This window comes from Croceivirga sp. ABH4_376, from assembly GCF_056160685.1.
The window spans coordinates 632,924-690,594 of record NZ_JBSWXQ010000002.1 but is presented as its reverse complement, the minus strand read 5'-3'; the positions used below and the strand labels follow the sequence as shown (position 1 = coordinate 690,594).

The window sequence follows — 57,671 nt, the reverse complement described above, 5'->3', positions numbered from 1 at the left end:
TCGCCACCATAAAACCTTCTAGCATTTCTTTGGTTTTCTGTTTCTGTAGGGGGCACCGGTTCTGAGAATATTCTAAAATCTGTATTACTTATGATGCCATCTACTCCTTTTATGTTGCCAATCATATCATTATTCAATATACCTATTACATCCCATTTTTTTTCTTTAGCATAGGCGGCTAAGCCTTTTCCCCCGTAAAGACCTTGTTCTTCTCCGGATAAACCTACAAAAATGATACTGCTTTCAAAATCGTATTTAGATAAAACACGGGCCGCTTCTATGGTACCTGCCATACCACTGGCATTGTCATTTGCACCAGGAGAGGTTGAGGTAAAATCGTTTGGATCACTGACCCTGGAATCTATATCTCCGCTCATAATAATGTAACGGTTTGGGTATTTAGTGCCTTTTTTTATGGCTACAACGTTTACTACCCAAACATCTTTTACAATACGCGCTCCATCTCCTTCTTTAACAAAATTCTTTAGGTAAAAAACATCTAGGCAATTGTTACAATTCTTTGAAATTTCTTCAAATTCTTTTTTTATCCACCTTCTAGCGGCTCCTATACCCGTGGTAGCACTTGTAGTATCACTTAGGGTGTGTCTTGTTCCAAAATTTACCAAGGTGGTAATATCTTTTTCTATGCGGTCTGCAGAAACCGCATCTATAATATCATAGATTCGAGTATCTACTTGGGCGTTTATTAAAAAAGGAATTAGTAGAAGAAGGGTAATTAGTTTTTTCATTATTGCTGGTAATTTAATAAAGCAAAAAGGTACGAATAAAACCAAAAATCACTCTAGTGTGTTCAAGTTGGTCTTAGCCATACCCTAAGTTAATAGTTAGATGAAGCGTTTTAAAACTTCTCGAACTTTTTTAGTGCCTTCTACATGATATTTTGCATGAGTTTTTTTAAGCCCTACCTTAACAGTAATTGCAGAATCTGGCAATTCTTGAAACATGAATTCATCTGTCCAATCATCTCCTATTGCAAATACAAAATCATAATCTGCTTCGGCATACATACGTACAGAAGCTCTACCTTTATTTACGTTACTACTTTTAACTTCCATTACCTTGTTGCCATTAAGTACGCTAATGTCATCATTACCAATAAGGCTGGTTAAAACAGTATTTAATTGTGTAGCTCTTTTTTCTCCAAAATCTGGGTCCGTATTTCTGTAATGCCAAGCCAAGGAGTAGTTTTTTTCTTCAATAAATGAACCGGGAGTCCTATCTACAAAAGATTCTAAAACAGGCCTTATTTTTTCCATCCATTCACCTTTTACCTGTTCTAGTAATTTAAAAGGCTCACCGTTTCTAGAAATCCATACACCATGTTCAACAATCATGTTATACTTTTTTGGTAAAAACCATTTAGTAAAAGTCTCTTTATCTCTTCCACTAATTAAAAATAACTCGGTGTTCTCTTGGTTGTGAAGTTGGTCTAATAGTTCATAAAGCTCCTCGTCTGGCGATGCTTTTTGTGGATCTTTATGAAAGCCAGCCAAAGTTCCGTCATAATCCAAAAACAACAATCGCTTATTTGCTGCTTTATAGGCACTTGAAAATTCATTCAATATGGTATCGTTCACCTTTTGGGATACGTATACGTTTTCATCATTTTGCTGGTCCTTTAACGCTGTCATAAACTCATTTGCCCAAAATTCCACGTTATAGCGCTCTAAACGTTGTTGCAACAGTTTATTTCTGTTTTTTTGCTCCTCTAAAGGCATGTTTATCGCCTCTTTAAGTGCAGAAGCCTGTTCTTCAAAATTATTAGGGTTAATTAATAATGCCTCGTTCATTTCATAGGCAGAACCTGCCATCTCACTTAAAATTAAAACTCCAGATTGGTCTGTTCTACAGGCCACAAATTCTTTTGCAACCAAGTTCATTCCATCACGCAGGGGCGTTAACCAAGCAATATCGCATTTGGTGTACAAATCAATTAAATTTTCAAAAGGAAGGGAGCGGTAAAAGTACCAAATAGGGGTCCAGTTTACGGTAGATAATTCCCCATTTATCCTACCAATTAGTTCATCAATTTCCTTTTTTAATAATTGGTATTGCGGTACGTTGCTTCTAGATGGTACCGCTAAGATTATAAGTCTTACTTTTTCTTTGTATTCAGGATTTTTAATTAAGAAATATTCAAAAGCTTTTATTCTAGCCGCAATACCCTTACTATAGTCCAAACGGTCTATAGAAATTATGAGTTTTGTGTTGGGAGCAGACTTTTTGTGTTCATCTAGTTTTATCTGTAAATCGGTACGGTCTGTACCACTTAAAGTTGCGCTGTCTTTTGCGGCATTATGGAATTTTTTATAATCAATACCCATAGGAAAGGAGTCTACCTTTATTACCCTATTTTCTAGGTATATTTCGTTAAAACTAACTTCTAGTCCCTTTAAACGACGTACCGAGCTTAAAAAATGTCGTTCATAATCATAGGTGTGGAAACCCAATAAATCTGCACCTAATAGACCATCTAACACCTCTTCTCTCCATGGCATGGTTCTAAAGATTTCAAATGAGGGAAAAGGAATGTGTAAAAAGAAGCCAATAGTGGCATTAGGCCTTTTTTCTTTGACCATTTGGGGAACTAACATCAATTGATAGTCGTGTACCCAAATAATATCGTCATCCGTTGCTACTTCTAAGATGGCATCCGCAAATTTCTGGTTAACTTTTTTATAGGCTTCCCAAAAATCCAGTTCAAACTCAGAATATTCTAAAAAGTAATGAAATAGCGGCCAAATGGTTCGGTTGCTAAATCCAAAATAAAAACCATCAATTTCCTCTGCATTCAAAACCACTTTTGCACAATTTAGTTCTGCTAAAGCTTGGTCTATTTCTCCCTCCATGGCTTTTGGTGTGTCTTCTTCGGTAAGCCCTGTCCATCCAATCCATAATCCATTACCTTCTCTATGTACCGATTTTAATCCAGTTGCCAATCCACCAACACTTGGCTCCGCACTTAGATTTCCATTGTTGATTTTTAATTGAACGGGTAAGCGATTTGAGATTATGATAGTTCTACTCATTATTTTGGGTTTTTATCCTTTTTTACTTTTATGTTTCTTGAAATTTCGGGAAATTCATGCGCATAAACTAGAAGTACAAAATCTTTTGCGAAAAATTAATTTATGGATAATCTAAATTATGGAATAATAGGTAACTGTAGAAGTGCAGCACTCATATCAGTTAAAGGTTCTATGGATTGGAGCTGTTTACCGGAGTTTGACTCTTCTTCAATTTTTGCCAAAATTCTAGATGAGAAAAAGGGTGGGAGTTTTGAGATTTTAGTAGACGATAGTTATGATATAAAACAGGCGTACGAAAATAGGACCAACATACTTGTAACCACTTTTAGCAACGGTAAGGATGCTTTTGAGTTAAGGGATTTTATGCCCAGATATCATAAAATGGAAGGTGGGTACCATGCCCAGCCAGAAATTATTCGTTACGTTAAATTATTGTCTGGTAGCCCAAAACTATCCATTCATTACAACCCTAGGCTAGAGTACGCTAAAGAAGCTACTAATTCTTTTATCAAGAAAGATTTTATTGTTAGCTTAACCGATGAACAACAATACGATACCGTATTTTTGTATACTTCTTTTGAAAAGGAAAAGGTATTAAGTGGAGATACACTTACACTAAAAGATGACGGTTTTTTTCTTATTACCTACAATGAAAAATTACTGGTGCCAAACCTAGAAAAGGTATACTTAGAAATGGAGCGGACCAAAATCTATTGGCTAGATTGGTGCGATAGAACACCTACTTATAAAAAGTATAACGATAAAATTTTAAGAAGTGCATTGACCTTAAAAATGCTAACCTATGATAAAACAGGAGCGGTTTTAGCAGCTGCCACCACCTCTTTACCAGAAACCATAGGCGAAGTAAGAAATTGGGATTATCGTTTTTGTTGGATTAGGGATGCCTCTATGGTAATTAAGGTGATGTCTGAACTAGGACATAAAAATTCTGCATTACGTTACCTACAGTTTATTATTGATTTGATGCCAGACAAGGACGAAAAATTCCAGATTATGTATGGTATTAACAAGGAAAAAACACTTACCGAAATAACCTTGGACCATTTGGATGGGTACAAAGGGTCTAAACCGGTACGTATTGGTAATGCAGCATACCAACAGACCCAGAATGACATTTACGGTATTTTAATGGATGTTATACACGAGCAGGTATGTAAGTTTGGAACGGATTTAGAAAACTGCGAAGAGCTTTGGGGTATTACTAAAGGGATAGTATGGATAGTAGATAAACATTGGCAAGAACCAGATAAGGGTATTTGGGAATTTAGAGAAGAAGATAGGCATTTTACATTCAGTAAAGTGCTATGTTGGGTGGCCATAGATAGAGCTATAAAAGTTGCCGAAATTTTTGGAAAACACCACAAATTGGAAATGTGGAAAGACTTGGAAAAAGCCATACGAGAAGACATACATAAAAATGCTTGGAACCAAGAGGTAAAAGCGTTTGTACAGTCTTACGGTTCAAATTATTTGGATGCTTCTGTTCTGTTGATGGAATCTTATGGTTTTATAGATGCCAAAGATCCAAAATTTGTAAGTACCGTGCACGCTATAGACAAGGATTTAAACAATGACGGGTTACTCTACCGCTATAAGAATCAAGACGATTTTGGTTTACCGTCTTCATCCTTTACTATTTGCACTTTTTGGTTTATTAAAAGTTTATTTAAAATGGGTGAGGAGGAAAAAGCAGAAGCACTTTTTGAACAAGTACTGAGTTATAGCAATCACCTTGGACTTTTTAGTGAAGATATCGATTTTGAAAGCAAGCGATTGTTGGGCAACTTCCCACAGGCATATTCTCACTTAGCTTTAATAGAATGTGCCATCTTATTTTCTAAAAAACACAGTGAACAAGAAATATTAGACCATATTAGTGAGTAACCAATATGGAAGCTTCTTTTATCTGTTCTATAAGGATTTTTAAATGTGATATTTCAGTAAAGGGATTCATTAAGGATGTACGTAGATAGTGAATCCCTTTTAATTTAGTTTGTACCAAATAAAACTTGCCGTTGGCTAGTATTGTTTTTCTAACATCCGCGTTCAACTGGTTTAATTTTTCCGTAGTCCAATTTGGTTTTACAATTCTAAAACAAAGAATATTGGACTGTGGACTTACGGCTACCTCAAAATCTTGGTCGTTTCTGAGAAGGGCTTCAAATTCCTTAGCCAAATCATATTGTCTGGTTACATAATCATTAAAAAGCTTGTTCCCATAAGTTTTCATCAATATAAACCAATGTAAACTCATCATACTTTTAGTGCATTCAAAGGTTTTTTTGCCACTTTGGTACCATTGGTCCTCTTGGGTGTCATCCAGCAAATAATCGGCTTGCTGACTAAAAATACGTTGGGCATGCCATTTACTTTTAAATAATAAAGCTGTAGTAATAATAGGCATTAACAGCATTTTATGGCCATCAATAACAACGGAATCTGCTTTTTCAATACCGTTTAGTAAATGTTTGTACTTATCTGAATATATAGCGGCACCTCCATGTGCCCCATCTACATGGAACCAAAGGTTGTTTCTGGTTGCAAATTTCCCAATAGCCACAAGATCATCATAAGCACCGGTTGCAGTAGAAGGTGCAGAACCTACAATTGCAAAAATAGAAATACCCGCGTTCTTGGCTTTTTCTAGTTCGTTTTCTAGGCAAGATGTATCCATAGTAAAGTTATCCTTAGCAGGTATTTTTATAATACCTTGGCTGCCTAAGCCCATTATCCGGGCTGCTCTATCTATACAATAATGTGCTTCTTCGCACACCATAATACCAAGCTGCTGTTGTAAACCATTGTTCCAAATATCTGCCGTTACCTTTTCCTTTCTTGCGGCCAATAACGCGGTTAAGTTGGCCAACGTACCGCCAGAGGTTAGAAAACCACCTGATTGGGAATCAAACCCTATTGCCTCACAAATTTTATCGGTAACCACACGTTCTATAGCAGAAGGAGACATGCCCATTTCATAAACAGCCATTCCATTATTAAGTAAACTGTTTACTAAACCTGTTATGGCGGTAAGTGGAGCAGGAGTGGCAACCTGATGCCCTACATAATTGGGATGTTGTACGTTTGTAGTTCGTTTAAACACCGACTCAAAAAAAGTATTATTAGAAGACTCTAGTTGGTCTTGCCAAAATGCCAATTCCTCTTCCGGCGATTTATAGTCGTAAACTAGGGTATCTTCTGGACCTTTAGTGTCTTTAATTCTAGTAAGTGCCAATTGTTTTACCTTTTCTAGATTCAGAAGAAAGTCCGTTGTCTCAAACGCTTGTAATAGGGTAGGGTATTTCATGCCTCAAAGCTAAATGCATCTGCATCATTCTACAAGATTAAAAACAAAAAAACCACTCCTTCTGGAGTGGTTTCTTGTCTTCAAGAAGAAGATTCAATTTAATTAGTCGAACTTATAACCATTGTCTGCAGCAATCTTATCCGCAATTTGCGTTCTAAGTGCTACAACATTTGGTTGATTTGTGTACTTAGTGAATCGTTTAAGACCCATAAGCATCATTTTTTGTTCATCGCCTTCTGCAAAAGAAACAATTGCTTCTTTTCCTTTTTGGATAATAATATCTACAGCTTTGTATAAATAGTATTTAGACATAGCTATTTGCGTAGCTTGTTTATCCTCACCAAAGCGTTTTGCGTTCTTTTCAGTTCTCAGAATAGCAGATTCTGCCATATAAACTTGGATTAAAATGTCAGAAGCGGCCATTAACAATTGTTGGTGCTCCTCTAATTCCGTTCCATACTTTTGAACAGCACTACCAGCAACCATTAAAAAGACTTTTTTCAATCTTTTAATTAGGTCTTTTTCTTCTGCAAATAGCTCAGAGAAGTCTGGCACATCAAAAGAAGGAATACCCAGTAATTCCTCACCAACAGCAGTAGCAGGGCCTAATAAATCTACGTGACCCTTCATGGCTTTTTTAACCAACATACCTACAGAAAGCATTCTGTTGATTTCGTTGGTACCTTCGTATATTCTTGAGATACGGGCATCTCTCCATGCAGATTCCATTGGAGTATCTGCACTAAAGCCCATACCACCAAAAATTTGGATACCTTCATCTGAAGTTTGTTGTACGTGTTCAGAAACAGCTACTTTTAAAATAGAACATTCTATAGCATATTCTTCTACACCCTTAAGCTCCGCTTCCTGGTGCGTGTTGCCTTCTGCTTCCCTAATGGCAATTCTATCTTCTATATTTTTTGCAGCACGGTAGCAGGCAGACTCATCTACGTACGTATTGGTTGCCATATCTGCCAATTTAGATTTTATGGCACCAAAGTTTACGATAGGTGTTTTAAACTGCACACGCTCGTTAGCATATACCGCAGCTTCGTTAAGAACCCTACGTTGCGCTTCTAAACAAGCTGCCGCTAATTTAATACGCCCCACGTTTAGTGCGTTCATGGCAATTTTAAAACCATTACCTCTTTCAGATAACATGTTTTCTACAGGAACTTTAGTTTCATTAAAGAAAACTTGTCTTGTAGAAGAAGAATGTATACCTAACTTCTTTTCTTCATCACCCAGGGTAATGCCATTGCTAGGGTCGTTTTCTACGATAAAGCCAGTAATGTTTTTATCGTCTTCTATTCTTGCAAAAACAATGAACAGATTACAGAACCCAGCATTGGAAATCCACATTTTCTGCCCTGTAATGCTGTAATGTTTACCATCTTCTGATAGAACTGCTTTGGTTTTACCCGAGTTGGCATCAGATCCAGCACCAGGTTCGGTTAAACAGTACGCACCAAACCACTCGCCAGATGCCAATTTAGGAACGTATTTATTACGTTGTTCCTCTGTACCGTATAAGGTTATTGGCATAGTACCAATACCGGTATGGGCGCCAAAGGCGGTACTAAACGATCCGCTTGCACCAGAGATATAGTCACATACCAACATGGTAGAAACAAAGCCCATTCCCATACCACCAAATTTTTCTGGTACGGCAACACTTAGTAGGCCAAGCTCGCCAGCTTTACGCATGGTTTCTTCCGTAAAAGCGTAGTCTTTCTTTTCAAAACGTTCCCAATGCGCCCAAAGCTCGCGGTCTACAAATTCCTTTGTACTTTCGCGCATCATTTTTTGTTCTTCGTTTAGGTCTTCAAGGGTAAATACATCCTCGCAATTGGTTTCTTTTACCAAAAATTGACCTCCTCTTAAAATGTCTTTATTTACAGTATCACTCATGGTTAATAGTTTCAGCTTATTTTAAAAATTCAAATATACCTGCCGCACCTTGTCCGGTACCCACACACATGGTTACCAAACCGTATTTGCCTTGCATTTCTCTTTTACGCATCTCGTCAAACAACTGAACGGATAATTTAGCTCCCGTACAACCCAATGGGTGCCCTAAGGCTATTGCTCCACCATTTACATTGACAATATCTTCGTTTAAACCTAATTCTCGAATCACTGCTATAGATTGTGAAGCAAAGGCCTCGTTCAATTCTATAAGCGCAATATCATCTTGTTTTAGACCAGCTTGTTTAAGTGCTTTTGGTACTGCCTTAACAGGTCCAATACCCATTATTCTAGGTTCTACACCTGCAGCGGCATAGTTAACCATACGGGCTATAGGCTCTAAGTTTAGTTCCTTTACCATTTCTTCACTCATAATCATTACAAATGCGGCACCATCACTGGTTTGGGAAGAATTACCTGCTGTAACGCTTCCGTTGGCGGCAAATACTGGTCTTAGCTTGCCCAATACTTCCAAAGAAGTGTCTTTTCTTGGTCCTTCGTCCTTAGTTACGGTATACTTTTTAGTTGCTTTTTTACCGTTGGCGTCTACGTAAGTCTGTTCTACCTCTATAGGAACAATTTGCGACTGAAAACGGTCTTCTGCCTGAGCCTTTAGGGCTTTTTGGTGCGAATTGAATGCAAATAAATCTTGGTCTTCCCTAGACACCTTAAATTGTTCTGCCACAGCTTCGGCCGTATTACCCATTCCCCAGTAATAATCTTCATGGCCAGATTTTACCAAATCGTAATTCAATTCTGTTTTAAATCCGGTCATGGGAACAGAACTCATACTCTCTACACCGCCGGCAATAATACAATCTGCCATTCCTGCTTGTATCTTGGCCGTTGCAATACCAATGGTTTCTAAACCTGAAGAACAAAAACGGTTAACGGTAACTCCAGGAACATCTACGATATCTAGTCCCATTAATGAAATAAGGCGACCCATATTTAATCCTTGAGAGCCTTCTGGCATGGCGTTACCTACAATAACATCGTCTATTCGTTTCTTGTCAAAGTCTGGCAGCTCTTTCATCATATGTTCTATGGTTTCTGCTGCTAACTCATCTGCGCGTTTAAAACGGAACAAGCCTTTTGGAGCTTTACCTACCGCAGTTCTATATCCTTTAACTATATATGCTGTTTTCATTATTCTAGCTTTAGGCTTTAAGCATTATGCTAAAAGCAAAATTTAATTTCTTAATGGTTTACCTGTTTTTAACATGTGTTGAATACGCTCTAATGTTTTGCGTTCCGTAGCAAGAGAAAGGAATGCTTCTCTTTCAATATCTAGCAGGTACTGCTCACTTACATAAGAAGGTTCAGATAAATCACCACCAGCCATTACATAAGCCAATTTATTGGCTATTTTTTTATCATGTTCACTAATATAGCGGCTTGCTTCCATAGAATCCGTACCTACCAAGAACATACCCAAGGCTTGTTTACCAAGTACCTTAATGTCTTTGCGTTGTGGTGGTCTAGTATAACCTTGCTCTGCCATTAACTTGGCATGTGCTTTAGCTGTAGCAATTTGTCTATCCTTATTAACTACAATGGTATCTTTTCCTTTTTGTAAGATTCCTAAATCAAAAGCTTCGTAGGCAGAGGTAGAAACTTTGGCCATACCAATGGTTAAGAAGTATTCTTGCAGAACGTTAAGCTCTACATCTCCTTTTCTAAAAGAATCTGATGCGCGCATGGCCATTTCTTTGGAACCACCACCGCCAGGTATTACTCCAACACCAAATTCTACCAAACCAATGTATGTTTCTGCCGCGGCAACCACTTTATCTGCGTGCATGGATAGCTCACAACCACCACCAAGTGCCATACCATGTGGAGCAGCTACTGTTGGTATGCTGCTATAGCGCATACGCATCATAGTATCTTGGAAGTATTTAATGGCCATGTTCAATTCGTCATACTCCTGTTCTACCGCCATCATGAATATCATGCCTATATTGGCTCCCACAGAGAAATTTGCTGCTTGGTTACCAATTACTAATCCTTGGAAGTCTTTTTCGGCAAGGTCTACCGCTTTATTTAGTCCTGCAAGAACATCACCGCCAATAGTATTCATCTTAGACTGGAATTCACAATTTAGAATACCATCTCCTAAATCTTCTATGATTACCCCTGAGTTTTTGAAAACCTCTTTAGACTTTCTAATGTTATCTAGTATGATGAAAGCATCCTGACCTGGAATTTTCATCATTTGCTTCTTAGGAATATCATAATAGTAAGTAGCACCATCTTTAACTGAATAGAAAGAAGTTGTCCCAGCAGCCTTCATATCATGAACCCATTGCGCAGCGGTTAGCCCTTCTGCTGTAATAAATTCAAGTCCTTTGTCCAGACCTACTGCATCCCAAATTTGAAACGGGCCATGTTCCCATCCAAATCCAGCTTTCATAGCATCATCTATCTTATATAAGTCGTCCGAAATTTCTGGAATTCTATGCGAAACATAGGCAAACAATTGGCCAAAGCTTTTACGGTAAAATTCGCCAGCTTTGTCTTTACCACCACAAAGAACGGCAAAACGGTCTACTACCTTGTCTATGGTTTTAGTTAATTCTAAGGTTGCGAATTTGGCACTTTTCTTAGACCTATAGTCCATTGTATCCAAATCTAACGTCAAGATTTCGCTCTTACCGCCTTCACCTTTTACTTTTTTATAAAAACCTTGCCCGGTTTTGCTACCCAACCATTTGTTTTCCATCATGGTTTTGATGAAATCTGGTAGTTTAAACAAATCGTGACGTTCATCATCTGGGCAGTTCTCATAAATACCGTTGGCAACATGCACCAAGGTATCTAGACCGACAACATCTACCGTACGGAAGGTTGCAGATTTTGGTCTGCCGATTACCGGGCCGGTAAGTTTATCCACTTCCTCTACCGTCATTCCTAGATCCTTAACCGCATGGAAAAGACTTTGAATACTAAAAATACCAATACGGTTACCTATAAAGGCAGGTGTGTCTTTGGCAACTACGGAAGTTTTACCTAAAAACTGTTCACCATAACCATTAAGGAATTCTAGAACCGAAGCATCTGTCTTTGGCCCAGGAATAATTTCAAATAGCTTAAGGTAACGCGCCGGGTTAAAGAAGTGGGTGCCACAGAAATGTTTCTGAAAATCATCACTTCTTCCTTCGCTCATGAATTTTATTGGAATACCAGATGTATTGGATGTGATTAAAGTACCTGGTGTTCTATGTTTTTCTAAGCTTTCGAACACCTTTTTCTTTATATCAAGGCGTTCTACTACAACTTCAATTATCCAATCTACATCTTTAACTTTTGCAATATCGTCTTCTAAGTTACCCGTAGCGATACGATTGGCAAATTTTTGATGGTAAATAGGAGATGGCTTAGATTTTAAAGCTTTGGTAAGCGAGTCGTTAACCAAACGGTTTCTAACTACTTTGTCTTCTAGTGTAAGACCTTTAGCCTTTTCTTTGTCCGTTAATTCTCTTGGTACGATATCTAGCAAAAGAACTTCGACTCCAATATTTGCAAAGTGGCATGCAATACCGCTACCCATGATACCGGAACCTACTACTGCAATTTTGTTAATATGTCTCTTCATTGTTTAGAATAGATAATTAATTAGTTGTCTTTGTGTAAATTTTTTTATCGTTAATCAGTTGATTAATAGCGTCTATAGTTTTAAAAAAACCTTGTAAATCTTCTTTTTCTACAACTTGGGAGACTACTTCATTAAAACGCAATACTACGTCTTTAGAGCGCGTACGCATCTCTGTGCCAAATGGTGTTAGGTGAATTAATACGCCTCTACCATCATTTGGGTTTGGTTTTTTTTCAATTAATCCCCTAGTTTCCATATTTTTAATGATGCGAGATAAACTAGTTGCTTCCATACCCATTTTAGGACCCAATGCTGTGGAAGGTGTGCCTGTTTTTGGGTCAATGCTCAAGAGTGTAAAGCCTACTGCCATAGAAGAATCATATTCTTTGGCTTGTTCATTATAAACTCTAGTTACGGCCTGCCAAGTTGCGCGCAAGGCCCAGTCAATGGTAATGTCTTTCATGCAAATTAATCTGTTCCAAATATAGAAAAAATTTATTATGCATGCATAATAAATTTGATAATATGGCAAATAAAAAAGGCTCTCCGTAGAGAACCTTTAAAATTTACCTTATTTATTGTGCGTATTCACAGCTATGGTGTAATTAATGACCATAGATGTCTTTGTATAAATCTTGGTATTTTGCCTTGATAATTTTTCTTCTAAGTTTCATGGTAGGGGTTAGGTGGCCATCATCTACACTCCATGCATCTGGCGTTAATCTAAACTTTTTAACCTTTTCCCATTTGGCAAAATCTTCGTTAGCTAAATCTACCTCTTCTTGGTAACGTTCTAGAACTTGTGGGTTGGTTACAAGGTTATTATGGTCCGTGAATGTTACATTATGTCTTTTGGCCCATTCTTCTAAAAATTCAAAATTTGGCTGAATAAAAGCAGCAGGCATTTTTTCGCCTTCGCCTATCACCATAATTTGCTCTATGAACCTAGATTGTTTAAAACGATTTTCTAATAATTGTGGGGCTACATACTTACCGCCAGAGGTTTTGAACATTTCTTTTTTACGATCTGTAATCCTTAAGAAACCATCAGCGTCAATTTCACCAATATCTCCAGTATGGAAATACCCGTCTGTCATTACTTCTGCAGTTTTTTCTGGGTCCTTGTAGTAACCGGCCATTACATTAGGTCCTTTACAAAGTATTTCACCATCTTCTGCAATCTTAACTTCTACATCTGCTAGGATTCTACCCACAGAACCAATTTTCCAGCCTTTATTTTTTACTTCGTTCACAGAAATAACGGGAGAGGTTTCCGTTAATCCGTAGCCTTCCATTACCGGCATTTCTGCTGCGGCAAATACTTTTGCAAGTCTAGGTTGTAATGCGGCACTACCAGAAACCATAGTACTTAAATTACCACCCAAACCTTCTTTCCACTTGCTGAAAATTAATTTTCTGGCCAGTTTTAATTTTTGTTCATAGAACCATCCGTTGGCTCCATAGGGTTCAAAAGCTAAACCTATATCTACGGCCCAAAAGAATAACTTCTTTTTTATTCCGGTTAACAAAGCGCCTTTGGCAATTATGGCATCGTACACTTTTTCTAGTAACCTTGGAACCACCGTCATTACATCTGGTTTTACCTCTTTTACGTTGTCACTGATCTTATCTAGCCCTTCCGCAAAATAGATTTCAATGCTACAATACTGGTATAGGTATAACAACATACGTTCAAATATGTGGCATACGGGTAAAAAGCTTAGTGCCGTTGCGCCGGCAACAAAGGGTACACGTTCCTCACTTTTAACAACATTGGATACAATATTGTTATGGGTAAGCATAACACCTTTTGGCCTACCAGTGGTACCAGAGGTATAGATTAGCGTAGCTAAATCTTCTGGTTTAACGGCGTTCTTAAGTTGTTCTACTTCTTCTTGGTTGCTGGTGTCTTTGCCTTTTTCCAATACTTGTTCCCAATTATTGCAATTTTTTAACTGGTCAAAAGAAAAAACATCCTCCAGGTTTTTAACGTTCCCGCTAATAGATAAAACCTTTTGTAAAACTTCATCACAGGAAACAAAACAGAATTTAGCTTCGGAATGGTTTAAAACATATTCATAATCTTCTTCAGAGATGGTAGGATAAATAGGCACATTTTGGGCGCCAATTTGAAGTATACCTACATCTAAAATGCTCCATTCTGACCGGTTGGTCATAGAGATAACAGCAATTTTATCATTGGGTTTTACCCCCATTCTTAAAAGCCCCCTGCTAATGGCATTGGCCTTGTCTATATATTCTTGAGTAGAAGTGGCTACCCACTTACCATCATATTTGGTCACCAATGCCTTATCTAAAGGGTGTTTTTCCAATTGGTGATAGGGGAAATCAAATAGTCTAGTTACGTTCTGCATATTCAGTTTCTAAATCAGGATTGCAAAATAGGGAAAGCGGATGGTATTTTAAAATGGCATCCGCAACAAAGATGCAATTAAAATGAAAATATCATATTAAAATCTTAAAATAAAACGAATTAGTTAGTTTAAACCATTAAACGATAGATAGTTTGTGTTCACCTACAAAATCTTTTATTTCACAACAAAGTAAGAAATTACCTTCAAAATAAAAGTAAATTCGTACCGTCCCAAAAAGATGATTATGAAACACTTTTACACATTAACTACTTTTTTAAGCTTATTTTTTGTAACCTTTCTACAAGTTGGATTGGTAAAACTACATGCGCAATCAGAGCCATTTAACTGTTCTTACAATGCCTATTTGTTCCAGTATAATGATATCTATGCAATAGATTTAGCCTCGGGGAGTAGTTACTTAGTCAAAGAAAACGTTATTGAAAACTCCATAAATGGGGCCGCATATAATTCCGCAGATGGTTTTATCTGGGGCTATGTATCTGGTAACCCAAAAACAATTGTAAGAATTGGTGAAAACTTTGAGACCGATTTGTATACGATTCCTGAAATACCGGTTACTAACAATAATTATGTTGGTGATATTGACTTGTTTGGTCAGTACTATTTCAGGGCAGGCGGTTCTACCTATCATCATGTAGATTTAAATCCGGATTCTCCAAATTACCTGCAATATGTGGGTAGTTCTTCTTTAAGCCAAAGTATTAATATACATGACTGGGCTTTTAATGCCGCCGATAATATGTTGTATTCCGTAGAAAAGAAAACAAATAATCTGTACCGTATAGATGTAGAGACCGGTAACGTAGAAAATCTTGGGGTAGTACCCATCTTGGCAGGTAATAACTATACATATGGAGCTGTTTACTTTGATGTGGACGGAAATTTCTATGTGTCTGCTAACCAAACAGGTACGGTTTACATTGTACGTAGGGTACAAGATATTGTAAATGGAATAATGGATTCTAACGTGTTTGCATTTGGTCCAGCATCTGCAAGTAATGATGGTGCAAGATGTCCGTCTGCTCCGGTACCCCAAGAAGATTGCTTAAACGGATTGGATGATGATGGCGATGGACTAACAGATTGTGATGACCCATCTTGTTCTGGTGTTGCCGCTTGTCCTGTAATTCAATTGGCTTCTAGTGGTAACGATGGCGGTCTGGAGAGTAATGATCGTTTGGCCAATCTTATCAGTAAGCGAAATTATCAGAGGGCCAAAACCAATTATAAGTTTGATGCATCTGTTGCCAAAAAAGTAAAAAAGAACAAAAACTACCTACGTAAAGGTATGTTTGCTCCTAATGCCATAGAACTTAATGCCTTAGTGCCATTAGGAATAATAGGGGAGAGTAGTACGGTAGAATCTGCCCCGGAAGATTTACTGGATTTAACCAATGCTAGTGATATTTATGCGGTAGATTATCTAAATGGCTCTGAGACTATGAGTGCACTTATGATAATAAAAACAGAAGAGCAGGTCTATGAGCATAGTAAATTTATCTGTGACCGTTTCTTGGGTGCACAATTACTATCTGTTTCTACTTTACAGTTAAGAGAGCATAATTTTATAAAATCTATTATTAAACAAGCAGATGGTGCTACGGAATTTGCACTGAGTTTTTCTGCGCGTTTAAACGAACAAAACCAGTTTGTAGTAGAATCTCACTGGAATATAGATGCGTATGCACCAAATACAGCGTTTTATAACTTTCAGATTTGGTCAAATTCTGTTGATGACTTATTAAAATTGGCAGATGAAATATTGAATTTACTAGAAAGTAACGCACAAATTGCAGACTATACAACATCTGCACCACCACCGGTATTTGTTAAATCTGCCAGATACGAGCGTGGTGCGGTTCACATGAACGTAGTCAATAACAATCGTACAGAATATATCCGCTTAGAGGGTGGTATTAAAAGAAGTGAAACAAGCCAAGCAGAAATGGTTGGTTTGCAGTCCCCATTAGATGGGTATATTGATACCGTTGCCGTGGAAACTGGAAATATTTTCGATTTTGGTTTTAGAATTTCCAATGATAATGGCGATACCCCAGATGATTTATTCGTAGCAGATGCGCCATGGGGTCTAGATGATAGCCAGGATGGTACACAGGTTAACAGCTATGAGGTTATGGCAAGTGAAGAAGCCTACTTTGGACAAGGATATCCTGTTGAACGTGACGTAAACCTAGTTGCGGCAACAGATACTTACGTTGGTGTTTATAGAGCCTTGAGCCCAAGATTTGCTCCCGTGGATTTATCTAATTACGATAACTTGGTTTTTAACGCTGCCGGTAATGGAACCTTGGAAATTCAGTTGATAAAAGGGAATGGCGAAACCTATTCGCACCAAGTAGCCTTGTCTGCTGAAAAAGAAATCTTTTATTTAGAAAACAGTTTGTTTACTAATGAGAGTGGTAGTGGAACAGACTTTTCCAACTTAAAAGTTATTCAGTTTAATATGAAGTCTGCCAGTGGTGAAACGGAAGAAAAGCAATTACAATTAAGTGCCGTAGAGTTTACAAATGAAGATAAACCAGCTGCTTTTGTAGACGAAGATTTAAACCGTTCTATAGTAAGTCCAAACCCGGTTACTACTGAAACAACATTATACTTTTATGATGAAGTAGCGGGTGAGTATACTTTGGAATTGTTTGATATTAGTGGTAGAGTAATTGGTTCCCATACCAACAACGGTATTGTTAAAAAGGGACAGAATACTATTAAAATTAGCCGTAAAGGATTGGATTCCGGATTGTATTTCTACAGATTAGAAAGTAGCAGTAAACGAATTTGGAGTGGAAGAATATTAGTGAAGTAGATTTATGAAGAAGGAAAAAAAGCCGCTCAATACTTGAGCGGCTTTTTTATTATATGTGGGTAAATTGGTTTAAGAATTGTATTCTTCAATCCAATTTTTTGCATTAATAAAAGCCTGTATCCATGGAGAAACCAAATCTTTACGCGCTGCAGGGTAATATGCCCAGTTCCAAGGAAAAATGCTACGTTCTATGTGCGGCATTGTTACCAAATGCCTACCAGTGGGGTCACATAGCATAGCAGTATTGTAATCACTGCCATTTGGGTTGGCAGGATATTGCGCATAACCATATTTTGCAACAATTTGATATTCGTCCTCAGATAACGGTAAGTTAAATTTACCCTCGCCATGAGATATCCAAACACCTAGCGTTGCGCCTTCCAAATTAGAAAGCATAACCGAATTGTTTTTCTGTATTTGAACAGAGGTAAAATTACTTTCGTGTTTATGACTCTCATTGTACACCATTTTTCCGTGTCTTTCGGCATGGTCAGGATTTATCAAATCCAATTCCATAAATAATTGGCATCCATTACAAATACCAACTGATAACGTGTCTGGTCTATTAAAGAATTTTTTTACGGCCTTATTGGCTTTTTCATTGTATTTAATTGCTCCAGCCCAACCTTTGGCGCTTCCCAATACATCGGAATTAGAGAAACCACCAACGGCACCTAAAAATTGAATGTCCTCCAATGTTTCTCTACCGCTAATCAAATCGGTCATATGAACATCCTTAACATCAAAACCAGCTAAATACATGGCGTTGGCCATTTCTCGTTCAGAATTACTCCCTTTTTCCCTCAAAATAGCGGCTTTAGGTCTTCCTTCCGTGCTTTGGGCCATTTTAAAGATTAATTCTTCGGGTATAGCCGTTGTAGCTTTTTCCGCCTGATCCGTAAACCTGTAAAGCAACGGTTGTTGTTTGTAATTTTCAAAACGGGCCTTGGCCAAATTGTTTGCGGTCTGTTTGTTATCTAAAAGATAGGATGTCTTAAACCAGGTGTCTCTTAAAGAACTAATTGGCAAGCCAATTTCTACACCGTTGTTTTTTATTTTTAAAATATCTTCCTCTATTACGGTACCTAGCTTATGAAATTCCAGGTTAGCTTGGCTTAGTTCCGCTTCAATTTCTTCATGTGCCTGAATTACGATTGCAATGTTTTCAGCAAACAATAATTTAATCGTATCTGCCTCACCCAAACCATTTAAGTCTAAATTGGCCCCCAAATTGTTATCAGCAAAGCAAAGTTCTAATAAGGTGGTGATTAACCCTCCCGAACCTACATCATGCCCAGCATTAATTTTACCAGCTTTAATAAGTTCCTGAATGGTATTAAATGCATTTTTAAAATATGCCGCATCGGTAATACTAGGAGCTTGGTTGCCAACCGCGTTTAACGTTTGGTTAAAAGAACTACCACCTAATTTAAAGTTGTCTTTAGATAGGTTTACGTAGTAAATGTTTCCTCCGTTACGTTGCAGTACAGGTTCTACGACCTTATTGATGTCTGAACAATTACCTGCCGCAGAAATAATTACGGTACCAGGAGATATAACCTCCATATCTGAATATTTCTGTTTCATAGACAGGCTATCCTTTCCGGTTGGAATGTTAATGCCAAGCGCTATTGCAAAATCGCTAACCGCTTGTACCGCCTCATACAATCTGGCATCTTCGCCTTCATTTCTACAAGGCCACATCCAGTTGGCGGATAAGGAAACAGTAGTAAGATTATCTTTTAATGGTGCCCAAATAATATTGGTCAATGCCTCTGCAATACTGTTTCTACTACCAGCTACAGGATCTATTAAACCAGAAATAGGAGAGTGGCCCACACTGGTGGCAATACCTTCCTTACTTTTAAAATCCAGGGCCATAACCCCGCAATTGTTCAAGGGCAATTGCAATGGGCCGGCACATTGTTGCTTGGCCACCCTGCCACCTACACAACGGTCTACTTTGTTTGTTAACCAATCTTTACAGGCAACGGCTTCTAGTTGCAACACGTTTTCTAAATAGTCATGAAAATGCTCTAAACTATAAGGTTTGTCCGCATAATTGAAGTGAACGGTTTTATCTTCCATTATGGTTTTAGGCGAACTACCAAACATATCTGACAATGCCAAATCCATAGGTTTTTCTCCGGTAGTACTAGAGGCAAAAGTAAATTGGTGTTCTCCTGTAACGGACCCAACCTCGTACATTGGAGAACGCTCACGGTCTGCAATACGTTTTAGGTGGTCTATATCCTTTTCACCAATAACCAAGCCCATTCGTTCTTGGCTTTCATTACCAATTAATTCTTTGGCAGATAGGGTTGGGTCACCAACCGGTAGCTTATCGGTATCTATATGTCCGCCGGTTTCTTCTACCAACTCTGACAAGCAATTTAAATGCCCACCTGCACCGTGGTCATGAATGGAAACAATAGGGTTTTCATCACTTTCTACCATTCCACGAATGGCGTTTGCAGCTCGTTTTTGCATTTCTGGATTAGAACGTTGAACCGCATTAAGTTCAATTGCCGACTCAAACTCACCAGTATCTGCACTAGATACGGCAGCACCTCCCATTCCAATTCTGTAATTGTCGCCACCCAGAATAACTACTTTGTCGCCTTTTACAGGTGTGTCTTTTAAGGCTTGTTCTACCTTGCCATAGCCAATACCGCCAGCTAACATAATTACCTTGTCAAAACCAAGGTTTTTGGCTTCTTCTTGGTGTTCAAAGGTTAGCACGGAACCTGCTATCAAAGGCTGTCCAAATTTATTACCAAAATCAGATGCTCCATTAGATGCCTTTATTAAGATATCCATAGGGGTTTGGTAAAGCCATTTGCGTTCAGGAAAGCCTTTTTCCCAAGGTCTATTTTCTTCTAAACGCGAATAAGAGGTCATGTAAACAGCTGTTCCAGCAAGCGGTAAAGAGCCTTTACCACCAGCTAAACGGTCTCTAATTTCACCTCCGGAACCAGTAGCCGCCCCATTAAAAGGTTCTACGGTAGTAGGAAAATTGTGTGTTTCTGCTTTTAAAGAAAGTACGGATTCAAACGTTTTTTCTTGATAAAAATCTGGTTTATCGGCAGTATTAGGTGCAAATTGCACCGCCTTTGGGCCTTTTATAAAAGCAACGTTGTCTTTGTATGCCGATACAATATCGTTTGGATGGGTCTCAGATGTTTTCCTAATCAGTTTAAAAAGAGAGGATGGCATCTCTTTACCATCTATAACAAACGTACCGTTAAATATTTTGTGTCTACAGTGTTCTGAGTTTACTTGGCTAAAACCAAATACTTCAGAATCTGTTAGCTTTCTACCCAATTTGGCACTTAGTTCTTCTAAGTAAGTAACTTCTTCGGTGCTTAATGCCAACCCTTCTTTTTCATTGTATGTTTTGATATCCTCAATATCAAGAATGGGTTCAGGAGTAACATCAACCTTAAAAATTTTTTGATTTAATCCTTGGTATTTTTGAAAAAGCATTGGGTCATAATCCGAATGGGATTCTTCCACTGGTAAAAATTCTTCTATTCGTACTACGCCATCAATACCCATGTTTTGGGTTATTTCGGTGGCATTTGTACTCCAAGGGGTTATCATAGCTGCCCTAGGGCCAACAAAAAAGGCGTCTAAAGACGCCGCGTTTATCTTAGGTTGGTTACCAAATAACCACTCTAATTTTTGTTGATTTTCTGCTGTAATTTCTTGATTGGTCTGTACGGCAAAGACCTTTTGGTCTACCTTGCCAAAGAAATGAATCATATCTTGCTTTTTCAAAATAATAATGCCTATTGTTTTGGGCTTCCATGACCTAAAAGTACTTAAGTTTTGTGCTTATGCATTAGGAATTGGAAAATGCAAATTTACAATTTTGGTGGTTCTATAACCATACTTCCTTTTCTACTTTTTAACCATTGGTGTTAATAGTTTTAATCGGAGCCTTTTGTTTTGGTAGTCTGGTATAAAATGACCAATCCTAAAATCGCAGATAGGGTAGAGGCCAACAAAATACTGATTTTGGCAGTGGTTAAGGCTTCTCCTTCAAAAGCGCTAGAACCCACTACAATAGACATGGTAAAACCAATACCTGCCAAACATGCCCCGCCAAGTAGTTCCCTAAATTGGATTGCATTACTTAATTTGGCAATTTTTAATTTAGCTGCTAGCCATGTAAAACCTAGTATTCCTAATGGTTTACCTATTACTAGTCCGGCAATAATACCCAAACTCAGAGAATTGGTAATGTTATAAGTAGAACCGGTCAATAAAATTCCGGTATTAAAAAAGGCAAATAGGGGTAAAACAATAAAATTTACAAATCTTTCTAGATTGTGCATCAGGTATTCACTGGGTTCTCTTAAGCGCTCTATGGCCCGTTTTAAGGTTAAAAGTGAATTAGGATTAATTTTACTTTTATCTGTTTCTGGGTTTTTGATATCCCCAATTTCCTTTTGAAAGATTACCGCTATTTGTTTGGCAATAAGCGATAAGCTGGCTTTGCCTTGAACTGGTATTAAGAAAGCCGTAAGCACGCCGGCAAGTGTTGCATGCAAACCACTTTTATAGATAAAAAACCATAATAAAAGCCCTAAGAATAAGTAAACGTTTACGCTATATACTTTTTTACGGTTAAAGAAGTACATTAAAAGTAGGGTTGCCATTGCAAAAAGGAAATAGTTTAAATGAAATCCGTGGCCATAGAATAGAGCAATAATTAATATGGCCCCTAAATCGTCTGCAATAGCAAGGGCAGAAACAAAAACTTTTAGCGAAACCGGTACTCTAGAACCTAAAATGGCCATTAGACCTAGAGTAAATGCAATATCTGTAGCCATGGGAACTCCCCACCCATGTGCGGTGTCTGTTCCTAGATTAAAGATAATGTACAACAAAGCGGGAACCAACATACCGCCTATGGCTGCAATTACCGGCATTGCAGCTTTTTTTCTGTTAGATAGTTCTCCTTCTAGTATTTCTTCTTTTATCTCTAGACCGATAAGAAGAAAGAAAATGGCCATTAAAAAATCGTTTATCCAAACTTCTACAGGAAGGGTAAAATCCATTGCGCCATAGGTAAAGCCCAACGGGAATAGTTTCCAATTTTCATAAGATTCATGATAGCCAAGGTTTACCAAAAGTAGTGCGGCTAGAGTAGCCAAAACCAAAGCAATTGCTGCAGATGCTCCCCATTGAAACAATCCTTGCATAGCCACTCTTATTTGTGTGGCCCCATTTTTTTCTAATGCTGCTAAGATTGATTTTTTATCCCAAGCACCTTTATAGGCTATACCGTTAATGGTAATGCCTGGATAAAACGATAATCCAGAAGATTCTGCAGCTTTTTTATCTGCTTCTATTTTATCCGCTATTTCTTTGTGTTCTAAGTCTTCCTTAAACTTAGGCATGTTCAATTTTAGGCTTTGGGCCAATACCAAGAGCTGCTCTTTGGTATAACCGTTACTTTCCGCAACAAGTCTAAAATATTCTTGTTCTTTGTTTTGATTTTTGGCAGCATGGATGGCTTTTACGGCAAGAAGTTGGTATTCCGAAGAACCATCAGAAATAACATACTTATACTGTAAGGAAATAGGATTGCCGTAGTTTTCTAGTGTGTTTTTTAAAGTCTTTGATGCTTTTGAGGAAATTGTACTTTCCAAACTGCGAAACACTACAACTTCTAAACCACCACTTTTAAGCATTATGTTTTAGTGGTAAAAATAAATACTTAACAATCAAAAGATTAATCCAATGAATAGGAAATCTAATTCATTTAAGTTTTTAAGCGATTATCCGGTGTTTAGGCAAAATATTTATCTAAAATGCGCGTAACTTTTTCTTGTTCTATAGGTTTGGAAATATGTTCATTACAACCAACCGCAGCAGATTTTTCTTTGTCTCCTAACATAGTAAAAGCAGTTTGGGCAATGATAATAACGTCTTGGTTAAAAGTTCTTATTTGTCTGGTAGCTTCAAAACCATCAATTATTGGCATTTTAACATCCATAAAAATAAGATCTATTTCCTTATTTTCTTTACACAAAGCAACTACTTCTTCCCCGTCTTTTGCATGTAAAATTTTACAACCGTATGGTTTTAAAATTTTCTCAATTAAATAGCTAGATATCTTGTCGTCTTCTGCAATTAGAACGGTTATATCTTTTTTGTTTTCAGGATTTTGATTCATGTTCTACGGACTCGTTTTGTAATGTTAGTTTTGGGTTATAGGGTAAAGTAAGGTAAAAACTAGAACCTACACCTGGTTTACTTTCCATGGTTATTTCTCCATTAACCAATTTTGCATAAGACTTGGAAATGGCCAATCCTAGACCGGCTCCTTCCCGTGCCATTCTATCTTCAATATCTGCTTGCATAAATCGTTCAAAAATAACTTGATGTTTTTCTGGAGCTATACCAATTCCTGTATCCTTTACATATAATTGAACGCTATCTTTTTGTAATTCATAACCAAGTTTAACGGAACCTATATCCGTATATTTTATGGCATTTGTAATAAAATTACTTAGAATAGAACATACTTTATCTTTATCCGTATGTATTAAAATTGGATTCTCTATTTTCTGTTTTTCGTAAATTAATTTAAGATTTTTCTTTTGTGCTATTGGTGTAAAAAAGTCTAGTTTGTAATTAATTAGTTTTAATAGGTCAAAAGTTTCTTCATGTAATTCTATGCTACCCGCTTCTATCCTAGAAATGTCAATAATATCGTTCATGATGTTTAACATGCGTCGGCCACTATCTTCTATGATATCTAAATACTCTAACCGATCACCACTAGTTAGTTGTTGGTTTTTTAACAAATTAGTAAAACCCAAAATTCCATTCATGGGTGTACGAATTTCATGACTTACATTAGCTAAAAAGGCCGATTTTAACCGATTAGCTTCTTCGGCTTTGTTTTTAAGGTTAATAAGTTGGTCTTGGTATTTTTTAAGTTCCGTGATATCTGTGGTGGTTCCAATAAAACCAATAATATTACGGTCTTTATCTAGCTCTGGTACGGCATAGCCAAGTACCCAACGCACAGAACCGTCTTTGCGTACATACCGGTATTCTGCAGTTGAACTTTCTTTATTTAAAACAGCTTTTTGCCAACAATGGGTTACCATTTCTAAATCTTCTGGGTGTATGTGGTCTATCCATCCGTCATTGATAGCTTCTTCAAATGTTATGCCCGTAGTTTCGCACCATTTTGGGTTTACATATATGGTTTTACCGTTAGGAGTAGTATGGAAAACACCAACCGGAACAGTGTCTGTGAGCATTTTATAGCGGTTCTCTTTAATTTGTAATTCTGCTGAGGTTGCTATTATATTTTTAGAAGCCAATTCAAATTTTTGTTTGTAAGATAATTTTTGAAAAATATCTTGGACCTTCAATAATTCTTCCGCTTTATTATCTTTTTCAAAATAAGCAAGATAGACAGTGTATAAAGCTGATAAAAATGTAGCTGTAAATAATTTGGCAATTATAGATGTACCAATTAATTCTGATAAGTTATCTCTATTCCAGAAGGTAATTAAGTTAAATATAATGGAATCAAAAGTTAGCACAAGTGCCATGGTTAAGAATATTCTAAAGTAAAGCTTGTTGACATACTTAGATATGAACTCATATAAAAAAATGGAGAAAATCATATCTGCCAGTAATACTAAGGTGCCCAACAGCAGAATTTTAAATTTTAAGGGAGACTCAATCATACTAATACCATACGGATTGGTGTAGTTTTGTGAATCCAAATTGAAGTTTAATATCAAAAGTGTAAGGGCAATTACCAAATTAGCTAATAACAAGGCGTAAATAACCTTTTTGGTTTCATTGGCATCTTCTTTTATATAGACCAATAGCATGGTAAATAATACGGTAGTGAATACCACAGAAGAAAAGGATACCGCCAAAACCTCTGTAATCTTCATGTAAAAGTTGGTGGGCAGAAATACTTGAATAAATTGGAACAGTCCTAAGCAAATATAAACCATACCAAGGCCCATTGCCTTTCTGAGCCTAAAAAGAGACAGTACCAAACCAGCCACCAATATGGTCTGTATTAAAAAAATGCCAAGCTGATTAAAATCCATATTTTATTCTTTTTGGTTTATTACCTATACACCAATTAACGGATATATGGCACCATTGGAATTGTTTCTATGGTTTAAGAGGAGTCTATATTGGGAAATACAAAGATACATATAAAAAGAATTGTTAAAGAAAAAATCTATATATAAATACGAAAAATCTTACTTTTTAGTATATAGGTATAAAAAAACCTGGGTTAAACCAGGTTTTTTTTTTCAAAAAGAATAGTGTGAATTAATTTCTAATTTGTCCGTTACCCAAAATATAGTATTTATTGGTAACTAACTGTTTTAAGCCCAGTGGTCCCCTATGGTGTAATTTATCTGTACTTATTGCAAGCTCTGCACCAACTCCCATTTGGCCACCATCTGTAAATCTTGTAGATGCATTTTGATAAACAGCAGCACAATCTACACCGTCCATAAATTCTTGGGCAACAATGTTGTTACTGGTCATAATTGCAGCAGAATGTCCACCACTGTTATCATTGATTAAAACTATGGCTTCTACTTTATTTTCTACTGCACCAATAACACATTTCATGGACAAAAATTCTTCTTGCCATATGCTATCTTCCTTAATTTTTTCTTCTTCAGGAAGTAATTTTGATACGTTTTCATCTACTACCAAACTTACTTGATGTTCTTTAAGTAGGTTTGCCAACTCTTGGACCTTACCTTCATAATCGGGAAGGTTAACATCTAAAAGAATCTTATCTAGGGCATTACAAGCAGATATTTTATGTGTTTTGGCATTTATGATAACTTTTTTGGTCATCTGCCAATCTGCTTCTGGATGTACGTATAAAAAGTTGTTACCTCTACCACTTACCAAAACTGCACATTTGGCGTGTTCCTTAACAAAGGCGATTAAGCGTTCTCCACCTCTGGGTACAATTAAATCTAAGGGCTGGTCTGGATTTTTTAGAAATGCTTGGGTTTGGGTTCTATCCATTTCCAAGAATTGAATATAGTCTGTTTCCAGCTTATGTTCATCCAAGGCCATATGCCAAAATTTCACTAGGGCTTTATTACTGTAATACGCCTCCTTACCACCTTTTAAAAGTATTTTGTTGTTGGCTTTAAAGGCCAACACGGCAGCTTCTACGGTAACATCTGGTCTTGATTCATAGATAATCATAATCGTACCAAAAGGAGCTGTTTTATTGGTAATTTCCAAACCGTTTTCTAAATGTTTTTTGGAAATTTCTTTGTTTACGGGATCTTCTTGTAAACGCACCTCCTTAACGGCCTGTATCATTTGCCCCACTTTCTTATCATCTACTACCAAACGGTCATAGAGGGCTTGATCATCTTTATTAAAGGCAGCCAAATCTTTTTGATTGGCCAAAAGTAATTCGTCTTTATGTTCATGGAGTATACGCTCCATACTTTCCAATACAGCATTTTTTACCGCTGTTTTTAATAATTTCATTCTTCTGTTTTTATTGTGAAACCTTGGTTCCTACGGTCTTACCGTCTACAATATCAATTATTATATTCTCTTTTTTTCCGTTTACAATATAGCAAGGAATGTCTTTACTAGCTGCTAATTGTGCATACCCTAATTTGGACCCCATACCACCTCGGCCTTCGCCTTCTTGCTTATCTGGGTTTTCTATGTATTTGTCCAAGTTTTCCTCAGGTTCTACGTTGCTTATAACCTTAGAACCTTCATTTTCCGGATGTCCATCATATAAACCGTCAATATCTGTTAGTAGGATTAAACGGTCTGCGTTCATAAGTTCGGCAATTAAGGTTGCTAATTCGTCATTGTCTGAAAACATGCTCATGGTAACGGATACCGCATCATCCTCATTGGCAATTGGTATTACGCCTTCTGATAATAGCCCTTCTATACAGTTAATCATATTATCTCTGTGTATACCGGGGTTAAAATCGCGCTTTGTTGGTAATACCTGCGCACATTTCATACCATAATCCCTAAAAATGTTATAGTATAGGCGCATCATTCTAGGTTGACCTATAGCAGAATATACCTGCCTACGTTGGGTAGTATCTTCAATTTTTGCCTTTCCTAAAACTTCTTTACCTGCAATAACGGAACCTGAGGAAACCAAAATGGTCATGATATCTCGCTCATACAGTTCGGCAATTTGCCTAACTAAATTGTTTAAAACAGGTCTTACTATTCTATTGTCTTTATTGGTCATTACGTTGGTACCAACCTTTATGACCACTAATTTTTTATACATGATTTAGTATTCTTCGCCCAATTCTACAGCCCGGTTAAAAGCGGCAAAAGCGGCATCTTTTATTAATTCGTTTACATTGTTATCTTGCATGGAGTCTAAGGCGGCTTGGGTTGTACCTCCTTTAGAGGCCACGCGCTGCATCCATGTATCTGGTGTAAGGTTAGATTGATTAAACAACTCTACCGCGCCAGTAAACGTCTGGCTTACCAATACTTTGGATACGTTTTCTGAAAAGCCCATCTGCAGGGCGGCATCCATCATACTTTGCATAAAGTAGAACACATAGGCTGGCCCACTACCAGAAATCCCGGTAGATGCGTCTATGTATTTCTCGTTTTCTACCCTTATGGATTTACCAGTTGTGTTTAGTAAATCTTCTACCATAAACAGCTCTAGCCTAGAAACTTGTTTAGAAGACACGTAACTGGTAAGCCCTTTACCTACCTTGGCAGGTAAATTAGGCATGGCACGTACAATTTTCTGTATGCCCAATGCTTCTTTCATGTAATCTATGGTAACACCAGCCATGATGGAAATTACCATTTGCTCGTTATTCAATAAAGGTTTTATACGTTGGAACAGTTCTTCAGCATGGTATGGCTTTACGGCCACCATAATGATTTCTGCAATGGGAACACAATCTTCTAAACGGTCAAACGTATCAAAATTTGGCATTTTGTCTACGCGGTTCAAAGCCTCTTTGGACTTGTCCAAAACCATTATGTTTTTCTTTTTTAGCAGCTTGGATTTAACCATTCCTTCTGCATAGGTGAGTCCCATATTTCCTGCACCAATAAGTAATACTCTCATGTTTTTGTGAATGCCTTTTGCACCCGTGTTTTTAAAAATTATATAGAATTAATCGTTCTCTAATTCGTTCAAATACTGCTCTTTATAGGCCGCTTTTTCCAACTGTTTTCTTCTTTCTACAGATGGTTTTGTAAAATATCTATTGTTTCTAAGCTGATCATGTAATTTTACATTCCTAACTTTTCTTTTGTAACGTTTTAAAGCACGCTCTATCTTTTCTCCGTCTTTTACTTCTATTTTTAGCATTTTTTATTGTTTTAATCGCATTTCTAAATTGTTGTGTTCAAAGCCATGCTCTTCAAATGTTTGCGTGGTCTTTGGCTCTTTTATGTATACCCCTATATCTCCCTTACAGTAACTAATGGCATAGTCTAGCAGTTTGTCTTCCCATCCTTGCTTTTTATAATCTTTGGCAACCACCATGGTAACCAACATATTTTCAGGAATATAACCTTCCATTCCAGTTCTATTTATTACCAAAGCGCCTATCGTTGTATCTTTCTCTTCCAAACAAAAAATATAACCTCCAAAACCAGGTCTTTCCTTAGCCGCATATAGTATGGCTTTGCGCAAACTGTTTTTAGTTAGCTTATTGCAATCTTGGTTGGTGAACAGAAAATTTACTAATCTGTTTATTTGTAAAGGTGAGAGCCTTGAGTAGGCATCAAAGGTGTTTATTCTCATTCACAAGGAATATGGGTTAATGGAGATAGGTTTTGACCTTTAAAAAATGGGCGCAATAGTGCATAGTCCTAAATCAATCAATATTGATAAAGGACATAATCGGTTTGTCCGCTTAAGTTAATAGGGACGTGTTAAAAAGTTGGTGGAATAAACTTTTCGGATTGATTTCGGAATACGGTGTAACCGAAACTTAATATTCTGGAATTACGTTGTTCGTGTAATTTTGGCTCCATAGAGTGCAAAGGTAACAAACAATATGGTCAATCCCAGTAATTTGAGGTTTTGTTAAGATTTTAGTTTTTTGTGTTACAAACGTAAATTAAGCCTTTTTGTACATTAAGGCCATGTAGAAACCATCATAACCAGATGCTGATGCGTACACATTTTTTTGTTTTTCTAAATCAAATTCTTGCCCTGCTTCTGAAGCTAAAAATTCTGCTACTTGGTCATAATTTTCTTCTGGTAAGATGGAACAAGTGGCATATACCATTTTACCGCCGGGTTTTACCATTTTAGAATAGCGTTGCAAAACATCTTGCTGTACTCCTTTTATACGCTCTAAAAACTCTGGTTCTAATTTCCATTTGCTGTCTGGGTTTCGCTTAATAACCCCTAGACCAGAACATGGCGCGTCTAAAAGAAGGCGGTCTGCTTTGCCATGCAATTTTTTAATTGCTTTAGAATTCTCTATAACCCTAGTATCCACATTATGTACGCCGTTTCTTCTTGTACGCACCTTAAGTTTTTTTAATTTGCTTTCATAAATATCCATAGCAATTAGTTGGCCCTTGTTTTCCATAAGAGTAGCTAAATGCAACGTTTTACCACCAGCTCCTGCACAAGCATCTACTACTTTTTGGCCAGGTGAAACTTCTAGAAAGGGCGCCACTAATTGGGAGCTTGCATCTTGCACTTCAAACAGCCCTTCTTTAAAGGCAACCGTGGTAAATACGTTTTTACGTTCAGGTAGTTCTAAAGCAAAAGGATAATCTTTAAGGGCTTTGGTTGCAATACCTTCTTCTGCCAATTGTTTTTGCAAACTAGCTCTTGTAATTTTTAAGGTATTGGTTCTTAAAATAACATTGGCCTGTTCATTTAGGGCTTTAGATTCTTTATCCCACAATTCTTTTCCCAAAGCGGATTCTCCTAAACTATCTATCCAATCCGGGTAAGACTCCCTTATTTTCCTAATTTTAGAAAGCTCATCAAATTTACCCTTTATTCGCCTTTCAGGTGTGTTCTGTATCTGTTTCCAATCTGGAAGGTTAATGCCCCTAAGTACTGCCCATACTGCAAATATTCGGAATAGGTCTTCCCTAGCATATGGCTCGTGAACTTCAGCAATTTGGGTATACAATCTTTTATAGCGTACTATTTCATAAGTGGTTTCTGCAATAAAACCACGATCTCTTGCGCCCCATCTTTTATCGAATTTTAGAACTTTTTCAATAACCTTATCGGCATATTCCTCATCATTAAAAATCATGTTTAGGGCATCGATAACCGCAAAAACCAAATTTCTGTGTAAACGCATATTAAATTATAAGAGTGCAAAGGTATCATTAAAGTTTCTTTTGTGATAACAACCATAGCTAATTCATTCTTTCCGTTTACTTTTGAACAAAACCATTGTGATGAGATACCCTTATTTAGTTTTTGTTTTGCTATTGGTTCTAGGGGCTTGTAAGCAAGAAAAGAGAACTGTTTTTGAACCCCAAAGCGTAGCTGTCTCTACTATTTATGAAGATTCCGTTAGCATAAGGGCAATAGATTTTTTGGACCAACAAACCTTGGCTTTTGCAGGTAGTAATGGTGTATATGGGACTTACACTATTCCCCAGAACAAAATTAGAACCAATTTACTTACCAATGATAGTATTAACCCAGAGTTTAGGGCGATAGCCCATAACAATAAGGACTTTTTTATGCTTTCTGTTGCTAATCCTGCTTTATTATATAAAACAGGGGATGGGGGTAAAATGGAGTTGGTCTATACCGAAGAGGGCGAAGCCGTTTTTTACGATGCTATGGCTTTTTGGAATACCAATGAAGGTTTGGCAATTGGCGATACCAACAAAGGTTGTTTTTCCATATTAATAACGAGAGATGCAGGCAACAGCTGGAAACGTTTACCGTGTGAAGCTGTACCAGCATTAATAGAGGGTGAAGGGGCCTACGCAGCCAGCAATAGCAATATTAAAATAATTGGGGATACTACATGGATAGCAACAACAAAACGATTTTTAAAATCTACGGATAAGGGCAAAACTTGGGTTGCGCAAGAAACCCCAATAAGTGGTAGCACGCCATATCATGGAATGTATAGTATGGACTTTTATGATGAAAATATTGGTTTTGCCATTGGTGGGGATTTTTCGGAACCTAATGGAAATAGGGCAAATAAAGCTTTAACTACGGATGGTGGTAAAACATGGAATTTGGTAGCGGATGGTGCAATTCCGGGCTATCAGAGCTGTGTGCGGTTTTTGCCCCATGGAAAAGGGAATAAATTAGTAAGCGTGGGCTTTACCGGAATACATTACAGTGCGGATAAGGGGCAAAGTTGGAAAAAATTATCAGATGAGGGTTTTTATACCATTCGATTTTTAAATGATTCCATTGCATATGCGGCTGGTAAAAACCGAATTGCCAAGCTTGTTTTTAAAGAATAAGTTTTAAGATGATAACCAAATAAAAAAGAGCCAATTAATTGGCTCTTTTATCATCATCAATCAAACAAAAAATAAACAATCTTATACGTTTACCACGGTATAATATCTTCCGGTTTTGGTATACCAAACGCCTCTATATTTATAGTATTTAACTCCGTTTCTTTTAACAATGGTCCTAGTTCTGGGTAGTCTTCTAACCCTAACTCCAATTGGTGCATTGGCTACTACGTATTGTTTACCTTTGGCGGTATACCAAACCCCATCAGAAAAGTAATAATTGGTTTTTTTATATACCACTACATTAGGTCTATGTATTGTGGTTACTACAGTACCTTTTCTAGGGTAGGTTTTTTTGACTACCGTGGTTTGAGCCTGTGTTACAGCAAGACCAAGGCTAAAAACAATAACATAAATTAAACTTTTAAAATGTTTCATAACGGTTTTTTTAAAGATTTGTATTAGTAAGACCGCGAGTTTTTAAAAAGGTTTAATCAAAAAAGGGGCAAATTGCCCCTTTTTTAATAGTATCAAGAAAACAGTAACTAGCGTTGCCGCATACGTTGTAATAACTTACGTTTAAATTCTTCTTCTGCCTTAAACAAAAGCACAATTTTTTTATTAGGTAATATTTTCTTTAAGTCTTTTACAAAATTGGAACCTAACTCATAACGTTGTTCGTTTACCATATCAAACTCTGCTAACAGTTTAGTTGCATCTGCCTCAGAAATATTGGTAACATCTTCGCTTCGTTTGCCAAAGTATTTTCGTTCCTTATGCCTTAAATCGTCCATGGCTTCGTCGTGTTTGTTGTAAACCGGCCAAAATTTTTCTGCTTCTGCTGGTGTTAGGTTCAATTTTTCTGTAATCATGGCCACTTTAAGCGCCTTAATCTTTTCCCTGCCTGGTCCTTGTGCCTTTGTATAGGTAAAAGAGAAGAGCACCAAGGTTGTTAATAATAATATCTTATTCATAGTCTTCATATTCAAAATCTATAGTATCTAAATCGTCTAAATTTTCATCAAAATAGTCCAAAATCAATTCTTCTTCCAGTTGGGTTTCAGAGAATAGATTGGTGTTTATATTATCTGAATTAACCAATTCTGCTAGATCATAAGTGGTAACATCTGTTTGGTTATTTAAATAAGCTAAAATTTCTGCATTACTTAAGCTATCCAACGCTACATTGTTGGTGTTAGACCTAGTTACACCTAGGTATGTTACCATAGCAATAGCAATAGCAATAGAGGCGGCAATGGCCATCCAACTTTTGAAACCTTTAAGCTGAATTACCTTTGTGCTATTGTTTGTAGCAACAGTTTTGGTAATCTTTGGCAATACGGCTTCAAAATATCCTTCTGGTACGCTAAAACCATCGTTTTTTGGAATTAGCGTGCTTTTGGCAGCGGCTTCTTCTGCGGCAATCCTATCCATTAACCGTTGGTTGAACTGTTCAAAGTAGCCTTCGGGTAGCTTATGCGATTTATTTCTATCTTTTTTCATTTTACTCTTAGACGCTTATCCATATCCATTCTCTTGGTTTAATCCGCTTTAAGGAACGCTTCAATTTTTTTGGTGGCCAAATGGTACGATGTTTTTAAGGCTCCTACTGATGTTTCCAAAATTTCCGAAATTTCTTCGTATTTCATTTCTTGAAAATATTTCATATTAAAAACCAATTTTTGCTTATCTGGTAGATTGGCCAAGGCTTGTTGTAATTTAAGCTGAATAGCATCACCCTCAAAATAGACATCTGCCTCTAAATTCTCAACCAAATACTCTTGCATCTCAGTTGTGCTCTTACCTAGTTTTTTAGACTTTTTCTCTAGAAAAGTAAGCGACTCATTGGTGGCGATACGATACATCCATGAATACAATTTGCTATTGGCTTTAAAACCCTCAATATTGCGGTACACTTTTATAAACGTGTTCTGGAGCACATCATCCGCATCATCATGATTTAGGACGATTCTACGAATATGCCAATACAGCCGTTCCTTGTATTGGTTTACCAATACCTCAAAGGCTTTCCCTTGGGTTTCCTTATTTTTTAGCTCTGCAACTAATGTTTCTTCTGCAACCAAAAATGTTGATGTTTTACCCTTTGACGCTAAAATTAGAAAAAGGTTTAAAACGAAATGTAGATTTTTTTAGAAGATAAGTTACTAAGCCAAATTTTGCATCTCTACCAATCTTTTGTATCCTTTATTGGAGTTTAACAGCTCTTCATGGGTGCCTTGTTCCAAAATTTTGCCTTTTTGCATAACCACAATAAGGTCTGCATTTTGGATGGTAGAAAGCCTATGTGCAATAACCAAGGAAGTTCTGTTTTGCATCATTTTTTCTAGGGCATCTTGTACCAAACGCTCGCTTTCGGTATCTAGGGCAGAAGTAGCCTCATCTAACACCATAATTGGTGGATTTTTTAATACGGCACGGGCAATGGATAAACGTTGTTTTTGACCACCACTTAATTTGTTGCCGCTATCTCCTATATTGGTGTTGTATCCGTCTGGTAAATCCATTATAAAATCATGTGCATTGGCAATTTTTGCAGCAGCTATAATTTCTTCTTCGGTAGCATTTTCTTTACCAAGGGCAATGTTATCCTTTACACTATCATTAAATAAGATGGAGTCTTGCGTAACTAAGCCCATTAGCCCACGAACCGATTTTTTACTTAGGTTTTTTATGTTATTTCCGTCTATTAAAATTTCGCCATCATTTACGTCATAAAAACGTGTAATGAGATTGGCTACTGTACTTTTACCGCTACCAGATTGGCCAACCAATGCTACGGTTTGTCCTTTTTTAACCGTTAGGTTAAAGTCTTGCAAGACGTAATCTTCTTGGTATTTAAAACCAATATTTCTAAACTGAATTTGTTCTTTTAAATCGGTAATAGCTAAGGCGTTTGGAGCGTCTGCTATTGGATTTTCCAAATCCAATATTTCATAAATACGTTCTGTTGCGGCATTTCCTTTTTTAATATTGTAATTAATGGTGGTAATAGCTTTAACAGGGTTAATAATGGTGTAGAACAATCCAATATACCCCATAAAGTCTTGTGGTTTAAGGGTGCTATTCTCTGCAAATACCAAACTACCACCATACCACAAAACGGTAATTACCACAGCTACTCCTAAGAATTCGCTAAAAGGTGATGCCATACCCTGTCTGTGTAGCACAGATTTCATGATTTCTTTGTATCTGGCTGTAGAAGCTGTGAATTTATCGCCTAATATTTTTTCGGCATTAAAACCTTTTATCACTTTTAATCCAGAAAGTGTTTCTTCCAAGAAGGATAAGAAAATACCATTTTCCTTTTGTGCAGCTTGGGATTTCGCTTTTAATTTTTTACCAACGGCAGAAATCAAAAAACCGGCAACAGGTAAAAACAAAAACACGAACAAAGTCAATTTTGCGCTTAACATTAACATAGAGATTAAAACTATGACAATGGTAATAGGTTCTCTTACCAAGCCTTCTAGAGAATTAATAACCGATGATTCTACTTCTTTTACATCTGTAGTCATACGGGCCAAAAGGTCTCCTTTTCGTTTTTCACTAAAGAATGAAATAGGTAGATTAACTGTTTTTTTATAAAGCAGGTCTTGTATGTCTTTTACCATTCCGGTTCTTAAAAAGGCTAAGAAATACATGGCTGCGTATCTAAAAAAATTTTTAAGGAAAAAGATTAGAATACTGGCAATACAGATAAAGGCAAGTGCGGCCATGGGACCATCATCGATAACCTTTTGGGTTAAAAAATAGTTTAGGGAGTCTTCTCCATAGGATTTTAAATCACTAAATCCGGTATAAACTGGTTTTTGGTAAACTTCCTCTTGTTTATCAAACAGAATTCCTAGGGTAGGAATAAAAATGATGATAGATAATACATTAAAAATGGAGTAAAGAATGTTACAAACAACATTCAATACTCCATATGTTTTATAAGGTTTGGCAAACCTTAAAATCTTACCAAGTACGCTCATTCACTATAAATTCAATTCAGCTAAAATTCCTTCTAATTTGGAATCTAACTGCGAATTTACGGATTTAAATTCCGAAGCGCTTGCTAAAGTTGTGTTAGTACTAATGTAAAATTTAACCTTGGGTTCAGTACCACTTGGTCTTGCTGCTATACGCGTGCCATCTTCTGTTTCGTAAATTAAAACATTGGATTTTGGAATGTCTATAGCTTTTTCTTCTCCAGTTTGTACATTTTTAGCAATTGAAGTGTTATAATCTTCTATCCAAAGTAATTTAGAACCTTGTACTGTTTCTACAGGATTATCTTTAAAATCCTTAAGCATTTGCTTAATTTCTTCGGCACCGCTCATTCCTTTTTTAGTGATAGAAATTAGTTTTTCTTTATAGAAGCCAAATTGTACATAGGCATCAATTAAATCTTTATAGAAAGAGCTGCCGTTTGCTTTTGCTTGTGCAGCAATTTCGCAGGCCAATAGGGTAGAAGTTACCGCATCTTTATCACGAACAAAATCGCCCACCATATAGCCAAAACTTTCTTCACCACCACCTATAAAGTGTTGTTTCGGAAAGTCTTTTATCATCTTACCTATCCATTTAAATCCTGTTAAGGAAATTTTGCATTCTACACCATATTCTTTTGCCATTCTTTCCATCATTGGTGTAGAAACAATAGTTGTGGCTACAAATTCATTACCTTTAAAACCTTTGGCTTTATACTGGTCTAATAAGAATTTAGTCATTAAAACCATGGTTTGGTTGCCATTAAGTAATTCTAACTTACCATCTAGATTACGTACGGCAATGCCTAAACGGTCACTATCTGGGTCTGTGCCTACCACCATATCGGCTCCAATCTCTTCTGCTTTTGCGATAGCCATGGCCAATGCTTCTGGTTCTTCCGGATTGGGCGATTTAACGGTGGGGAAATTACCATCTGGTTTAGCTTGTTCTTCAATGATGGTTACATTGTTGTAACCCGCCATTTTTAATACATCTGGAATTGCTGTAATAGATGTACCATGGATAGAGGTAAAAACAATTTTAAAATCGTCTTTGCCTTGGGCGTTAAAATTTCCATTTGCTACAGAGGCCTTAAAAAACGCTTGGTCTACCTCAGTATCTATAGCTTCAATTAAATCCAGATTCGCTTTGAAATTGATATCTTCAAAACCTAGTTTGTTAATTTCTGCTATAATTTCTTTATCCTGTGGAGGTACTATTTGGCCACCATCTGTCCAATAAACTTTATAGCCATTGTATTCTGGCGGATTGTGGGACGCTGTTAATACAATACCGGCATGACAGTTAAGATGTTTTACGGCAAAAGACAATTCTGGTGTGGTCCGTAATTCAGAAAAGCGGTATACTTTAATACCGTTTGCAGAAAGTACTTCTGCTACCGTTTGCGAAAGCGTATCACTATTGTGTCTACAGTCGTAAGCTATCACCACCTTAATTTCTTCTTCACCATAAACTTGTTTTAAATAATTACTTAGGCCTTGTGTGTTTTTGCCTAGCGTATATTTATTAATTCTATTGGTGCCAACCCCCATGATACCACGCATACCTCCGGTACCAAATTCTAGGTTTCTATAGAAAGAGTCTTGTAATTCGTTTTGGTCCTTTTCTATTAGGCGCTGTATTTCAGTTTTTATTTCTGGGTCAAAAAAATCGGTTAACCAAGATTTGGCGGTTTCAAGAATAGAATCCATATCTATAATTATATTTTGTTAAGAATTTTCTTATATCTAGATGTAACGTCTAAAGTATTAAATTATTTAGTGTAGCTACTAGTAGAAGACTTAAAGTTTAGGTTAATCCATTACTTCTGATGTCTTCTGTACTAAAATTTCAGCTACTTTGTAGTTTTCGTTGGCTTTTTTGGTTCTAATAAACAATTCGCCTAAGAATCCTGCAAGAAATAATTGGGTACCAATTACCATGCAACTTAAAGCAATATAAAATTGTGGTCTGCTTGTAATTAATCTGCCAGTAGGGTTAAGAAAGAGCTTATCTATACCTAAATAAACAGAAAAACCAAACCCAATTAAAAAGACTAGCGCACCTAGTGCACCAAAGAGGTGCATGGGTTGTTTTCCAAATTTGGATACAAACCAGATGGTGAGTAAATCTAAAAATCCGTTAATAAAGCGTTCCATTCCAAATTTAGTGGTGCCATATTTTCTGGCTTGATGTTGCACAACTTTTTCACCAATCTTGTCAAATCCGGCATTTTTGGCCAAAACAGGAATATATCGGTGCATTTCCCCAGATACTTCAATAGTTTTAATTACGTTATGGTCATAAGCTTTAAGGCCGCAATTAAAATCGTGCAATTTTACCTTAGAAGTTTTTCTTGCTGCCCAATTAAATAATTTAGAGGGAAGGTTTTTGGCAAGTACGGAATCATAACGTTTCTTTTTCCAACCGCTGATTAAATCATAGCCCTCTTCATGTATTAAACGGTATAATTCGGGTATTTCTTCTGGATTATCTTGTAAATCCGCATCCATGGTAATAACCACTTTTCCATTGGCCATTTTAAACCCGGCATGTAACGCTTGAGATTTGCCATAATTCCTCAAAAAACGTATACCCTTTACATTGGGATTACTTTTAGAAAGGTTTTCAATAGTTTTCCAAGATTGGTCTGTACTGCCATCATCCACAAAAATAATTTCGTACAAAAAACGATTGGATTGCATTACGGATGCAATCCAATCATATAATTCTTTTATGGATTCTTCTTCATTAAGAAGAGGGATTACAATAGATAATTGCATTGATTTTTACTGTAATTCCCCAAAAGTAGTGTTTTTGCTTTTAATAAGCAGGCTCATCTCTTTTTAAGATTAAGCCGGTAATTAAAGAAATTATGGCACTTATAAAAATACTACCAATGGCACCAAATGCAAGCATCATTCCTGGGCCAGAGAATTTTTTCATCATCTCTACAGATTGGTCTATTTGCTCTTGGGTCATGTTAGGATTTTTTGCAATCATTTCATTTTTTCTTACTTCTAGAACATTCGTCATAAAATCTGGCTCAATTACGTAGATGAAAATCATTTGATACGCCATAGAGATTAAAAATCCGATTAAGGCGATGCCAATACCAATTTTCATTGCCTCGCCTAGTTTTAAGTAGCCATTATTCGCTTTTCTAAACTCTAACATCCCCCAGGTAATAACGCCTATCATTATAATAACGTTAATGACAGATATTTGCCAACCTTGTTCGTATTGCATGCCGGCCAGATATAGCATTACGGCAAATACAATTCCTATTAAGCCTAAAATTCCTCCAAATTTTAAGGCGAAACTGCCGGTTTTCGGTTTGTTTTCTTCCATTTTAAATTGATTTAGTTGATTACGGCAATATAGGTAGCTATCTTGAGATTATTGTTACAAGAAAAAAATATATTTTTGAAAAAAAAGGATTAACCATTGTAAGTCTGTAAAATTTATCTAAATTTGCAGCCTGAAAAATTGAGATTGTAAAAGTAGATAGCAATGAAAACAGGAATACACCCAGAAGACTATAGATTGGTTGCTTTTAAAGACATGTCTAACGAGGATGTTTTTATCACAAAATCAACCGCACAGGCAAAGGAAACCATTACAGTTGATGGTGTTGAATATCCTTTGATCAAGTTGGAAATCTCAAGAACTTCTCATCCTTTCTACACTGGTAAAACCAAATTATTGGATACTGCTGGTAGAATTGATAAGTTCAAGAACAAATACAAGAAGTTCAAGAAGTAAACCAATTTTGTTGAAAATATAGTAAAGACGCTTTCGTTAACTTAACGGAAGCGTTTTTTATTTTTACGCAGAATTAAACTACTAACATAACATGAACTTTATTTTAACCGATGGCGAATACAAGGATGCCTTGTTGCCGTTTACCTATACACGGCCAGTTGCTGGTATACGTCTAGGTATTCTAACTATAGCAGAAAAGTGGGAGAAGCACTTGGGGCAGGGGGTAAGTTATTTAACGGATAATTACTTATCGCAAAAATTTCCTTTAACCACAACGGATTATAACATAATAATTACTGCCAGCTACCTACCAACACTAGAATTAGTAAATACTATTAAAAACTTGGAGTTAGGGCAGGCATTACTGCTAGATGGTGAGGTTGTTGCCTACGCCACCAATAGCTTGGAGCAACCCTTTAGTTTATCTAATTATACTTCTACAGCCGCCAAGGGTGTGGATATAATCGTAAAAAATACTTGGGATATATTCTCCAAGAACGCAAAAGCTATTCAGCAAGATTTTGATTTGCTTACCAAAAACAGGGTTAGCCAGCCTATTTCAAGTACTAATACGATATTTAATCCAGATCAAATATTCTTGGAAGAGGGTGCCTCCGTAGAATGTAGTGTGTTAAATGCGTCAACCGGGCCTATTTACATTGGAAAAAATGCAACTATCTTAGAAGGATGCCTTATACGCGGCGGTTTAGCCATGGGTGAAGGTGCCCTGCTAAAAATGGGCGCTAAAATTTATGGCCCTAGCACATTTGGTCCTTACTGCAAAGTAGGAGGAGAGGTGAATAATGCGGTACTTTTTGCCTATTCCAATAAAGGGCACGAGGGTTATCTAGGAAATTCCGTTTTAGGAGAGTGGTGTAATTTAGGAGCAGATACCAACACTAGCAATTTAAAAAACAACTATGCTCCTGTAAGGTTATGGGACTATAATACCGAAGGCTTTGCTCATACGGGGCTCCAATTTTGTGGTTTAATGATGGGAGACCATAGCAAGTCTGGTATAAACACCATGTTTAATACAGGAACAGTAGTAGGTGTACATGCCAATATATTTGGCACGGGGTTTCCAAGAAACTTTGTGCCAAGTTTTAGTTGGGGAGGCGCCGCTGGTTTTACTACATATAGGACTAATAAGGCTTTTGAAACGGCTACGGCTATGATGGGTAGAAGAAATATTCCTTTTGATAAGGTTGAGCAAGATATGTATGAGTACATTTTTGAACAAACAAAAAAATGGCGTAAGGAATAATCACTGTGCCATTTTATTCCAATACTGAGTTGTAAAGCTAAAATTGTAACTTTGCAGCCCAATTTTTAGACCGGTAATGAAGAAGAAAGTAGCTTTTTATACACTTGGATGCAAATTGAACTTTTCTGAAACTTCTACAATTGCTAGAAATTTTGAGGAAGAAGGTTTTGATAGGGTAGATTTTACGGAAAAGGCAGATATCTACGTGGTAAACACTTGTTCCGTTACCGAAAATGCAGATAAACGATTTAAGACTATTGTTAAACAAGCGCAGAAAGTTAACCAAGAGGCTTTTGTGGTTGCCGTTGGCTGTTATGCACAATTAAAACCAGAGGAGTTGGCAGCTGTAGATGGGGTAGATTTAGTGCTTGGAGCTACAGAGAAATTTAAGATTACAGACTACCTTAATGATTTGTCTAAAAACGATAAAGGTGAGGTGCACTCCTGTGAAATTAATGAGGCCGACTTTTATGTGGGTAGCTATGCCATAGGCGATAGAACACGTGCCTTTTTAAAAGTACAAGACGGTTGTGATTATAAATGTACCTATTGTACCATACCTTTGGCCAGGGGTATATCTAGAAGTGATAGCCTAGAAAACGTCTTGAACAACGCTGCGGAAATAGCTTCAAAAGACATTAAGGAAATTGTATTGACCGGCGTAAATATTGGAGATTACGGTAAGGGTGAGTTTGGTAATAAAAAACACGAACATACTTTTTTTGAACTGGTAAAAGCCTTGGACCAAGTAGAAGGTATTCACAGATTGCGTATTTCTTCTATTGAACCTAATTTATTAAAGAACGAAACCATTGATTTTGTTGCTGAAAGCGATGCATTTGTACCTCATTTTCATATACCACTGCAAAGTGGCAGCGATAAGGTATTAAAATTAATGCGCAGGCGATATTTAACCAATTTGTATCAAGAACGGATTCGTAAAATAAAAGTGGTTATGCCGCATGCTTGTATCGGGGTAGACGTAATAGTTGGTTTTCCTGGAGAAACAGATGAAGACTTTTTAGAGACCTACCATTTTTTAAACGATTTGGACATTTCATATTTACACGTGTTTACCTATTCTGAAAGAGATAATACGGTGGCTGCGGAAATGACCGGTGTTGTACCCAAAAAGGTAAGAAGTAAACGTAGTAAAATGCTTAGGGGTTTATCCGCTAAAAAACGTAGGGCTTTTTATGAAAGTCAATTAGGAACAGAAAGAACGGTTCTATTTGAAGGCGAAAACAAAGCGGGTTACATACATGGTTTTACGGAAAATTATGTAAAGGTAAAGGCGCCATGGAACCCAACTCTGGTAAATCAGTTACATAAAGTGGTTTTGGATTGTATAGATGATGATGGTTTGGTGCGTTTTGAATTTGTAGCACAAAAAGAGACAGCATAAAAAACCCGGCTGAAGAGCCGGGTAAAATTTTTTATATTCTAATGCCTACTGGAAGCATTTCTTTGTATTGCCTATTTTTTCTTAGAAACCCGGCAATATGTGGGCTTGTTGGCACCACACGGAGATTTTGTTCTTGTAAATGGTGCAAAACGGCTCTGATGAAGTTTTCCTTAAAACCTTCTTGAGTTACCCCTTCTGGTATCACTAATTTTGTCAAGAAAACTTTTCTTTCTTGAGAAGAATACTCAATTTTGGCAAGGTGTCCATCAACCGTAGTTTCAAACTGGCGTAAGAAACTGTTGTCATTAATCTCCATTTCCATCATGTAGTTATTGGTTTACGTGTGTTAAAGACAGTTAAACGAAAAAAAACATCGTAAGAATTGTCTTATGTTTATAAAATTCCTACTTTAATAGTTATTTAAAGTCTTAAAGGAACAAAGTGTAAAGTTAGTTAAATTATCATTAAATTCCTAGTAAATACAGTACTTAGACCATTTGAGCCCTACTAAAATTCACGTTTATTTAATGCCTGGCATGGCTGCAAGCCCTGCAATTTTCGAAAATTTAAAACTAGACCCAACAGTATTTACTCTTCACTATTTAAAATGGCACGTTCCAAATCCAAGAGATACGCTAGCAGACTATGCCAAAGTAGTAAATGAATCAATTGTTCATGATAACCCTGTTTTAATAGGTGTTTCTTTTGGTGGTATGCTGGTACAAGAAATGGCCAAGCATAAAAAGTTTAAAAAGGTAATTATTATATCTAGTATCAAAAGTAAATTTGAAATGCCCAAACGAATGCACTTTGCTAGGTATACAAGAATACACAAGCTTTTGCCTACCGGTTTAGTCAATAATGTAGAATTATTGGCAAAATACGCTTTTGGCGAAAAGGTGAACAAACGTTTGTCTTTGTATGAAATTTACTTGGACGTTAGGGACAAAGTTTATATTGATTGGGCCATACATCAAATTGTTAATTGGAAGCAGACCCAGCCGCCCAAGAATGTAATACACATTCATGGTGAATTAGACAATGTTTTTCCTATAGACAATATAAAGGAGTGTATTACAGTTAATAATGGTAAGCACACCATGATTATTTATAGGGCTAAATGGTTTAACGAACATTTACCTAAGTTAATTTTGGAATAAATAATTGTTTTCATAGTATCTTTCCTCAAAATTTAAAACAGCTTATGAAGTATTTGAAAAATGTATTGGCAGTAATTGGTTTTGTATTTGTTTTGGGCACTTTGGTCTATGCAGTGCAACAACAGCATGAAGAGCCAGTGTTAACTGAAAAATCTGTTGTAAAGGAGAATGACAAAAATGTGGCCGAAACCTATCAAATTACGGCCATTGACATTCCAGAAGATTTAAACTTTGCGGGCGAGGCTGCTCCTCTTTTAGACCCAGAGGTTATGGAGCGTGTGGATAGAGAGTTTTTGGTGAACACTTATTGGCAGAGTAATGCAGTATTGTTAATGAAGAGAGCCAAGAAATATTTTCCGATTATAGAGCCAATATTGGCCAAAAACGGCGTTCCGGATGATTTTAAATATTTAGCTGTTGCAGAAAGTGGTTTGCAGAATGTTGTAAGTCCTGCTGGCGCAACCGGTTTTTGGCAAATTATGAGGGCAACAGGCAGAGAGTACGGTCTTGAAGTTAATGATAACGTAGATGAGCGTTATCATGTAGAAAAAAGTACACAGGTTGCTTGTGATTATCTTAATAAATGGAAAAATCGTTTTGGGTCTTGGACCTTAACTGCTGCTGCCTACAACGCTGGCCCAGGTGCAATTCAAAAGTATTTAAAAATGCAACAGGTAGATAATTATTACGATTTGTTGTTAGGGCAAGAAACCGCTAGGTACGTATTTAGAATTATGGCCATCAAAGAAATCCTGTCTAGTCCAGAAAAATATGGTTTTCAATTAGAAAAAGAAGATTACTATACCCAAGTGCCTACGTTTAAGGTAGAAGTAGATACAGCGGTGACCAATTGGGCAGATTTTGCAGGCTTATATGAAATAAATTACAAGATATTAAAGCGCCATAACCCGTGGTTAAGAGAATCACATTTAAATAATTCTTCTAGGAAAAAATATATTGTAGAGATTCCTAATAAAGGGTATTACCGAGACCTAAACTAAGAATATAGGTGTCTACGACAAATGAAGAAGATTAAATCTTCTTCATTTGTTGTTGCATCATTTTTATTTGCTCGGTAAGCATATTGTTTTTGTCCAATCGCTTTGCCTCTTGTAGTAAAGTAGTAGCTTCTCTTTTTCTCCTTTTTTGCATAGCAATACCTGCAAGGCTCAATTTGGCCATGGCTACGTCATAATCCATGTTTAAGCCAAGCTTAAGAGCCTTTTTAAAATATTTTTCTGCTTGCGTAAGATTTCTTTGCGAGTAGATTATTCCATGTAAATAGTTATAATAACCTTGTTGTTTGGTTACCAAGGCCGCTTCTGGATTTTTTATTTTAGACAGCCATTTTTCTGTTCCTTCTAAATCTTGTTTTCGCATTTTTAGAAAAGACATTAATATGATTTCGTTTCTAAAATAAAGGAATATAAACATGGAAGAAAGGAGTAGCAATGCAATACCGTTTCCAATGTTTCCTTCAATAAATTGATATACTGCATAAGCAATAACCAATGCGGCTAAAACAAGTTTGATGTTTTTGTTGAACATATATTTAATCTGTAATTAATTCGTAAGTAATTGTTTGTGTTAACGTAGTTGGTATTTCCATACCCATACTGGCCATAATTGATTTGCCTTCGCCAGTACCCTGTACCATCATCTTGGTTAAAAAACCACTGGTTAAATCGGATTGTAGTACAATTTCTTGGTTGCCTGCTAATTCTAAAATTAAATTGGCATCCTGGTTCTGCATGGTAATTTCTGCCGTTCCAATTATGGATGCCATTTTACCATCTACTTGTTCCAAGGTCCACAAATTATCTGCGTTAATTTTACCACTAAACAGGGTGTTCCATTGATCTCCCTCTGCTTTTTTCTGTCCAGGGTATATGTAAGTCATTTGTTCAAAACTTTGCGCTAAACCTTCAGAACTAAATTCTTTTCTTAAAGAGCCTTTCATGATTTCTTGTGTAGCTTGGTCCAAGCCAGTTGCCGCTGCCATTTTATCTATTAGGGCATCACCTCCGGTAACACTAATGATTTTTCCGGCTGTTGTCATCTCCATTTGTAATGGCGTACCAATAAGAGCGTCAAAAATTTTAGCCGTCATTTCGTCACCTACGGTTGGGTTTTTAGTATCTACTTCCATCATTACACCTTGTAGGTTAGAGGTAGATTTCATCTTAAATTCTAAAAATTGCATTTCAATTTTATAGGAAGATGCTAGTTTTTCTTGAACCTTAAATTGAAAAATTCCGCCCAACTCATTCGAAATTTCATGCGTTGTGCCTTCAATTTTTTGCTCCATTTGCTGTTTGGCCTCTTGTTTAATTTTATAAATTTGGCCAGGTTTTAGGGAGTATTCTAGTAGTGTTTGGCTGTAAGTACTTGTTAAACAAGTTAGTACTCCTAATAAGTAAAGAAATAATTGGCGTTTTAGCATCATATTTAGTTATACGGTTAGTACGGCAAAACTAATACAAACATTTTTTAGAAAGGGTTTGCAAGAGCAAAAAGTCTTTGTATATTTGCGCCCAGAATTTTTAAGACGCCTTTGGTTTAAAATAAAGATAAAATGAAAAGAACATTTCAGCCTTCAAAGCGAAAAAGAAGAAATAAACACGGTTTTAGAGAGCGTATGGCTACAGCTAACGGTAGGAAAGTACTTGCTAGAAGAAGAGCCAAAGGAAGAAAAAAATTAACTGTTTCTTCAGAACCTCGACACAAGAAATAATATGTTTGTCGATAACTTATAAATTATTAGGTGCTACTGTTTCAGTTTAGCACCTTTTTTTTGACCTATATTTAACGATTTAAAAAAATACCCTTAGAAGAATGCCTAAAAGAAAAGATTTAAAATCCATTTTAATTATTGGTTCAGGTCCCATCATTATTGGACAAGCATGTGAGTTTGATTATTCTGGTTCGCAAGCTTTACGTTCTTTAAGAGAGGATGGTATAGAAACGATTTTGATAAATAGTAATCCTGCTACTATTATGACAGACCCCTCAATGGCGGATCATGTCTATTTAAAACCGTTGAACACCAAATCAATAGTTGAAATTTTAAAAAAACACCCAAATATAGATGCTGTTTTACCAACTATGGGTGGCCAAACAGCCCTTAACCTTTGTATAGAGGCAGATGAAAAGGGTATTTGGGAGGATTTTAACGTAGAAATCATAGGTGTAGATATAGATGCTATAAATATTACGGAAGACCGTGAAAAATTTCGTGAGTTAATGCTTAAAATAGGCGTAGGCATGGCTCCACAGGCAACGGCAACCTCTTTTTTAAAAGGTAAGGAAATTGCCCAGGAATTTGGTTTTCCTTTGGTAATAAGGGCTTCATTCACCCTTGGTGGTGCGGGTGCATCCATAGTATACGAACCAGAAAAATTTGATGGACTTTTAAGCCATGGTCTAGAAGTATCTCCAATTCATGAGGTTATGATAGATAAGGCCATGATGGGGTGGAAAGAATATGAACTTGAGCTTTTAAGGGATAAAAATGATAATGTTGTTATTATCTGTACCATAGAAAATATGGACCCTATGGGTATCCATACTGGAGATTCCATAACTGTTGCTCCTGCAATGACCTTATCTGACCGTACGTTCCAGAAAATGCGCGATATGGCCATTAAAATGATGCGAAGTATAGGCGATTTCGCTGGTGGTTGTAACGTACAGTTTGCGGTAAGTCCGGATGAAGAAGAAGAGATTATTGCTATAGAAATTAATCCAAGGGTTTCCCGATCTTCCGCACTAGCTTCAAAAGCTACCGGTTATCCTATTGCTAAAATAGCCGCTAAATTGGCAATTGGTTATACTTTGGATGAGTTGGACAACCAAATTACAAAGTCAACTTCGGCCTTGTTTGAGCCAACTTTAGATTATGTAATCGTAAAAATACCTAGATGGAATTTTGATAAATTCGAAGGTTCTGACAGAACATTGGGTTTACAGATGAAATCCGTAGGCGAGGTTATGGGTATTGGCCGTTCTTTCCAAGAGGCATTGCACAAGGCTACACAATCATTAGAAATTAAAAGAAATGGTCTTGGGGCCGATGGTAAAGGGTACAAAGATTATGAAACCATAATCCAAAAACTTACCGTGCCTAGTTGGGACCGTGTGTTTGTTATTTATGATGCTATACAGTTGGGTATTCCACTTAAACGCATACATGAAATAACTAAAATAGATATGTGGTTCTTAAAACAATACGAAGAGCTACACCAATTAGAGCAAGAAATAGCGCAATATACAATTGCAAGCTTGCCAAAATCACTTTTATTAGAGGCAAAGCAAAAAGGTTTTGCAGACAGGCAAATAGCCCACATGCTAGATTGTTATGAAAGTGAAGTGCATAAGAAGCGAATGGAACTAAATATTAATAGGGTTTATAAATTGGTAGATACCTGCGCAGCAGAGTTTACGGCTATGACACCTTATTATTATTCCACCTTTGAAGAAGAAATCCAATCTAAAGATGGCGTAAGTTATGTGGCCAATGATAGTGAGGTTACCAATCGTAAAAAAATTGTAGTTCTTGGTTCTGGACCAAACCGTATTGGGCAAGGTATAGAGTTTGATTATTGTTGTGTACATGGAGTATTAGCCGCGGCAGAGTGTGACTATGAGACTATAATGATCAACTGTAATCCAGAGACGGTTTCCACAGATTTTGACACTGCGGATAAACTGTATTTTGAACCAGTTTTCTGGGAGCATATCTACGATATTATCTTACATGAAAAACCAGAAGGGGTAATTGTACAGTTAGGTGGCCAAACTGCTTTAAAATTGGCAGAAAAATTAGACCGATACGGTGTTAATATCATTGGAACAAGTTACCAATCTTTAGATTTGGCAGAAGATAGAGGTAGCTTTTCAACTTTATTAAAAGACAATAATATTCCCTATCCAAGATTTGGTACTGCAGAAACAGCAGATGAAGCTCTGGACTTGGCAGATGAATTAGGGTTTCCGTTATTGGTAAGACCATCTTATGTATTGGGTGGCCAAGGGATGAAGATTGTAATTAACAAGGAGGATTTGGAGCAACACGTAGTAGATTTACTTCGTAAAATTCCAAATAATAAGTTGTTGTTAGACCATTATTTAGATGGAGCTATAGAAGCAGAAGCCGATGCCATTTGTGATGGTGAAGATGTATATATTATTGGTATTATGGAGCACATAGAACCTTGTGGTATCCACTCTGGGGATTCTAATGCTACCTTACCACCTTTTAATTTGGGTGAGTTTGTAATTCAGCAAATTAAAGACCATACTAAAAAAATAGCTCTGGCTTTAAATACGGTCGGTTTAATCAACATTCAATTTGCCATTAAAGATGATACCGTTTATATCATTGAAGCGAATCCTAGAGCGTCTAGAACGGTACCGTTTATTGCAAAAGCCTACGGAGAACCTTATGTAAATTATGCTACTAAAGTGATGCTGGGCGATAAAAAAGTGAAAGACTTTAATTTTAATCCGCAGCTAGATGGGTATGCTATTAAGCAACCTGTTTTCTCTTTTAATAAATTCCCTAATGTAAATAAGAACCTTGGCCCAGAAATGAAAAGTACGGGAGAAAGCATCTTGTTTATAGATAGTTTAAAAGATGATGAATTCTACAACTTATATTCAAGAAGAAAAATGTACTTGAGTAAGTAACAAGAATAGAATTTAACTAAAAAAAGCCCCGGATCACGGGGCTTTTTTTAGTTTTATATTATGTAACTTATGCTTCCCATTCCGTATGGAAGATACCTTCTTTATCTAAACGTTCGTAGGTATGTGAACCAAAATAATCGCGCTGTGCTTGTATTAAGTTTAGCGGTAAGCGTTCAGAGGTATAAGCATCAAAATAGGTAAGCGAATTAGACAATCCAGGTAAAGGAATACCATTTGTAGCACCATAGGCTACCAATTCTCTTGTAGCTTTCACAGATCCTTTTACTTTCTCTATAAAGCTTGGTGCCAACAATAGGTTTTGTAATTCTGGATTGGCTTGGAATGCTTCCGTGATATCAGCTAATAAACCAGCACGTATAATACAACCCGCCCGCCAAATTTTGGCAATTTCGCCAAGGTTAAGGTTATAACCATATTCTTTACTAGCATCTGCCAATTGGTGCATGCCTTGGGCATAAGCCATGATAAAGGCAAAGTATAATGCATTTTCTGCCTTCTCAATCAAGGCTTTTTTCATAACCTCCTCAGGGCTTGGTCTATCGTAAAGTTCATCTGCTTTGGTTCGTTCTGCCTTTAAGGCAGAAATCTCCCTCATACTTACGGCAATATCAATGGTTGGTACGGGAATACCCAAATCCATTGCATTTTGTGATGTCCATTTTCCGGTACCTTTTTGCTTTGCTTTATCTAAAATCTGGTCTACCAAATCACCATCTGTTTCGGTGTCTTTTTGAGCAAAAATTTCTGAGGTAATTTCTACCAAAAAGGATTGCAATCTACCTTGATTCCATTTTGCATACGTCTGGTGCAATTCTTCGTTAGTTAGGTTACCCGCTTTTTTAAGCAGATCATAAATCTCAGAAGTTAGTTGCATTAAACCATATTCAATACCATTATGAACCATTTTTACGTAGTTCCCTGCAGATTTAGGTCCTAAATAAGCAACGCATGGTTCATTATTATATTTGGCAGAAACAGCTTCAAAAATAGGTTTTACATGTTGGTAGGCCTCTTGGCTTCCACCTGGCATAATGCTTGGTCCTTTTCGTGCTCCTTTAGCACCACCGGAAACCCCAGCACCAAAAAAATTAATACCCTTTTCTTTTAAATAAGCTTCCCTGCGATCGGTATCCGTGAAAAAAGAATTTCCACCATCAATTATTATATCTCCCTTATCCAATAAAGGCAAAAGGCTTTCAATTACGTTATCAACAATTTTACCTGCCGGCACTAATAACATTATTTTTCTAGGTGTATTTAAAGCAGCAACAAAAGTTTTAGCGTCTGTGCTGGCGTCAACTTTTGCCGTATCGCCTCCTTCTTGCTTTAACGCTTCAACTTTTTCTGAGTCCAAATCGTTTCCGTAAGCGGTAAAACCATTATCGGCAACATTTAGGATAAAATTACGTCCCATTACACCTAAGCCCACCAGCCCAAAATCATACTTGTTTGTCATATTACATATCTTATTGTGTCTGTTAAGACATTGCTAAGTAAGTGAATTCTATAAATCTTTACCTAAAATAAACGTTATATTCGTCTCCCTCAAATAAAGGGTAATTGTAATGGCGAAAAAAACAGAAAATCAAATTCTTGTAATATTTGGGGCGTCTGGCGACCTAACGGCCAGAAAATTAGTTCCTTCCCTTTTTAATTTATACCTGTCTGGGCATTTACCTGAGAATTTTGTGGTTTTAGGTGCTAGTAGAAGTGATATGACAGACACTGCTTTTAGGAAAAAAGTGGTGACCGAAAGCACTTATTTAGAAAAGAAATTAGAAAAATTGGATAAGGATAAAATAGAGGCTTTTTCCAATAAGTTTTTTTATGAGGATTTAGGGGGGTCTTATGATACCGATTATACTCGATTACGAAAAAGGGTAGAAGACCTAAAGAAAAAATACAATACCTCTGGCAATATTATCTATTATTTGTCCACGCCCCCAACTTTATACGAGACCATAGCTCAACGCTTGGCGGATGCAGGTATGAATACTCAGAATAATGGTTGGAAACGTTTAATAGTAGAAAAGCCATTTGGTTACAGCCTAGAAACCGCAAAACAATTAAATACGGGTTTACAGCAATTTTTTAAAGAGCATCAAATTTACCGTATAGATCATTATTTGGGTAAGGAAACCGTACAGAATTTACTGGTAACCCGTTTTGCAAATAGCATTTTTGAACCACTTTGGAACCGAAATTATATTCACCACGTAGAAATAACGAATGCCGAGAGTGTAGGGGTAGAAAAACGAGGAGGATATTACGATAAATCTGGTGCTTTGCGTGATATGTTCCAAAACCATTTGTTACAGATTGTATCCTTAGTGGTAATGGAACCACCAATTAGCGACGCACCAGAAGATATTAGGAACGAAAAGGTAAAGGCTATAAAATCTATGCGGGTTATGAAATCCGAAGATGAGTTATATGAAAACACCATAAGAGCCCAATACGTTGCATCTACCATAGATGGGAAGAAAGTGAAAGGTTACAGGGAAGAGGAAGGTGTAGACCCAAATTCTACTACCGAAACTTTTGCCGCAGTTAAGTTTTTTGTAGATAATTGGCGCTGGAAAGATGTGCCTTTCTACGTGCGTACCGCTAAGAGAATGCCAACAAAGGTAACCGAGGTGGTAATTCATTTTAAAACCCCACACCATCAGATTTTTAAGGATTCTGGGATGGAAAATAGGGATAATAAGCTGATTATCCGTATACAACCAGACGAGGGTATATTGATAAAATTTGGAGTTAAAGTCCCTGGCCAAGGCTTTAAAGTAGAGCGTGCCAATCTTGATTTTTACTATTCTAGTTTAGCAGAAACTTATGTAATGGAAGCCTATGAGCGTTTAATTTTAGACGCTATGCAAGGCGATGCTACCTTATATGCCCGTGCCGATGAAGTAGAAGCTGCTTGGGAGTTTGTAGACCCAATTTTAGATTATTGGGAAAAAGGTAAAGATGTACGCATGTACGGTTACGCAGCTGGAGTTTGGGGACCAGAGAATTCTCACGATTTAATTGACGGTATTGGTGAGTGGCGTAATCCGGGTCCGCATTTAACGGACGACCCCGGTTATTGTGTAATTTGTTAAGTATTTAAAGAAATGGAAGTAAAAATATACGGGGACAAACAAGCTGTTGCGACGGAATTTTCGGCTTATTTTGCCAAAAAAACCAAAGAGGACAAATCTTTTCACGTGGCACTTTCTGGTGGTAGTACCCCTAAGATTGTATTTGATACTCTAGCTGATACCTACGGCGATACCATAAATTGGAAAAATGTTCACTTTTATTGGGGTGATGAACGCTGCGTGCCGCCAACGGATGAACAAAGCAACTATAAAATGACCAAAGAACATTTGTTTGATAAAATTGATGTTCCGGAAGAGAATATACACCGAGTATTAGGGGAGAATGACCCTAAAGGCGAAGCCATGCGTTATGCCAACTTATTAGAAATAAATTTAGATAGGGTAGAAGGTGTACCGCAATTCGATTTAATTATTTTGGGTATGGGAGACGATGGGCATACCGCATCTATTTTTCCGCATGAAATAGACCTATGGCATGCAGAAGACCATTGCGTAGTGGCTACACATCCAGATTCTGGTCAAAAAAGAGTTTCCTTAAACGGTGCAGTTATCAATGCTTCTAAAGAAGTTGCCTTTTTAGTTACGGGAACGGCTAAAGAAGAAAAGGTAGCCATTATACACCAAGAAAAAGAAGGCTATAAACAGTATCCTGCTGCGTTGGTACAACCCAAATCTGGCTCCTTACTTTGGTTCTTAGATAAAGAAGCAGCTGCTGGACTTTAGTCCAGCGCTAGCTTTATATTTTCTTTCTTTAGTTGGTCTAGATATTCTTCTACTTTAAAGTTTTTATCGTCAAACTTGGTATCTCTTTGAAACATGGCCATTTTCCGTTCTATACTTCGTGCAAAGCGGCGTAATGCTTGTTTATTCTTGATAATAAGTCCGGGAACTTTTAAATTTTTACCATTGTCACCTTTGGCTACCATGGTAAAATAGGAAGAGTTACAATGTTTAACCACTCCGGTAGTTACATTTTCTGCTTCTACACGCACCCCAACCACCATACTGGTGTTTCCCGTATAGTTTATAGAGGCTTTTAAGGTAAGCAATTCGCCTACTTCTACGGGCTGTAAAAAGTCTACTCTATTAACGCTTGCGGTTACGCAGTAAGCTTGGGAGTGTTTGCTAGCACATGCAAAGGCTATTTGGTCCATTAAATTAAGAATGTGCCCACCATGTACTTTCCCACCAAAATTAGAATGAGAAGGCAGCATAAGTTCTGTTATTGAAACTTGAGATTCTTTGGCCGATTTATATTTTTTCATCCTAATTGTTAAAGTGTGGTGATTTTTCTTGCTTTACTTCGGTTATAAAGTATTTGGTGTCTCCCAACCAGAAAAAGGTAGAATAACGCTCTATGTATGTCACTTTTACATATTCACCTTGGTATTCTTTCAATTTTTGAATAACATCTTTCTCAGAATCCTGTACGGAAAACGAAAAAATTTGTGCGCCAGAGATACCCTGACTTATTTCGCCTTCCCAGGTTTTTACCATTACGCCTTTTCTACTAAATTTTATCAGCTCTCCAGAACGGTATCCTTCACTAAAAGGAACATAGTAGATAAATGCAAAATAACTAGCCAAACCAACTACAAATGCAGCTAAGACTATGAATAAAACTTTTTTCATTATAACTTTAATTTAGATTGTTCCTCTAATTGCCCGGGCGTTTCGTCTTCTGCATCTTCCATAGCGCGTTTTAAAATAGGTTCTGGCAAAGATTTTTTGGCTTTTGCACCCATCTTCTTAAGTTTTTCTATACTAGTGATGATGTTACCACGCCCTTCAAACAGCTTGTTCATGGCACCTTTGTATTCGCTTTTAGCTTCGTCCATTTTTTTGCCCACCTTGGTCAAATCGTTCATAAAACCTTCAAACTTATCATATAGGGCCCCCGCTTGCCTAGCAATTTCAATGGCATTTTTCTGTTGTTTTTCATTATTCCACATGGTGTCTATGGTGCGCAAGGTTGCCAATAGTGTAGAAGGCGTAACTATGACAATATTTTGCTCAAAGGCTTTGTTGTAAAGACTACTATCTTCATTAATAGCTATAGCAAATGCAGGCTCTATAGGTACGAACATGAGTACGAAATCCGGACTTTCCATTTCGTACAAATCTTCATATTTTTTAGCAGAGAGTTGCTCTACATGGCGTCTTAACGAATTAATGTGGTCTTTTAAAAACCTAGGTTTGTCTATTTCTTCCGCATTGGTAAAACGTTCATAATCTGTTAAGGAGACTTTAGAATCTACTACCATTTTTTTACCATCTGGCAAATGGATAATCACGTCTGGCATTACCCTACTGCCATCTTCCCTTTTAAAACTTTGTTGTACGCTATATTCGCGGTCTTTTTCTAATCCAGATTTTTCTAATACACGTTCCAACACTAATTCTCCCCAATTACCTTGCATTTTGCTATCGCCTTTTAACGCTTTGGTCAAATTTTCTGCTTCTTGGGTAATTTTTAAGTTCTGACTTTGCAAGTGCAGTAGTTGTTCTTTTAAAGCTGAATGTATGCTGATGTTTTCTTTCTGTGTTTCTTCCACCTTACGCTCAAACAACTGAATTTTTTCTTGTAACGGACTTAAAATTAGTTTGATGTTCTTCTGATTCTGCTCAGTGAATTTTGAGCTTTTCTCGTCCAAAATTTTATTGGCAAGATTTTCAAAATCCTTGGTGAATTTTTCCTGAAGCTTTTCTACTTCTTCTTTTTGTTCTTGATTTACCTGCTGTAAATGCTCTAAATCTGCCTGGTAACGAACAATTTTATTGCCTAAAAGTTCTTTTTCTTGCAGTATTTGGCGCTTTTCATCATCTGAAGCCACCAGTTTCTGATTTAAACTAGTAAGTGTAGCGTTCAATTGATTTTCTCGCTCTTGCCAAACGTCTGTACTCGACTTTGTTTTTAATTTTTGAATATAAAGCCCTAAAAAGGTGCCTATTCCCAAGCAAACCAATGCTAGGATAATGTAAATGATAGTAGTGTCCATGGAAATAAAAAACTTCGGATAAAGATAAAATAATCTGCGCCAAGTAAGGAGTAACTGCGTAATCTATTTTGTGATTTTGAAGCTACCGTTCTGGGCATCAAACTGAATCAAATCTTTCGGAAATAAGGATTCAAAACTTCCTTTTTCTATAAGTTCACAAGGTGCTGCAAAAGCATTTTCGTTTCCATCTAAAAGTAGCATATAATCACATAATTGAATGGCCAACTCTACCTCATGAGTGGTAAAAACAATAGTGCGATTATGGGTTTTTGCAAAGCTATGTAACAGCTTTAAGATATGCACTTTGTGCGATAAGTCTAGGTGTGTTGTAGGTTCGTCTAAATACACCAAAGGCGTTTCTTGTGCCATAGCTCTAGCTATAAGTACCCGTTGCAACTGACCATCGCTCAGCTCAAAACAATGTTTATCTTTTAAATCTTCCAAAGAAAAAAAGCCAAGCTGTTCTTTGATAATTTCTTTATCTCTGTTCCCTAAGGTACCAAGCCAGTTGGTATACGGATGCCTGCCCATAGCTATAAGCTCTGCAACTTTTAAATTCTTGGTTGCTATGGGAGTAGTTAAAACCAAAGCTTGTTTTAACGCCAAGGCGGCATTACTATATTCTGTTAATAATTTACCGTGTAATTTAATGGTTCCAGCTAATGGAGATTGTATGCCTGCTAGCGTACGTAAAAGGGTAGATTTCCCTATTCCATTAACGCCAACTATTGCGGTTAACGAACCTTTTGGGATACTAAAATTTAATTCGTTAGCAATGCTGGTTTTACCATAGCCTATAGTTAACGCCTCTATTTGGATGTACTTTTCCATCAAAACAGCATTTTTCGTTTTCTTACCAATAACCAAATTACAACAGGTGCCCCAACAATAGAAGTTATCGCGTTAAGAGGTAAAACAGAGGCAGCAGCAGGTAGTTGTGCAATGGTGTCACATATAAGTAATAACAATGCGCCATATAAAAATACCGCAGGTAAAAGTATTTTGTGGTCCATGGTTTTAAACCATTGCCTGGTTAGGTGCGGTACTGCAAGCCCAACAAAAGCTATAGGCCCGGCAAAAGCTGTAATTCCACCCGCAACTATTCCTGTCGCAATAATAATGAGGTATCTTATTCTTTTAACAGGAATCCCCATACTTTGTGCGTACTGTTCTCCTAAAAGAAAAGCGTTCAACGATTTTACACAAAACAAGCAAATTGCACATCCTACAAGCAGTAAAAGCCCCAAAATGGCCACTTTTTGCCAAGAAAGATTCCCTACGGAGCCATAAGACCAAAAAATAAAACGTTGTAATTGTTCGGCCTTAGAAAAATAAGAAAGAATACTAACTACTGCAGAAGTTATGCTACCAAACATTAACCCAATGATAAGCAAAGCCATAGTATCCCTGACCTTATTGGCAACCAATAATACCACCAGAAGCACCAAAAAACTACCTAGACTGGCTGCTAAAGCAACAGCTACATCATTTAACCAGAATAACTGCGTTAATCCTAGACTAGTGCCACCCAGTAGTAGCAAGGCAGCACCTAAACTTGCTCCTGAGCTAATGCCCAATACAAATGGGCCAGCGAGTGGGTTTCTAAATAAGGTTTGCATTAAAAGACCGCTTACTGCGAGCCCACCACCGATAAGTACAGCTGCAATAGTTTTGGGTAAACGATAGTTCCATATAATATATTCCCAAGCATTTTCTGTAGTTGTTTGCCCTAACAGAATAGAAAAGGTATCACCCAGCGGGATGGTTACAGAACCCAAGCTTACGCTAATAAGCATACAGAGCACCAATAGCAAGCTTAGGCTTAGGAATCCTAATTTGTAAGACGACTGTTCTGTCATTACTGCAAAGGTGTGAAAAAATACGGAGTGTAGTCTGGTAAAAGGTCTGGATGCAACCAATGTACTAGGTCTTTCAAAACCAAATCGGGTCTTTGTGGGGCTAATTCATAATACAATAAACCGCCAGTAAGGCCTTTGGTATTAGAAAATGTGTAAACTTTCTTATTGGTAAATGCCTTAAATTGTTGGTAGTGTGGGTTGGCTGTTTCCATTTCTTGGTAAGAAGTAAACTGAGCAGGTCCAATCCAATAATCGGCTTGAGAACCTTTTTCTAAAACGGTTTCTATACTTAGGGCCAAGCTGCCACTTCCTTGACTATTTTTATACAAATAATCACCCCCTGCGTCCGCGATAAACTTGGCGGCCCAACTTTCTCCGGTTGGCATATACCATACATCTTTGTACAACGCACCAGATATTACGCTAGGTTTATTTGTCTTGTTCTGCGCTAGTTTTTTGGTAGTGTTATAGTCTTTTGCTATTTGGGTAAATATACTGTCTGCTTGCTTTTCTTTACCTAATAAAACCCCAAAGAACTTTATCCATTCTGCTTTTCCTAAAGGATGTGTTTCTGCCCAATCCCCATTATACACCACGGGAATATTTGCTTGCTCTAAGGTAGCATAGGTGCTATTTTGATTGTCTATGCTAAAACCTACAACAACGTTGGGTTGCAAGGCGATGGTCATTTCTGTGTTTAACTTTTCATTCTGGCCAAGTTCTTTTATTCGCCCTTTTTTAATGCGTGCTCTAGCAGGCATGGAAGAAATGTATTCC

At 37.0% G+C, this 57,671-nt stretch carries 48 protein-coding genes (2 of these 48 running past the window's edge); 12 read left to right on the top strand and 36 right to left on the bottom strand.

The window, feature by feature from the left end; genetic code table 11:
- Nucleotides 1–749: the 5' portion of a M28 family peptidase gene (locus tag ACXAGS_RS07320; RefSeq protein ID WP_474905809.1), read on the bottom strand. Its footprint begins 583 nt before the window's first position; 749 of the gene's 1,332 nt are visible here — the first part of the coding sequence; the start codon lies at nucleotides 747–749; its stop codon lies off the left edge, out of view.
- A gap of 96 nt (nucleotides 750–845) precedes the next feature.
- Entirely contained in the window at nucleotides 846–3,050 is a 2,205-nt protein-coding gene (locus tag ACXAGS_RS07315; RefSeq protein ID WP_474905807.1) for a bifunctional alpha,alpha-trehalose-phosphate synthase (UDP-forming)/trehalose-phosphatase, read from the bottom strand.
- A 102-nt stretch (nucleotides 3,051–3,152) separates the two neighbouring features.
- Between ACXAGS_RS07315 and ACXAGS_RS07310 the strand changes: the two genes are divergently transcribed.
- Nucleotides 3,153–4,955, top strand: coding sequence for a glycoside hydrolase family 15 protein (locus ACXAGS_RS07310; protein ID WP_474905805.1), 1,803 nt, complete (start codon nucleotides 3,153–3,155; stop codon nucleotides 4,953–4,955).
- Here ACXAGS_RS07310 and ACXAGS_RS07305 read toward each other — a convergent pair.
- The 6 genes from ACXAGS_RS07305 to ACXAGS_RS07280 form a co-directional block, all read right to left on the bottom strand.
- Nucleotides 4,945–6,375: a pyridoxal phosphate-dependent decarboxylase family protein gene (locus ACXAGS_RS07305; protein ID WP_474905803.1), complete on the bottom strand. Its 1,431-nt coding sequence runs from the start codon at nucleotides 6,373–6,375 to the stop codon at nucleotides 4,945–4,947. The genes ACXAGS_RS07310 and ACXAGS_RS07305 overlap by 11 nt on opposite strands.
- Before the next feature lie 102 nt (nucleotides 6,376–6,477).
- Nucleotides 6,478–8,286: an acyl-CoA dehydrogenase family protein gene (locus ACXAGS_RS07300; RefSeq protein WP_474905801.1), complete on the bottom strand. Its 1,809-nt coding sequence runs from the start codon at nucleotides 8,284–8,286 to the stop codon at nucleotides 6,478–6,480.
- Nucleotides 8,287–8,302: 16 nt separating this feature from the next.
- Nucleotides 8,303–9,493 (bottom strand): acetyl-CoA C-acyltransferase, encoded by a 1,191-nt coding sequence (locus tag ACXAGS_RS07295; protein WP_474905799.1) that lies wholly within the window; start codon nucleotides 9,491–9,493, stop codon nucleotides 8,303–8,305.
- Nucleotides 9,494–9,535: 42 nt separating this feature from the next.
- Entirely contained in the window at nucleotides 9,536–11,941 is a 2,406-nt protein-coding gene (locus ACXAGS_RS07290; protein WP_474905797.1) for a 3-hydroxyacyl-CoA dehydrogenase/enoyl-CoA hydratase family protein, read from the bottom strand.
- Between the two features lie 16 nt (nucleotides 11,942–11,957).
- Nucleotides 11,958–12,404, bottom strand: coding sequence for a MarR family winged helix-turn-helix transcriptional regulator (locus tag ACXAGS_RS07285; protein ID WP_010518922.1), 447 nt, complete (start codon nucleotides 12,402–12,404; stop codon nucleotides 11,958–11,960).
- 142 nt (nucleotides 12,405–12,546) lie between these two features.
- Entirely contained in the window at nucleotides 12,547–14,316 is a 1,770-nt protein-coding gene (locus ACXAGS_RS07280) for an AMP-dependent synthetase/ligase (protein WP_474905795.1), read from the bottom strand.
- Between the two features lie 244 nt (nucleotides 14,317–14,560).
- Here ACXAGS_RS07280 and ACXAGS_RS07275 point away from each other — a divergent pair, with 244 nt between their 5' ends.
- Nucleotides 14,561–17,161 carry a DUF6923 family protein gene (locus ACXAGS_RS07275; RefSeq protein WP_474905794.1) on the top strand — a complete coding sequence of 867 codons (2,601 nt, stop codon included), beginning with the start codon at nucleotides 14,561–14,563 and terminating at the stop codon, nucleotides 17,159–17,161.
- Between the two features lie 69 nt (nucleotides 17,162–17,230).
- Here the strand turns inward: ACXAGS_RS07275 and purL are convergent, their stop codons facing one another.
- From purL to ACXAGS_RS07225, 10 genes are all read right to left on the bottom strand, one after another.
- Nucleotides 17,231–20,926, bottom strand: coding sequence for a phosphoribosylformylglycinamidine synthase (gene purL, locus ACXAGS_RS07270; protein WP_474905793.1), 3,696 nt, complete (start codon nucleotides 20,924–20,926; stop codon nucleotides 17,231–17,233).
- Nucleotides 20,927–21,093: 167 nt separating this feature from the next.
- Complete coding sequence (nhaA, locus tag ACXAGS_RS07265) at nucleotides 21,094–22,863, bottom strand: Na+/H+ antiporter NhaA (RefSeq protein WP_474905792.1); 1,770 nt, start codon at nucleotides 22,861–22,863, stop codon at nucleotides 21,094–21,096.
- Nucleotides 22,864–22,961: 98 nt separating this feature from the next.
- Nucleotides 22,962–23,348, bottom strand: coding sequence for a response regulator (locus ACXAGS_RS07260; protein WP_474905791.1), 387 nt, complete (start codon nucleotides 23,346–23,348; stop codon nucleotides 22,962–22,964).
- On the bottom strand, nucleotides 23,332–25,260 hold the full coding sequence (locus tag ACXAGS_RS07255; protein ID WP_474905790.1) for a PAS domain-containing sensor histidine kinase: 1,929 nt from the start codon (nucleotides 25,258–25,260) through the stop codon (nucleotides 23,332–23,334). The genes ACXAGS_RS07260 and ACXAGS_RS07255 overlap by 17 nt, the downstream gene beginning before the upstream one ends.
- 232 nt (nucleotides 25,261–25,492) lie before the next feature.
- The gene (locus ACXAGS_RS07250) at nucleotides 25,493–26,692 is read right to left on the bottom strand and encodes a glutamate-5-semialdehyde dehydrogenase (RefSeq protein WP_474905789.1); all 1,200 of its coding nucleotides are present in this window, start codon (nucleotides 26,690–26,692) and stop codon (nucleotides 25,493–25,495) included.
- A gap of 10 nt (nucleotides 26,693–26,702) precedes the next feature.
- Nucleotides 26,703–27,473, bottom strand: coding sequence for a glutamate 5-kinase (proB, locus tag ACXAGS_RS07245; protein WP_474905788.1), 771 nt, complete (start codon nucleotides 27,471–27,473; stop codon nucleotides 26,703–26,705).
- 3 nt (nucleotides 27,474–27,476) lie between these two features.
- Nucleotides 27,477–28,283: a pyrroline-5-carboxylate reductase gene (proC, locus tag ACXAGS_RS07240; protein ID WP_080318566.1), complete on the bottom strand. Its 807-nt coding sequence runs from the start codon at nucleotides 28,281–28,283 to the stop codon at nucleotides 27,477–27,479.
- A gap of 48 nt (nucleotides 28,284–28,331) precedes the next feature.
- Nucleotides 28,332–28,529, bottom strand: a complete 198-nt coding sequence (rpsU, locus tag ACXAGS_RS07235; protein WP_010518932.1) for a 30S ribosomal protein S21 — start codon at nucleotides 28,527–28,529, stop codon at nucleotides 28,332–28,334.
- A 3-nt stretch (nucleotides 28,530–28,532) separates the two neighbouring features.
- Nucleotides 28,533–28,967 carry a hypothetical protein gene (locus tag ACXAGS_RS07230; RefSeq protein ID WP_474905787.1) on the bottom strand — a complete coding sequence of 145 codons (435 nt, stop codon included), beginning with the start codon at nucleotides 28,965–28,967 and terminating at the stop codon, nucleotides 28,533–28,535.
- 319 nt (nucleotides 28,968–29,286) lie between these two features.
- The gene (locus ACXAGS_RS07225; RefSeq protein ID WP_474905786.1) at nucleotides 29,287–30,501 is read right to left on the bottom strand and encodes an RsmB/NOP family class I SAM-dependent RNA methyltransferase; all 1,215 of its coding nucleotides are present in this window, start codon (nucleotides 30,499–30,501) and stop codon (nucleotides 29,287–29,289) included.
- Nucleotides 30,502–30,601: 100 nt separating this feature from the next.
- Between ACXAGS_RS07225 and ACXAGS_RS07220 the strand changes: the two genes are divergently transcribed.
- Entirely contained in the window at nucleotides 30,602–31,639 is a 1,038-nt protein-coding gene (locus ACXAGS_RS07220) for a WD40/YVTN/BNR-like repeat-containing protein (protein ID WP_474905785.1), read from the top strand.
- A gap of 81 nt (nucleotides 31,640–31,720) precedes the next feature.
- Here ACXAGS_RS07220 and ACXAGS_RS07215 read toward each other — a convergent pair whose 3' ends face one another.
- The 8 genes from ACXAGS_RS07215 to ACXAGS_RS07180 all read right to left on the bottom strand — a co-directional run bounded on the left by ACXAGS_RS07215 (nucleotide 31,721) and on the right by ACXAGS_RS07180 (nucleotide 38,980).
- On the bottom strand, nucleotides 31,721–32,074 hold the full coding sequence (locus tag ACXAGS_RS07215) for a DUF6515 family protein (RefSeq protein WP_474905784.1): 354 nt from the start codon (nucleotides 32,072–32,074) through the stop codon (nucleotides 31,721–31,723).
- A gap of 107 nt (nucleotides 32,075–32,181) precedes the next feature.
- A complete protein-coding gene (locus tag ACXAGS_RS07210; RefSeq protein ID WP_474905783.1) occupies nucleotides 32,182–32,610 on the bottom strand; it encodes a hypothetical protein in 429 nt (142 codons plus the stop codon).
- Nucleotides 32,603–33,139: a hypothetical protein gene (locus tag ACXAGS_RS07205; protein ID WP_474905782.1), complete on the bottom strand. Its 537-nt coding sequence runs from the start codon at nucleotides 33,137–33,139 to the stop codon at nucleotides 32,603–32,605. The genes ACXAGS_RS07210 and ACXAGS_RS07205 overlap by 8 nt, the downstream gene beginning before the upstream one ends.
- A 38-nt stretch (nucleotides 33,140–33,177) precedes the next feature.
- Nucleotides 33,178–33,720 carry an RNA polymerase sigma factor gene (locus ACXAGS_RS07200; RefSeq protein ID WP_474905781.1) on the bottom strand — a complete coding sequence of 181 codons (543 nt, stop codon included), beginning with the start codon at nucleotides 33,718–33,720 and terminating at the stop codon, nucleotides 33,178–33,180.
- A gap of 81 nt (nucleotides 33,721–33,801) precedes the next feature.
- A complete protein-coding gene (locus ACXAGS_RS07195; RefSeq protein WP_474905780.1) occupies nucleotides 33,802–35,631 on the bottom strand; it encodes an ABC transporter ATP-binding protein in 1,830 nt (609 codons plus the stop codon).
- Between the two features lie 3 nt (nucleotides 35,632–35,634).
- Complete coding sequence (locus tag ACXAGS_RS07190; RefSeq protein ID WP_474905779.1) at nucleotides 35,635–37,341, bottom strand: phospho-sugar mutase; 1,707 nt, start codon at nucleotides 37,339–37,341, stop codon at nucleotides 35,635–35,637.
- 102 nt (nucleotides 37,342–37,443) lie between these two features.
- Nucleotides 37,444–38,412 (bottom strand): glycosyltransferase family 2 protein, encoded by a 969-nt coding sequence (locus ACXAGS_RS07185; protein WP_474905778.1) that lies wholly within the window; start codon nucleotides 38,410–38,412, stop codon nucleotides 37,444–37,446.
- A 40-nt stretch (nucleotides 38,413–38,452) separates the two neighbouring features.
- Nucleotides 38,453–38,980 carry a DUF4199 domain-containing protein gene (locus ACXAGS_RS07180; RefSeq protein ID WP_474905777.1) on the bottom strand — a complete coding sequence of 176 codons (528 nt, stop codon included), beginning with the start codon at nucleotides 38,978–38,980 and terminating at the stop codon, nucleotides 38,453–38,455.
- A gap of 162 nt (nucleotides 38,981–39,142) precedes the next feature.
- Here ACXAGS_RS07180 and ACXAGS_RS07175 point away from each other — a divergent pair, with 162 nt between their 5' ends.
- From ACXAGS_RS07175 to mtaB, 3 genes are all read left to right on the top strand, one after another.
- The gene (locus ACXAGS_RS07175) at nucleotides 39,143–39,394 is read left to right on the top strand and encodes a type B 50S ribosomal protein L31 (RefSeq protein WP_010518944.1); all 252 of its coding nucleotides are present in this window, start codon (nucleotides 39,143–39,145) and stop codon (nucleotides 39,392–39,394) included.
- Nucleotides 39,395–39,485: 91 nt separating this feature from the next.
- Nucleotides 39,486–40,661, top strand: a complete 1,176-nt coding sequence (locus ACXAGS_RS07170) for a GlmU family protein (RefSeq protein ID WP_474905776.1) — start codon at nucleotides 39,486–39,488, stop codon at nucleotides 40,659–40,661.
- 76 nt (nucleotides 40,662–40,737) lie between these two features.
- On the top strand, nucleotides 40,738–42,066 hold the full coding sequence (gene mtaB / locus ACXAGS_RS07165; RefSeq protein ID WP_474905775.1) for a tRNA (N(6)-L-threonylcarbamoyladenosine(37)-C(2))-methylthiotransferase MtaB: 1,329 nt from the start codon (nucleotides 40,738–40,740) through the stop codon (nucleotides 42,064–42,066).
- Nucleotides 42,067–42,097: 31 nt separating this feature from the next.
- On the opposite strand, the gene ACXAGS_RS07160 is transcribed toward mtaB, so the two are convergent.
- Entirely contained in the window at nucleotides 42,098–42,391 is a 294-nt protein-coding gene (locus tag ACXAGS_RS07160; RefSeq protein WP_474905774.1) for a GNAT family N-acetyltransferase, read from the bottom strand.
- A gap of 202 nt (nucleotides 42,392–42,593) precedes the next feature.
- Between ACXAGS_RS07160 and ACXAGS_RS07155 the strand changes: the two genes are divergently transcribed.
- Nucleotides 42,594–43,226: an alpha/beta hydrolase gene (locus tag ACXAGS_RS07155; protein WP_474905773.1), complete on the top strand. Its 633-nt coding sequence runs from the start codon at nucleotides 42,594–42,596 to the stop codon at nucleotides 43,224–43,226.
- Between the two features lie 44 nt (nucleotides 43,227–43,270).
- Nucleotides 43,271–44,227: a lytic transglycosylase domain-containing protein gene (locus ACXAGS_RS07150; RefSeq protein WP_474905772.1), complete on the top strand. Its 957-nt coding sequence runs from the start codon at nucleotides 43,271–43,273 to the stop codon at nucleotides 44,225–44,227.
- A 31-nt stretch (nucleotides 44,228–44,258) separates the two neighbouring features.
- Here ACXAGS_RS07150 and ACXAGS_RS07145 read toward each other — a convergent pair whose 3' ends face one another.
- Nucleotides 44,259–44,774 (bottom strand): hypothetical protein, encoded by a 516-nt coding sequence (locus ACXAGS_RS07145; protein ID WP_080318549.1) that lies wholly within the window; start codon nucleotides 44,772–44,774, stop codon nucleotides 44,259–44,261.
- Between the two features lie 4 nt (nucleotides 44,775–44,778).
- Entirely contained in the window at nucleotides 44,779–45,534 is a 756-nt protein-coding gene (locus ACXAGS_RS07140) for a DUF6263 family protein (protein ID WP_474905771.1), read from the bottom strand.
- A 267-nt stretch (nucleotides 45,535–45,801) separates the two neighbouring features.
- On the opposite strand from ACXAGS_RS07140, the gene rpmH reads away from it, so the two are divergent.
- Together rpmH and carB are read left to right on the top strand one after the other, a co-directional pair.
- On the top strand, nucleotides 45,802–45,960 hold the full coding sequence (rpmH, locus tag ACXAGS_RS07135; RefSeq protein ID WP_002669412.1) for a 50S ribosomal protein L34: 159 nt from the start codon (nucleotides 45,802–45,804) through the stop codon (nucleotides 45,958–45,960).
- A gap of 101 nt (nucleotides 45,961–46,061) precedes the next feature.
- Nucleotides 46,062–48,914 (top strand): carbamoyl-phosphate synthase large subunit, encoded by a 2,853-nt coding sequence (gene carB / locus ACXAGS_RS07130; RefSeq protein ID WP_474905768.1) that lies wholly within the window; start codon nucleotides 46,062–46,064, stop codon nucleotides 48,912–48,914.
- A 67-nt stretch (nucleotides 48,915–48,981) separates the two neighbouring features.
- Here the strand turns inward: carB and gndA are convergent, their stop codons facing one another.
- Complete coding sequence (gene gndA, locus ACXAGS_RS07125; protein WP_474905766.1) at nucleotides 48,982–50,391, bottom strand: NADP-dependent phosphogluconate dehydrogenase; 1,410 nt, start codon at nucleotides 50,389–50,391, stop codon at nucleotides 48,982–48,984.
- Between the two features lie 109 nt (nucleotides 50,392–50,500).
- Here gndA and zwf point away from each other — a divergent pair, with 109 nt between their 5' ends.
- The gene (gene zwf / locus ACXAGS_RS07120; RefSeq protein WP_474905764.1) at nucleotides 50,501–52,036 is read left to right on the top strand and encodes a glucose-6-phosphate dehydrogenase; all 1,536 of its coding nucleotides are present in this window, start codon (nucleotides 50,501–50,503) and stop codon (nucleotides 52,034–52,036) included.
- Between the two features lie 12 nt (nucleotides 52,037–52,048).
- Complete coding sequence (pgl, locus tag ACXAGS_RS07115) at nucleotides 52,049–52,759, top strand: 6-phosphogluconolactonase (RefSeq protein ID WP_474905763.1); 711 nt, start codon at nucleotides 52,049–52,051, stop codon at nucleotides 52,757–52,759.
- Here the strand turns inward: pgl and ACXAGS_RS07110 are convergent.
- The 6 genes from ACXAGS_RS07110 to ACXAGS_RS07085 all read right to left on the bottom strand — a co-directional run.
- Nucleotides 52,756–53,301: an acyl-CoA thioesterase gene (locus ACXAGS_RS07110; RefSeq protein ID WP_474905761.1), complete on the bottom strand. Its 546-nt coding sequence runs from the start codon at nucleotides 53,299–53,301 to the stop codon at nucleotides 52,756–52,758. The genes pgl and ACXAGS_RS07110 overlap by 4 nt on opposite strands.
- 1 nt (nucleotide 53,302) lies before the next feature.
- A complete protein-coding gene (locus ACXAGS_RS07105) occupies nucleotides 53,303–53,668 on the bottom strand; it encodes a 6-phosphogluconate dehydrogenase (protein ID WP_474905760.1) in 366 nt (121 codons plus the stop codon).
- The gene (locus ACXAGS_RS07100; protein WP_474905758.1) at nucleotides 53,668–55,035 is read right to left on the bottom strand and encodes a DNA recombination protein RmuC; all 1,368 of its coding nucleotides are present in this window, start codon (nucleotides 55,033–55,035) and stop codon (nucleotides 53,668–53,670) included. Before ACXAGS_RS07100 ends, ACXAGS_RS07105 begins: the two co-directional genes overlap by 1 nt.
- 63 nt (nucleotides 55,036–55,098) lie before the next feature.
- The gene (locus ACXAGS_RS07095) at nucleotides 55,099–55,866 is read right to left on the bottom strand and encodes an ABC transporter ATP-binding protein (RefSeq protein ID WP_474905756.1); all 768 of its coding nucleotides are present in this window, start codon (nucleotides 55,864–55,866) and stop codon (nucleotides 55,099–55,101) included.
- Nucleotides 55,866–56,894 (bottom strand): iron chelate uptake ABC transporter family permease subunit, encoded by a 1,029-nt coding sequence (locus ACXAGS_RS07090; protein ID WP_474905754.1) that lies wholly within the window; start codon nucleotides 56,892–56,894, stop codon nucleotides 55,866–55,868. The genes ACXAGS_RS07095 and ACXAGS_RS07090 overlap by 1 nt, the downstream gene beginning before the upstream one ends.
- Nucleotides 56,894–57,671, bottom strand: partial view of an ABC transporter substrate-binding protein gene (locus ACXAGS_RS07085; protein WP_474905753.1) — the 3' portion only. It continues 389 nt past the right edge of the window; the window shows 778 of its 1,167 coding nt (coding positions 390–1,167); the start codon falls outside the window, past its right edge; it ends in the stop codon at nucleotides 56,894–56,896. Before ACXAGS_RS07085 ends, ACXAGS_RS07090 begins: the two co-directional genes overlap by 1 nt.

Bases quoted from the DNA above. Each gene is read 5' to 3' on its own strand.
- ACXAGS_RS07315 (WP_474905807.1), bottom strand. From the start codon at position 3,050: ATGAGTAGAACTATCATAATCTCAAATCGCTTACCCGTTCAATTAAAA.
- ACXAGS_RS07310 (WP_474905805.1), top strand. From the start codon at position 3,153: ATGGATAATCTAAATTATGGAATAATAGGTAACTGTAGAAGTGCAGCA.
- ACXAGS_RS07305 (WP_474905803.1), bottom strand. From the start codon at position 6,375: ATGAAATACCCTACCCTATTACAAGCGTTTGAGACAACGGACTTTCTT.
- ACXAGS_RS07300 (WP_474905801.1), bottom strand. From the start codon at position 8,286: ATGAGTGATACTGTAAATAAAGACATTTTAAGAGGAGGTCAATTTTTG.
- ACXAGS_RS07295 (WP_474905799.1), bottom strand. From the start codon at position 9,493: ATGAAAACAGCATATATAGTTAAAGGATATAGAACTGCGGTAGGTAAA.
- ACXAGS_RS07290 (WP_474905797.1), bottom strand. From the start codon at position 11,941: ATGAAGAGACATATTAACAAAATTGCAGTAGTAGGTTCCGGTATCATG.
- ACXAGS_RS07285 (WP_010518922.1), bottom strand. From the start codon at position 12,404: ATGAAAGACATTACCATTGACTGGGCCTTGCGCGCAACTTGGCAGGCC.
- ACXAGS_RS07280 (WP_474905795.1), bottom strand. From the start codon at position 14,316: ATGCAGAACGTAACTAGACTATTTGATTTCCCCTATCACCAATTGGAA.
- ACXAGS_RS07275 (WP_474905794.1), top strand. From the start codon at position 14,561: ATGAAACACTTTTACACATTAACTACTTTTTTAAGCTTATTTTTTGTA.
- purL (WP_474905793.1), bottom strand. From the start codon at position 20,926: ATGATTCATTTCTTTGGCAAGGTAGACCAAAAGGTCTTTGCCGTACAG.
- nhaA (WP_474905792.1), bottom strand. From the start codon at position 22,863: ATGCTTAAAAGTGGTGGTTTAGAAGTTGTAGTGTTTCGCAGTTTGGAA.
- ACXAGS_RS07260 (WP_474905791.1), bottom strand. From the start codon at position 23,348: ATGAATCAAAATCCTGAAAACAAAAAAGATATAACCGTTCTAATTGCA.
- ACXAGS_RS07255 (WP_474905790.1), bottom strand. From the start codon at position 25,260: ATGGATTTTAATCAGCTTGGCATTTTTTTAATACAGACCATATTGGTG.
- ACXAGS_RS07250 (WP_474905789.1), bottom strand. From the start codon at position 26,692: ATGAAATTATTAAAAACAGCGGTAAAAAATGCTGTATTGGAAAGTATG.
- proB (WP_474905788.1), bottom strand. From the start codon at position 27,473: ATGTATAAAAAATTAGTGGTCATAAAGGTTGGTACCAACGTAATGACC.
- proC (WP_080318566.1), bottom strand. From the start codon at position 28,283: ATGAGAGTATTACTTATTGGTGCAGGAAATATGGGACTCACCTATGCA.
- rpsU (WP_010518932.1), bottom strand. From the start codon at position 28,529: ATGCTAAAAATAGAAGTAAAAGACGGAGAAAAGATAGAGCGTGCTTTA.
- ACXAGS_RS07230 (WP_474905787.1), bottom strand. From the start codon at position 28,967: ATGAGAATAAACACCTTTGATGCCTACTCAAGGCTCTCACCTTTACAA.
- ACXAGS_RS07225 (WP_474905786.1), bottom strand. From the start codon at position 30,501: ATGCGTTTACACAGAAATTTGGTTTTTGCGGTTATCGATGCCCTAAAC.
- ACXAGS_RS07220 (WP_474905785.1), top strand. From the start codon at position 30,602: ATGAGATACCCTTATTTAGTTTTTGTTTTGCTATTGGTTCTAGGGGCT.
- ACXAGS_RS07215 (WP_474905784.1), bottom strand. From the start codon at position 32,074: ATGAAACATTTTAAAAGTTTAATTTATGTTATTGTTTTTAGCCTTGGT.
- ACXAGS_RS07210 (WP_474905783.1), bottom strand. From the start codon at position 32,610: ATGAATAAGATATTATTATTAACAACCTTGGTGCTCTTCTCTTTTACC.
- ACXAGS_RS07205 (WP_474905782.1), bottom strand. From the start codon at position 33,139: ATGAAAAAAGATAGAAATAAATCGCATAAGCTACCCGAAGGCTACTTT.
- ACXAGS_RS07195 (WP_474905780.1), bottom strand. From the start codon at position 35,631: ATGAGCGTACTTGGTAAGATTTTAAGGTTTGCCAAACCTTATAAAACA.
- ACXAGS_RS07190 (WP_474905779.1), bottom strand. From the start codon at position 37,341: ATGGATTCTATTCTTGAAACCGCCAAATCTTGGTTAACCGATTTTTTT.
- ACXAGS_RS07185 (WP_474905778.1), bottom strand. From the start codon at position 38,412: ATGCAATTATCTATTGTAATCCCTCTTCTTAATGAAGAAGAATCCATA.
- ACXAGS_RS07180 (WP_474905777.1), bottom strand. From the start codon at position 38,980: ATGGAAGAAAACAAACCGAAAACCGGCAGTTTCGCCTTAAAATTTGGA.
- ACXAGS_RS07175 (WP_010518944.1), top strand. From the start codon at position 39,143: ATGAAAACAGGAATACACCCAGAAGACTATAGATTGGTTGCTTTTAAA.
- ACXAGS_RS07170 (WP_474905776.1), top strand. From the start codon at position 39,486: ATGAACTTTATTTTAACCGATGGCGAATACAAGGATGCCTTGTTGCCG.
- mtaB (WP_474905775.1), top strand. From the start codon at position 40,738: ATGAAGAAGAAAGTAGCTTTTTATACACTTGGATGCAAATTGAACTTT.
- ACXAGS_RS07160 (WP_474905774.1), bottom strand. From the start codon at position 42,391: ATGATGGAAATGGAGATTAATGACAACAGTTTCTTACGCCAGTTTGAA.
- ACXAGS_RS07155 (WP_474905773.1), top strand. From the start codon at position 42,594: ATGCCTGGCATGGCTGCAAGCCCTGCAATTTTCGAAAATTTAAAACTA.
- ACXAGS_RS07150 (WP_474905772.1), top strand. From the start codon at position 43,271: ATGAAGTATTTGAAAAATGTATTGGCAGTAATTGGTTTTGTATTTGTT.
- ACXAGS_RS07145 (WP_080318549.1), bottom strand. From the start codon at position 44,774: ATGTTCAACAAAAACATCAAACTTGTTTTAGCCGCATTGGTTATTGCT.
- ACXAGS_RS07140 (WP_474905771.1), bottom strand. From the start codon at position 45,534: ATGGAGCAAAAAATTGAAGGCACAACGCATGAAATTTCGAATGAGTTG.
- rpmH (WP_002669412.1), top strand. From the start codon at position 45,802: ATGAAAAGAACATTTCAGCCTTCAAAGCGAAAAAGAAGAAATAAACAC.
- carB (WP_474905768.1), top strand. From the start codon at position 46,062: ATGCCTAAAAGAAAAGATTTAAAATCCATTTTAATTATTGGTTCAGGT.
- gndA (WP_474905766.1), bottom strand. From the start codon at position 50,391: ATGACAAACAAGTATGATTTTGGGCTGGTGGGCTTAGGTGTAATGGGA.
- zwf (WP_474905764.1), top strand. From the start codon at position 50,501: ATGGCGAAAAAAACAGAAAATCAAATTCTTGTAATATTTGGGGCGTCT.
- pgl (WP_474905763.1), top strand. From the start codon at position 52,049: ATGGAAGTAAAAATATACGGGGACAAACAAGCTGTTGCGACGGAATTT.
- ACXAGS_RS07110 (WP_474905761.1), bottom strand. From the start codon at position 53,301: ATGAAAAAATATAAATCGGCCAAAGAATCTCAAGTTTCAATAACAGAA.
- ACXAGS_RS07105 (WP_474905760.1), bottom strand. From the start codon at position 53,668: ATGAAAAAAGTTTTATTCATAGTCTTAGCTGCATTTGTAGTTGGTTTG.
- ACXAGS_RS07100 (WP_474905758.1), bottom strand. From the start codon at position 55,035: ATGGACACTACTATCATTTACATTATCCTAGCATTGGTTTGCTTGGGA.
- ACXAGS_RS07095 (WP_474905756.1), bottom strand. From the start codon at position 55,866: ATGGAAAAGTACATCCAAATAGAGGCGTTAACTATAGGCTATGGTAAA.
- ACXAGS_RS07090 (WP_474905754.1), bottom strand. From the start codon at position 56,894: ATGACAGAACAGTCGTCTTACAAATTAGGATTCCTAAGCCTAAGCTTG.